At 68.5% G+C, this 52,985-nt stretch carries 63 protein-coding genes and 1 tRNA gene (1 of these 64 only partly in view); 40 read left to right on the plus strand and 24 right to left on the minus strand.

Going from position 1 to position 52,985, the window contains the following annotated elements; all coding sequences use genetic code 11:
* The first annotated feature begins 49 nt into the window (after positions 1–49).
* Positions 50–568, plus strand: a complete 519-nt coding sequence (locus tag ACWCSU_RS18705; protein ID WP_357693261.1) for a universal stress protein — start codon at positions 50–52, stop codon at positions 566–568.
* A 12-nt stretch (positions 569–580) separates the two neighbouring features.
* Here ACWCSU_RS18705 and pdxR read toward each other — a convergent pair whose 3' ends face one another.
* Positions 581–1,954 (minus strand): MocR-like pyridoxine biosynthesis transcription factor PdxR, encoded by a 1,374-nt coding sequence (gene pdxR / locus ACWCSU_RS18710; protein WP_449936256.1) that lies wholly within the window; start codon positions 1,952–1,954, stop codon positions 581–583.
* Between the two features lie 67 nt (positions 1,955–2,021).
* Between pdxR and ACWCSU_RS18715 the strand changes: the two genes are divergently transcribed.
* Both ACWCSU_RS18715 and ACWCSU_RS18720 read left to right on the plus strand, forming a co-directional pair.
* On the plus strand, positions 2,022–2,471 hold the full coding sequence (locus tag ACWCSU_RS18715) for a carboxymuconolactone decarboxylase family protein (protein ID WP_357693257.1): 450 nt from the start codon (positions 2,022–2,024) through the stop codon (positions 2,469–2,471).
* Complete coding sequence (locus ACWCSU_RS18720; RefSeq protein WP_449936258.1) at positions 2,468–3,631, plus strand: MFS transporter; 1,164 nt, start codon at positions 2,468–2,470, stop codon at positions 3,629–3,631. The genes ACWCSU_RS18715 and ACWCSU_RS18720 overlap by 4 nt, the downstream gene beginning before the upstream one ends.
* Here the strand turns inward: ACWCSU_RS18720 and ACWCSU_RS18725 are convergent.
* Genes ACWCSU_RS18725 through ACWCSU_RS18735 form a run of 3 tightly spaced genes read right to left on the minus strand, consistent with a single transcriptional unit; the run spans position 3,614 to position 6,977 of the window.
* The gene (locus tag ACWCSU_RS18725) at positions 3,614–5,827 is read right to left on the minus strand and encodes a heavy metal translocating P-type ATPase (protein ID WP_449936415.1); all 2,214 of its coding nucleotides are present in this window, start codon (positions 5,825–5,827) and stop codon (positions 3,614–3,616) included. The two genes, ACWCSU_RS18720 and ACWCSU_RS18725, sit on opposite strands and share 18 nt — an antisense overlap.
* A gap of 29 nt (positions 5,828–5,856) precedes the next feature.
* Positions 5,857–6,768, minus strand: coding sequence for a hypothetical protein (locus tag ACWCSU_RS18730; RefSeq protein WP_449936260.1), 912 nt, complete (start codon positions 6,766–6,768; stop codon positions 5,857–5,859).
* Positions 6,765–6,977 (minus strand): heavy-metal-associated domain-containing protein, encoded by a 213-nt coding sequence (locus tag ACWCSU_RS18735; protein WP_449936262.1) that lies wholly within the window; start codon positions 6,975–6,977, stop codon positions 6,765–6,767. Before ACWCSU_RS18735 ends, ACWCSU_RS18730 begins: the two co-directional genes overlap by 4 nt.
* A 364-nt stretch (positions 6,978–7,341) precedes the next feature.
* Between ACWCSU_RS18735 and ACWCSU_RS18740 the strand changes: the two genes are divergently transcribed.
* From ACWCSU_RS18740 to ACWCSU_RS18760, 5 genes are all read left to right on the plus strand, one after another.
* Positions 7,342–7,575, plus strand: a complete 234-nt coding sequence (locus ACWCSU_RS18740; RefSeq protein ID WP_449936264.1) for a hypothetical protein — start codon at positions 7,342–7,344, stop codon at positions 7,573–7,575.
* Between the two features lie 180 nt (positions 7,576–7,755).
* The gene (locus ACWCSU_RS18745) at positions 7,756–7,950 is read left to right on the plus strand and encodes a hypothetical protein (RefSeq protein WP_449936266.1); all 195 of its coding nucleotides are present in this window, start codon (positions 7,756–7,758) and stop codon (positions 7,948–7,950) included.
* A gap of 432 nt (positions 7,951–8,382) precedes the next feature.
* Positions 8,383–8,502 (plus strand): DLW-39 family protein, encoded by a 120-nt coding sequence (locus ACWCSU_RS18750; RefSeq protein WP_020542320.1) that lies wholly within the window; start codon positions 8,383–8,385, stop codon positions 8,500–8,502.
* Positions 8,503–8,517: 15 nt separating this feature from the next.
* Positions 8,518–9,246: an HAD-IA family hydrolase gene (locus ACWCSU_RS18755; RefSeq protein ID WP_364083484.1), complete on the plus strand. Its 729-nt coding sequence runs from the start codon at positions 8,518–8,520 to the stop codon at positions 9,244–9,246.
* Between the two features lie 15 nt (positions 9,247–9,261).
* A tRNA-Ala gene (locus tag ACWCSU_RS18760) sits at positions 9,262–9,334 on the plus strand.
* A 41-nt stretch (positions 9,335–9,375) separates the two neighbouring features.
* Here the strand turns inward: ACWCSU_RS18760 and ACWCSU_RS18765 are convergent.
* The 7 genes from ACWCSU_RS18765 to ACWCSU_RS18795 form a co-directional block, all read right to left on the minus strand.
* On the minus strand, positions 9,376–10,572 hold the full coding sequence (locus ACWCSU_RS18765) for a tyrosine-type recombinase/integrase (RefSeq protein ID WP_449936268.1): 1,197 nt from the start codon (positions 10,570–10,572) through the stop codon (positions 9,376–9,378).
* Positions 10,569–10,808 (minus strand): helix-turn-helix domain-containing protein, encoded by a 240-nt coding sequence (locus ACWCSU_RS18770; RefSeq protein ID WP_449936270.1) that lies wholly within the window; start codon positions 10,806–10,808, stop codon positions 10,569–10,571. The genes ACWCSU_RS18765 and ACWCSU_RS18770 overlap by 4 nt, the downstream gene beginning before the upstream one ends.
* Positions 10,805–12,379 (minus strand): replication initiator, encoded by a 1,575-nt coding sequence (locus ACWCSU_RS18775; RefSeq protein ID WP_449936272.1) that lies wholly within the window; start codon positions 12,377–12,379, stop codon positions 10,805–10,807. Before ACWCSU_RS18775 ends, ACWCSU_RS18770 begins: the two co-directional genes overlap by 4 nt.
* A 68-nt stretch (positions 12,380–12,447) precedes the next feature.
* Positions 12,448–13,869 (minus strand): FtsK/SpoIIIE domain-containing protein, encoded by a 1,422-nt coding sequence (locus ACWCSU_RS18780; RefSeq protein WP_449936273.1) that lies wholly within the window; start codon positions 13,867–13,869, stop codon positions 12,448–12,450.
* Positions 13,870–13,957: 88 nt separating this feature from the next.
* Positions 13,958–14,272, minus strand: coding sequence for a hypothetical protein (locus ACWCSU_RS18785; protein WP_449936274.1), 315 nt, complete (start codon positions 14,270–14,272; stop codon positions 13,958–13,960).
* Positions 14,269–14,496: a hypothetical protein gene (locus tag ACWCSU_RS18790; RefSeq protein ID WP_449936275.1), complete on the minus strand. Its 228-nt coding sequence runs from the start codon at positions 14,494–14,496 to the stop codon at positions 14,269–14,271. Before ACWCSU_RS18790 ends, ACWCSU_RS18785 begins: the two co-directional genes overlap by 4 nt.
* 32 nt (positions 14,497–14,528) lie before the next feature.
* Positions 14,529–14,939, minus strand: coding sequence for a plasmid replication, integration and excision activator (locus ACWCSU_RS18795; protein WP_449936277.1), 411 nt, complete (start codon positions 14,937–14,939; stop codon positions 14,529–14,531).
* 412 nt (positions 14,940–15,351) lie between these two features.
* Between ACWCSU_RS18795 and ACWCSU_RS18800 the strand changes: the two genes are divergently transcribed.
* Complete coding sequence (locus tag ACWCSU_RS18800) at positions 15,352–15,480, plus strand: hypothetical protein (RefSeq protein WP_449936279.1); 129 nt, start codon at positions 15,352–15,354, stop codon at positions 15,478–15,480.
* On the opposite strand, the gene ACWCSU_RS18805 is transcribed toward ACWCSU_RS18800, so the two are convergent.
* From ACWCSU_RS18805 to ACWCSU_RS18820, 4 genes are all read right to left on the minus strand, one after another.
* Positions 15,460–16,290 carry an integrase gene (locus ACWCSU_RS18805; RefSeq protein WP_449936280.1) on the minus strand — a complete coding sequence of 277 codons (831 nt, stop codon included), beginning with the start codon at positions 16,288–16,290 and terminating at the stop codon, positions 15,460–15,462. The genes ACWCSU_RS18800 and ACWCSU_RS18805 overlap by 21 nt on opposite strands.
* A gap of 3 nt (positions 16,291–16,293) precedes the next feature.
* Positions 16,294–17,133: a sigma factor-like helix-turn-helix DNA-binding protein gene (locus ACWCSU_RS18810; RefSeq protein WP_387659496.1), complete on the minus strand. Its 840-nt coding sequence runs from the start codon at positions 17,131–17,133 to the stop codon at positions 16,294–16,296.
* A gap of 415 nt (positions 17,134–17,548) precedes the next feature.
* On the minus strand, positions 17,549–17,956 hold the full coding sequence (locus ACWCSU_RS18815; protein WP_449936282.1) for an ATP-binding protein: 408 nt from the start codon (positions 17,954–17,956) through the stop codon (positions 17,549–17,551).
* 94 nt (positions 17,957–18,050) lie between these two features.
* A complete protein-coding gene (locus ACWCSU_RS18820; RefSeq protein ID WP_449936283.1) occupies positions 18,051–18,893 on the minus strand; it encodes a helix-turn-helix domain-containing protein in 843 nt (280 codons plus the stop codon).
* A gap of 244 nt (positions 18,894–19,137) precedes the next feature.
* Between ACWCSU_RS18820 and ACWCSU_RS18825 the strand changes: the two genes are divergently transcribed.
* The 3 genes from ACWCSU_RS18825 to ACWCSU_RS18835 all read left to right on the plus strand — a co-directional run bounded on the left by ACWCSU_RS18825 (position 19,138) and on the right by ACWCSU_RS18835 (position 23,076).
* Positions 19,138–20,478, plus strand: a complete 1,341-nt coding sequence (locus ACWCSU_RS18825) for a hypothetical protein (RefSeq protein ID WP_449936285.1) — start codon at positions 19,138–19,140, stop codon at positions 20,476–20,478.
* An 815-nt stretch (positions 20,479–21,293) separates the two neighbouring features.
* Positions 21,294–21,755, plus strand: a complete 462-nt coding sequence (locus ACWCSU_RS18830; RefSeq protein WP_449936287.1) for a hypothetical protein — start codon at positions 21,294–21,296, stop codon at positions 21,753–21,755.
* A gap of 598 nt (positions 21,756–22,353) precedes the next feature.
* Positions 22,354–23,076 carry a hypothetical protein gene (locus tag ACWCSU_RS18835; protein WP_449936289.1) on the plus strand — a complete coding sequence of 241 codons (723 nt, stop codon included), beginning with the start codon at positions 22,354–22,356 and terminating at the stop codon, positions 23,074–23,076.
* 375 nt (positions 23,077–23,451) lie between these two features.
* Here ACWCSU_RS18835 and ACWCSU_RS18840 read toward each other — a convergent pair whose 3' ends face one another.
* Positions 23,452–23,832, minus strand: a complete 381-nt coding sequence (locus tag ACWCSU_RS18840) for a hypothetical protein (RefSeq protein ID WP_449936291.1) — start codon at positions 23,830–23,832, stop codon at positions 23,452–23,454.
* A 474-nt stretch (positions 23,833–24,306) separates the two neighbouring features.
* On the opposite strand from ACWCSU_RS18840, the gene ACWCSU_RS18845 reads away from it, so the two are divergent.
* Positions 24,307–25,506, plus strand: a complete 1,200-nt coding sequence (locus ACWCSU_RS18845) for a sensor histidine kinase (RefSeq protein ID WP_449936293.1) — start codon at positions 24,307–24,309, stop codon at positions 25,504–25,506.
* Between the two features lie 23 nt (positions 25,507–25,529).
* Positions 25,530–26,201, plus strand: a complete 672-nt coding sequence (locus ACWCSU_RS18850; protein ID WP_357693230.1) for a response regulator transcription factor — start codon at positions 25,530–25,532, stop codon at positions 26,199–26,201.
* A 215-nt stretch (positions 26,202–26,416) separates the two neighbouring features.
* Here ACWCSU_RS18850 and ACWCSU_RS18855 read toward each other — a convergent pair whose 3' ends face one another.
* Positions 26,417–26,827: a hypothetical protein gene (locus ACWCSU_RS18855; protein ID WP_357693228.1), complete on the minus strand. Its 411-nt coding sequence runs from the start codon at positions 26,825–26,827 to the stop codon at positions 26,417–26,419.
* 543 nt (positions 26,828–27,370) lie between these two features.
* Here ACWCSU_RS18855 and ACWCSU_RS18860 point away from each other — a divergent pair.
* From ACWCSU_RS18860 to ACWCSU_RS18870, 3 genes are all read left to right on the plus strand, one after another.
* Positions 27,371–27,931, plus strand: a complete 561-nt coding sequence (locus tag ACWCSU_RS18860) for a hypothetical protein (RefSeq protein WP_449936297.1) — start codon at positions 27,371–27,373, stop codon at positions 27,929–27,931.
* A 343-nt stretch (positions 27,932–28,274) separates the two neighbouring features.
* The gene (locus ACWCSU_RS18865; RefSeq protein WP_357693224.1) at positions 28,275–28,844 is read left to right on the plus strand and encodes an RNA polymerase sigma factor; all 570 of its coding nucleotides are present in this window, start codon (positions 28,275–28,277) and stop codon (positions 28,842–28,844) included.
* Positions 28,841–30,028: a CU044_5270 family protein gene (locus ACWCSU_RS18870; RefSeq protein WP_449936300.1), complete on the plus strand. Its 1,188-nt coding sequence runs from the start codon at positions 28,841–28,843 to the stop codon at positions 30,026–30,028. The genes ACWCSU_RS18865 and ACWCSU_RS18870 overlap by 4 nt, the downstream gene beginning before the upstream one ends.
* Positions 30,029–30,190: 162 nt before the next feature.
* Here ACWCSU_RS18870 and ACWCSU_RS18875 read toward each other — a convergent pair whose 3' ends face one another.
* The gene (locus tag ACWCSU_RS18875; protein WP_357693220.1) at positions 30,191–31,003 is read right to left on the minus strand and encodes a TetR/AcrR family transcriptional regulator; all 813 of its coding nucleotides are present in this window, start codon (positions 31,001–31,003) and stop codon (positions 30,191–30,193) included.
* Positions 31,004–31,073: 70 nt separating this feature from the next.
* Between ACWCSU_RS18875 and ACWCSU_RS18880 the strand changes: the two genes are divergently transcribed.
* Positions 31,074–31,778, plus strand: coding sequence for a hypothetical protein (locus ACWCSU_RS18880; RefSeq protein WP_357693218.1), 705 nt, complete (start codon positions 31,074–31,076; stop codon positions 31,776–31,778).
* Between the two features lie 411 nt (positions 31,779–32,189).
* Positions 32,190–32,330 (plus strand): hypothetical protein, encoded by a 141-nt coding sequence (locus ACWCSU_RS18885; protein WP_449936302.1) that lies wholly within the window; start codon positions 32,190–32,192, stop codon positions 32,328–32,330.
* Between the two features lie 236 nt (positions 32,331–32,566).
* Here ACWCSU_RS18885 and trpS read toward each other — a convergent pair whose 3' ends face one another.
* Complete coding sequence (gene trpS / locus ACWCSU_RS18890; protein ID WP_449936304.1) at positions 32,567–33,547, minus strand: tryptophan--tRNA ligase; 981 nt, start codon at positions 33,545–33,547, stop codon at positions 32,567–32,569.
* A gap of 493 nt (positions 33,548–34,040) precedes the next feature.
* Between trpS and ACWCSU_RS18895 the strand changes: the two genes are divergently transcribed.
* Positions 34,041–34,199: a hypothetical protein gene (locus tag ACWCSU_RS18895; RefSeq protein ID WP_449936306.1), complete on the plus strand. Its 159-nt coding sequence runs from the start codon at positions 34,041–34,043 to the stop codon at positions 34,197–34,199.
* 60 nt (positions 34,200–34,259) lie between these two features.
* The gene (locus ACWCSU_RS18900; protein ID WP_449936307.1) at positions 34,260–35,147 is read left to right on the plus strand and encodes a permease-like cell division protein FtsX; all 888 of its coding nucleotides are present in this window, start codon (positions 34,260–34,262) and stop codon (positions 35,145–35,147) included.
* 130 nt (positions 35,148–35,277) lie between these two features.
* Here ACWCSU_RS18900 and ACWCSU_RS18905 read toward each other — a convergent pair whose 3' ends face one another.
* Positions 35,278–35,865, minus strand: coding sequence for a hypothetical protein (locus tag ACWCSU_RS18905; RefSeq protein ID WP_357693208.1), 588 nt, complete (start codon positions 35,863–35,865; stop codon positions 35,278–35,280).
* Between the two features lie 85 nt (positions 35,866–35,950).
* Here ACWCSU_RS18905 and ACWCSU_RS18910 point away from each other — a divergent pair, with 85 nt between their 5' ends.
* Entirely contained in the window at positions 35,951–36,610 is a 660-nt protein-coding gene (locus tag ACWCSU_RS18910; protein WP_364083412.1) for an HNH endonuclease family protein, read from the plus strand.
* Positions 36,611–36,677: 67 nt separating this feature from the next.
* Positions 36,678–37,370: a hypothetical protein gene (locus ACWCSU_RS18915; protein WP_449936311.1), complete on the plus strand. Its 693-nt coding sequence runs from the start codon at positions 36,678–36,680 to the stop codon at positions 37,368–37,370.
* A gap of 14 nt (positions 37,371–37,384) precedes the next feature.
* Here the strand turns inward: ACWCSU_RS18915 and ACWCSU_RS18920 are convergent, their stop codons facing one another.
* The gene (locus tag ACWCSU_RS18920) at positions 37,385–38,206 is read right to left on the minus strand and encodes an alpha/beta fold hydrolase (RefSeq protein WP_357693202.1); all 822 of its coding nucleotides are present in this window, start codon (positions 38,204–38,206) and stop codon (positions 37,385–37,387) included.
* Between the two features lie 62 nt (positions 38,207–38,268).
* Between ACWCSU_RS18920 and ACWCSU_RS18925 the strand changes: the two genes are divergently transcribed.
* From ACWCSU_RS18925 to ACWCSU_RS19000, 16 genes are all read left to right on the plus strand, one after another.
* Positions 38,269–38,790: a MarR family winged helix-turn-helix transcriptional regulator gene (locus tag ACWCSU_RS18925; RefSeq protein ID WP_449936313.1), complete on the plus strand. Its 522-nt coding sequence runs from the start codon at positions 38,269–38,271 to the stop codon at positions 38,788–38,790.
* Positions 38,787–39,317: a flavoprotein gene (locus ACWCSU_RS18930; protein ID WP_357693198.1), complete on the plus strand. Its 531-nt coding sequence runs from the start codon at positions 38,787–38,789 to the stop codon at positions 39,315–39,317. Before ACWCSU_RS18925 ends, ACWCSU_RS18930 begins: the two co-directional genes overlap by 4 nt.
* Positions 39,318–39,394: 77 nt before the next feature.
* A complete protein-coding gene (locus ACWCSU_RS18935) occupies positions 39,395–41,194 on the plus strand; it encodes a flavin-containing monooxygenase (protein WP_364083397.1) in 1,800 nt (599 codons plus the stop codon).
* Positions 41,195–41,321: 127 nt separating this feature from the next.
* On the plus strand, positions 41,322–41,591 hold the full coding sequence (locus tag ACWCSU_RS18940; protein WP_357693194.1) for a hypothetical protein: 270 nt from the start codon (positions 41,322–41,324) through the stop codon (positions 41,589–41,591).
* Positions 41,584–42,198 carry a DUF6879 family protein gene (locus tag ACWCSU_RS18945; RefSeq protein ID WP_449936316.1) on the plus strand — a complete coding sequence of 205 codons (615 nt, stop codon included), beginning with the start codon at positions 41,584–41,586 and terminating at the stop codon, positions 42,196–42,198. Before ACWCSU_RS18940 ends, ACWCSU_RS18945 begins: the two co-directional genes overlap by 8 nt.
* A gap of 4 nt (positions 42,199–42,202) precedes the next feature.
* Positions 42,203–42,919 (plus strand): DUF6082 family protein, encoded by a 717-nt coding sequence (locus ACWCSU_RS18950; protein ID WP_449936318.1) that lies wholly within the window; start codon positions 42,203–42,205, stop codon positions 42,917–42,919.
* Positions 42,920–42,930: 11 nt separating this feature from the next.
* The gene (locus ACWCSU_RS18955; RefSeq protein WP_449936321.1) at positions 42,931–43,320 is read left to right on the plus strand and encodes a hypothetical protein; all 390 of its coding nucleotides are present in this window, start codon (positions 42,931–42,933) and stop codon (positions 43,318–43,320) included.
* A 44-nt stretch (positions 43,321–43,364) separates the two neighbouring features.
* Positions 43,365–43,982: a TetR/AcrR family transcriptional regulator gene (locus tag ACWCSU_RS18960; protein ID WP_357693186.1), complete on the plus strand. Its 618-nt coding sequence runs from the start codon at positions 43,365–43,367 to the stop codon at positions 43,980–43,982.
* Positions 43,979–44,395 (plus strand): acyl-CoA thioesterase, encoded by a 417-nt coding sequence (locus tag ACWCSU_RS18965; RefSeq protein WP_357693184.1) that lies wholly within the window; start codon positions 43,979–43,981, stop codon positions 44,393–44,395. Before ACWCSU_RS18960 ends, ACWCSU_RS18965 begins: the two co-directional genes overlap by 4 nt.
* A gap of 61 nt (positions 44,396–44,456) precedes the next feature.
* Positions 44,457–45,617: a sensor histidine kinase gene (locus tag ACWCSU_RS18970; RefSeq protein WP_357693182.1), complete on the plus strand. Its 1,161-nt coding sequence runs from the start codon at positions 44,457–44,459 to the stop codon at positions 45,615–45,617.
* Positions 45,605–46,246: a response regulator gene (locus ACWCSU_RS18975; protein WP_449936325.1), complete on the plus strand. Its 642-nt coding sequence runs from the start codon at positions 45,605–45,607 to the stop codon at positions 46,244–46,246. Before ACWCSU_RS18970 ends, ACWCSU_RS18975 begins: the two co-directional genes overlap by 13 nt.
* A 34-nt stretch (positions 46,247–46,280) precedes the next feature.
* Positions 46,281–47,075 (plus strand): MBL fold metallo-hydrolase, encoded by a 795-nt coding sequence (locus tag ACWCSU_RS18980; protein ID WP_357693178.1) that lies wholly within the window; start codon positions 46,281–46,283, stop codon positions 47,073–47,075.
* Positions 47,076–47,110: 35 nt separating this feature from the next.
* Complete coding sequence (locus ACWCSU_RS18985) at positions 47,111–47,683, plus strand: PadR family transcriptional regulator (protein ID WP_357693176.1); 573 nt, start codon at positions 47,111–47,113, stop codon at positions 47,681–47,683.
* Between the two features lie 117 nt (positions 47,684–47,800).
* Positions 47,801–48,178, plus strand: a complete 378-nt coding sequence (locus ACWCSU_RS18990; RefSeq protein WP_357693174.1) for an SgcJ/EcaC family oxidoreductase — start codon at positions 47,801–47,803, stop codon at positions 48,176–48,178.
* A gap of 41 nt (positions 48,179–48,219) precedes the next feature.
* On the plus strand, positions 48,220–48,378 hold the full coding sequence (locus tag ACWCSU_RS18995) for a hypothetical protein (protein WP_449936329.1): 159 nt from the start codon (positions 48,220–48,222) through the stop codon (positions 48,376–48,378).
* Positions 48,379–48,388: 10 nt separating this feature from the next.
* Complete coding sequence (locus tag ACWCSU_RS19000; RefSeq protein ID WP_449936332.1) at positions 48,389–49,354, plus strand: GNAT family N-acetyltransferase; 966 nt, start codon at positions 48,389–48,391, stop codon at positions 49,352–49,354.
* Here ACWCSU_RS19000 and ACWCSU_RS19005 read toward each other — a convergent pair.
* Together ACWCSU_RS19005 and ACWCSU_RS19010 are read right to left on the minus strand one after the other, a co-directional pair.
* Positions 49,341–50,783, minus strand: coding sequence for an ATP-binding protein (locus ACWCSU_RS19005; protein WP_449936335.1), 1,443 nt, complete (start codon positions 50,781–50,783; stop codon positions 49,341–49,343). The two genes, ACWCSU_RS19000 and ACWCSU_RS19005, sit on opposite strands and share 14 nt — an antisense overlap.
* The gene (locus tag ACWCSU_RS19010; RefSeq protein ID WP_357693166.1) at positions 50,780–51,451 is read right to left on the minus strand and encodes a response regulator transcription factor; all 672 of its coding nucleotides are present in this window, start codon (positions 51,449–51,451) and stop codon (positions 50,780–50,782) included. Before ACWCSU_RS19010 ends, ACWCSU_RS19005 begins: the two co-directional genes overlap by 4 nt.
* A 144-nt stretch (positions 51,452–51,595) precedes the next feature.
* Here ACWCSU_RS19010 and ACWCSU_RS19015 point away from each other — a divergent pair, with 144 nt between their 5' ends.
* A complete protein-coding gene (locus ACWCSU_RS19015) occupies positions 51,596–52,165 on the plus strand; it encodes a hypothetical protein (protein ID WP_449936337.1) in 570 nt (189 codons plus the stop codon).
* Positions 52,166–52,167: 2 nt separating this feature from the next.
* Here ACWCSU_RS19015 and ACWCSU_RS19020 read toward each other — a convergent pair whose 3' ends face one another.
* Positions 52,168–52,985 carry the 3' portion of a hypothetical protein gene (locus tag ACWCSU_RS19020; protein ID WP_449936339.1) on the minus strand. 259 nt of this gene lie beyond the right edge of the window, so only the last 818 of its 1,077 coding nucleotides appear in the window; its start codon lies beyond the right edge, outside the window; its stop codon occupies positions 52,168–52,170.

The following is a 52,985-nucleotide window of genomic DNA, read 5'->3' on the forward strand; positions in this document are numbered from 1 at the left end:
AACTGGCCGGTTGGCGCACTATGGTCGTACTTCATTTCCAGGAGGCACCGTGGAACAGGATCTGCCTGGCGGTGTGAGGCTGATCGTGGGGGTGGACGAGTCCCCGGCCTCGCGCTGGGCACTCGCCTGGGCCATCGGCGCGGCCAGGCTGCACCGGATGGCTCTGGTGGCCGTTCACGTCAGTCGCGCGCCCGTCCATCCCTTCCCCGAGGCGCTGCCCGTGCAGCACGCGATCCGTCAGGGCGAGGAGACCCGCTGCGCGGAGGTGATCACGGGCGTGTTCGAGGACGTCGCCGGCGGCATGCCCGACGACCTGCGCGTGGCGACGGTCAGCAAGGTCGGCGACCCCGGCTACCATCTCGTCGACCTGGCCCGCGAGGGCGACCTGCTGGTGCTCGGCCGGGGCAGGCGCAGGCTGCTGAGCCGGATCCTGCTGCCCTCCACCAGCATGTACTGCGCCCGCCACGCCAAGACGACCGTCGTCATCGTGCAGCAGCCGTCGCCGCCGGACGATCCGGAGCTGTCGGGGGAGCGGGCGCGGCGGTTCTGGAGCCGCCGGCACTACTGACGGCGTCCGGCTCTACGGGCCGGTCAGGCTGTCGGTGAGCAGGCGCAGGCCCGGCCCGATGTCGTGCGGGCCGATCGCGCCGTAGCCCAGGACCAGGCCCCGCTGCGCCGGGCTCTCGCCGCAGTACGCGTCGAGCTGCTCGCCGGCCACGTCCGGCGCGGGACGCAGCGACACGCCCGGGGCCAGCCGGGCGCACACGTGCAACCCCGCCGCGGACGGGATCAGCCGCAGCCGATCGTCCCCGGCCAGCGTCCTGGTGACCAGGTCGTGCCGGGCGGCGTACACGCGGGTCGCCTTCCTGATGTGCCTGGCCAGCAGGCCCTCGTCGATGAAGCGGGCCAGCGCGGCCTGCGTGGGCACGTCGCCGTGCCAGTCGGAGAGCTGCCGCGCGGCGCGCAGGGCCGGGCCGAGCGAGGCGGGGGCGACGAGGAAGCCGAGCCTGAGCATGGGGAGCAGGGTCTTGGAGAACGAGCCCACGTAGATGACCCGGCCCGCCCGGTCGAGGCTCTGGAGGGGTTCCAGCGGACGTTCGCCGAAGCGGAACTCGCTGTCGTAGTCGTCCTCGATCACGACGGCGGCGCGGCGTTCCGCCCAGGCGAGCAGGGCGGCGCGGCGGGCCAGCGACATGGGCGTGCCCAGCGGGAACTGGTGCGAGGGCGTGACGTAGACGAGGCTCGCCGAGCGGGGGATGGCCGACACGTCCAGGCCCTCGGCGTCCACGGGCACGCCGACCACGCGGGCACCGAGCGAGCCGAACAGGCGGCGGGCGGGCGGGTAGCCGGGCTCCTCGACGGCGACGGTCGTGCCGGGCTCGATCAGCACGCGTCCGACGAGGTCGAGGGCCTGCTGCGCGCCGTTGGTGATCAGGACGTCGTCGGGCCCCGCATGAACCGACCGACTGATGCCGATATGCCGGGAAATAGCCTCACGTAGAGGCTCATAGCCGGACGGATCGGCGTACGTCGCCAGGCCCACCCGCAGCTCCCCGGCCACCAGCCTGCGCCAGGTCTCCATCGGGAACAGCCGCGCGTCCGGCACGCCGACGCGGAAGTCGTACCGGGCGGGCGGCTCCTGGACGGGCGCGCCGAGCTCCCGCCAGAACGCGCGCGGCCTGACCACCCCCTTGGGCGCGGCCCGCCCGCGCACCGGCTCGGCCGACACGAACGTGCCCGCCCCCGCCCGGCCGATCAGGAAGCCGTCGGCCACCAGCCGGTCGTAGGCCACCCCCACCGTGTTCCTGGAGATCTCCAGCCGGCGGGCCAGCTCCCTGGTCGGCGGCAGCCGCTCGCCCGAGCGCAGCCGCCCGTCGAGGATGGCGTCGAGCAGTTGCCGGTAGACCTGTGCGGCCAGGTCACCGCGCCCTTGGAGGCTGATGTGAACGTCCAATTTGGCCCAATCAACTTGGCGGAAATTGGAGCTTATATCGGGACAAGAGGGCGGCCAAAATGAGCACATGACCGAACGCATGGAACTCGGGAAGTTCGCCGGCGAGGCCTACAAGGCGATGGCCGGCCTGGACAGATTCGTGGCCCAGAGCACCCTCCCCAAGCCCCTCCTCGAACTCGTACGGCTGCGCGCCAGCCAGATCAACGGCTGCGTCTACTGCGTGGACATGCACAGCTCCGACGCCAAGCAGGCGGGGGAGAGCGACGCCAGGCTGCACGCCGTGGCCGTCTGGCGCGAGGCCCCCTTCTTCACCCCTGAGGAACGCGCCGCCCTGGCCTTCACCGAGGCCGCCACCCGCCTGTCCACCGACGACGTCACCGACGAGGTCTGGGCCCAGGCCGCCGCGCACTTCGACGAGCAGCAACTGGCCGCGCTGACCGTGGCCGTCGCCACCATCAACGCCTGGAACCGGATGGGCGTCGCCACCCGTATGACCCCGGAGTCGTACAAGTCATGAGACGCGAGCGCGTCCTCGCCGCCGCGCAGCTCGCCAACTCCATCGGCGACGGTGCCTACCTGGTCACCTCGGCGCTCTACTTCGCCAAGGTCGTGGGCCTGTCGGCCACCGAGATCGGCCTCGGCCTCACCCTGGGCTGGGCGGTCGGCTCGGTGGCGGGGGTGCCCCTCGGGCACCTGGCCGACCGGCGCGGGCCGCGCGGCGTGGCGGTGCTGCTCGCGCTCACCACCGCGGTGGCGGCCGGCTCGTTCGTGTTCGTCCACTCGTTCGTGCTGTTCGTGCTGGTCGCCTGCCTGTACGGGACCGCGCAGACCGGCCTGTCGGCGGCCCGCCAGGCCCTGCTGGCCGGGCTGATCGAGCCGGCTCGCCGCACGGTCGTGCGGGCGGTGCTGCAGTCCACGCTCAACGGCGGCATGGCCGTCGGGGCCGCGCTGGGCGGCGTCGCGCTGACCGTCGGCACCCGTGCCGGATACACCGCGGTGTTCGCGCTGGACGCCCTGAGCTTCCTGGTGGCCGCGCTGGTCCTGCGCGCGCTGCCCGCCGTGCGGCCCGCGCCAGCCGCGCCGGGGCCGCGGCTGGCCGTGCTCAGGGACCGGCCGTACGCGCTGGTCACGCTGATCAACGCGGTCATGCTGTTCTACATGCCGCTGCTCAGCCTCGTGGTGCCGCTGTGGATCGCGCAGCGCACGTCCGCGCCCACGTGGATGGTCTCGGTGCTGCTCGTGCTCAACACCGGCAGCGTGCTGCTCTTCCAGGTACGCGTGGCCCGCCGGGTGCGCGATTTGCGGGACGCCTCCTCGGCCGTCCGCAGGGCCGGGTTCGTGATGTTCGCCGCGTGCGCGGTGTTCGCCCTCAGCCCGTACGGCTGGATCTTCCTGATCGCGGCGGCCGGCCTGCAGGTGGCCGGGGAGATGCTCCTGGCCGCGGGGGCCTGGGAGATCGGGTTCGGATTGGCCCCCGACGACCGGCAGGGCCATTACCAGGGCTTCTTCGGCACCGGCACGGCCGTGGCGAGGATGCTCGGCCCGGTCGTGCTCACCGCGCTCGTGCTCGACGGGGGAACCGTGGGCTGGCTGCTGCTGGGCCTGGCGTTCATGACGGCCGGCGCCACGATGGCACCGGCCGTCAGATGGGCCCAGCGATCACTTGAACCGGCGTAGCCGCAGGCTGTTGCTCACCACGAAGACGCTGGAGAAGGCCATCGCGGCCCCCGCGATCATCGGGTTGAGCAGGCCGAGAGCGGCCAGCGGCAGGGCGGCCACGTTGTAGGCGAAGGCCCAGAACAGGTTGCCCTTGATCGTGCCGAGCGTCCGGCGGGAGAGCCTGATCGCGTCGGCGGCCACCAGCAGGTCGCCCCTGACCAGGGTCAGGTCGGAGGCCTCGATCGCGGCGTCCGTGCCGGTGCCCATGGCCAGGCCCAGGTCGGCCTGGGCGAGCGCGGCCGCGTCGTTGACGCCGTCGCCGACCATCGCCACGACCTTGCCCTCGCCCTGCAGCCGCTTGACCACGTCGACCTTGTCGGCGGGCAGCACCTCGGCGATCACCTCGTCGATGCCGACCTCGTCCGCGACCTGCCGGGCGACGGCCTCGTTGTCACCGGTCAGCAGGACCGGGGTGAGGCCCAGAGTCCGCAGCCTGGCGATGGCCTCCGCGCTCGTCTCCTTGACCACGTCGGACACCACCAGCAGCGCCCTGGCCTTGCCGTCCCAGCCGGCGGCGACCACCGTGCGGCCCTTGGCCTGCTCCTCCTCCAGGGTGGCGGCCAGGTCGGCGGGCAGGTGCTGCGACCATTCGGCCAGCAGCCTCGGGCGGCCGACCAGGACCGCGTGGCCGTCCACGATGCCCTGCACGCCGAGGCCCTCGACGTTCGCGAAGTCCTCCACGGTCGCGTCGGACTTCGCCTCCCTGGCGATGGCCTGGGCGATCGGGTGCTCGGAGGCGTGCTCGATGGCGCCGGCCAGCCGCAGCACCTCCTCGCGGCTCTCGCCCTCGGCCAGGTGCACGTCGACCAGCGTCATCTTGCCCTCGGTGACCGTGCCGGTCTTGTCCAGGACGATGGTGTCGATGCGGCGGGTGGACTCCAGCACCTCGGGGCCCTTGATCAGGATGCCGAGCTGGGCGCCCCTGCCGGTGCCGACCAGCAGCGCCGTCGGGGTGGCCAGACCGAGCGCGCACGGGCAGGCGATGATCAGCACGGCCACCGCCGCGGTGAACGCGGCCCCCGCGCCGTTGCCGGTGCCGAGCCAGAAGCCCAGCGTGCCGAGGGCCAGCGCGATCACGATCGGGACGAAGATGCCCGAGACGCGGTCGGCCAGCCGCTGCACGTCGGCCTTGCCCGTCTGGGCCTCCTCCACCAGCTTGGCCATCTGGGCGAGCTGCGTGTCCGCGCCGACCCGGGTGGCCCGCACGACCAGCCGGCCGCCCGCGTTGACCGTCGCGCCGGTGACCGCGTCGCCGGGCCGCACCTCGACGGGCACGGACTCGCCGGTCAGCATCGAGGCGTCCACCGCGGAGGTGCCCTCCTCGATCACGCCGTCGGTGGCGACCTTCTCACCCGGCCGCACGATGAAGGTGTCGCCCGACTTGAGCTGCTCGACCGGCACCCGCCGCCCGTCGGCCAGCTCGACGTCCTTGGCGCCCAGCTCCATCAGGGCCCGCAGCGCGGCCCCCGCCCGCCGCTTGGAACGCGACTCGAAGTAGCGCCCGGCCAGGATGAACGCCGTGACCCCCGCCGCGGCCTCCAGGTAGATGTTGCCCGAGCCGTCGGTGCGCTCGATGGTCAGCTCGAACGGGTGCGTCATGCCCGGCGTGCCCGCCGTGCCGAAGAACAGCGCCCACAACGACCAGCCGAGCGCGGCCAGCGTGCCGATGGAGATCAGCGTGTCCATCGTCGCGGCGCCGTGGCGCAGGTTCGTCCAGGCGGCCTTGTGGAAGGGCCAGCCGGCGTAGACTACGACCGGCGCGGCCAGCACCAGCGACAACCACTGCCAATTCGTGAACTGCAACGCCGGGACCATCGCCATCGCGATCACCGGCACGCTCAGCGTGACGGCGGCGATCAGCCGGTCGCGCAGCGGCCGCAGCTCGTCGGCGGGCTCGGCCTGCTCCTCCTGCCCCTTCCGCTCCTTGGCGACCGGGAGCGCGGCGGTGTACCCGGCCTTCTCGACCTCGCTGATCAGCGACTGGGGGTCGAGCCCGTCGGGAAAGGTGACCTTCGCCTTCTCCGTCGCGTAGTTGACCGTCGCGGTCACGCCGTCGAGCTTGTTCAGCTTGCGCTCGATGCGGTTGGCGCAGGACGCGCACGTCATTCCGCCGATCGTGAGCTCGACGGCCTTTTCCTCGGTGAGGGAAGACATCATCTCTCCTTTCCCAGCGTCTCAGCGTCTCAGTGGCCGTGGGGGGCCGACGGCTCCGCGGCGTCCGCGTCGCCCTGCGTGGCGCGGACGGTGAAGTCCGCGGTACGGACCTCGTCCCCGTGCTTGAAGTCGAGGAACAGGCGGTAGTCGCCGACGCTCGGCACCTCGGCGTAGAAGGTGATCTGCGGCCCGGCCTTCTCGCTCTGCTCGGGGTGCACGTGCAGGTAGGCCAGGTCACCGGCGCGGAGGGCGACCAGGTGACCGTACGCGCCCAGGTAGGGCTGCAGGTCGGTGACCGGCTTGCCGTCCTTGTTCACCGTGAGGGTGAGCTTGCTCGCCCGCCCGGGGACCAGGTCTCCGTCGAGGCTCACAGTGTAGTCGCCGACCTTCGAGGAGCGGCTCGCCTCGGGCAGCGGCTTCGGCCGGTAGTCGCCGGCGGCCTGGACGTCGGCGCCGAGCGTCAGCTTCTCGCCGCCCGTCGGGGCGAAGTCGGCGAAGGCCCGGTACGCCCCCGCCTCCGGCAACGTCAGCCCGACCGACCAGATGCCGTCGGGGGTCATCTCCGGATGAAGGTGGAGGAACGTGGTCAGATCGCGGGAGACCACGATGAAGTGCAGCTTCTTGTCGTGCTCGACCTGGTAGTCGGTCACCGGCCGGCCGTTCGGCCCGGTCACCGTGAAGCGGAAGTCAGTGGCCTTCCCGGTCTCGACCGGGGTCAGCGGGTTGAGGGTGTATCCGTTCTGCGACACTTGCAGCCCCCCAGGGGTATCGCTGGACGCCTGCTTCGGCGCGTCGTTGCTCCGGCTCTCCGTCATGGCGGCGTGGTTCTCCTGCGGCGGCTCCTGGGACACCGGACCGACCGCCCGCCCCACGCCCAGGGCCCCGCCGAAGACGACGGCGAGCCCCAGGGCGTAGGAGCCGAGTTTGGCGGCCGTGTTCACGACTGCCCGACAAGTTCGTATCCGGCCTCTTCGACCGCGGCGGCGATCGAGGAGGACTCGATCTGGCTCTCGCTGGTCACGGTGAGCAGGCCGCTGGCCAGGTCGACCTCGACACCGGTGACGCCGGCCACGCCGCCGACCTCCTCCTTCACCGAGCTCACGCAGTGGCCGCAGGTCATGCCCTTGACGGTGTAGGTGGCGGTGCTCATTACGGTCTCCTTCGGCGTTGTTCCGGTGCCTGTCGAATACACTCTAACACGGTACCCCCCTAGGGTATTTCGGAGGGGTGTGAGATTCAGCTCACTGTTCCGCGTACGGCCGGTTCGCGGATGAGCGCCGCGTCGGCGACGGCGGTCTGGAAACCGTCGGTGAGCCGGCCCTTCGAGGTGGCTGCGGGCCGTCATTACGGCCAGGTCGAGTGGTAGGTCGTGTGACGCCTCCCCTCGGCGACCAGGCTGGCCGGCAGCATGTTCGTGGTGAAGCCGCTGGTGAACCGCAGCCTCGTCACATCCGTGGCCTGGGGCGGCGAGTCCGGTCACGATCAGCCTCGCCGTGACGCCGACCATGGAGGTCATGAGGGCCACGGTCATGGGCACCTGCCTGGCGGTCCGCTGGACGACCAGGAACGGCGCGAACAGGACGACCCCGCCGACCCCGGCGATCCGGCTTCTGGCGACGATGGCATGGACGACCAGCCCGGCCGCGACCGAAACGGCTTTCACGAGGTCGCCGCCGCCGCACCTGTCGCCGCCGCCGCGCCTGCTGCCACGCCTGCCGCCACCGCGCCCTCGACGCATCACCGAGTAGCTGAGCCGGCCCTGGGGGTTCGTCATCCACATCCCGATCGGCCTGGCCACCCTGGCCGCGACCGGTCCGTTGCCTGGCCCGTCCTTCGAGGTGCACGCTGCGGGGCCGCCCGCGGGGGCCGCAACGCCGTACAGAGCCATGGCCTTGCCCGGCTCGCGGGGATTGTGGACGAAGAGCGTCATGAGCAGGGTCATCGCGGCGGGGGCGATGAGCGCCCCGCCGACGCCCTGCACCGCGCACCCGGCGATCTTTACCGAGGCCGTGCCGGCGATCACGGACCTCGCCGATCAGCGCCGCTCAGTCGGTGACGAACATCCTTCACGCCCCGAACAGGTCGGACAGCCGCCTGCCCACCCGCCGAAGACCACGACATAGGCGTTGAACACCCGTTGCAGCCCGTCGGCCGAGAAGTCGAGGTCCCGCGGCATTTCCGGCAGTTGTACGTGTCCAGGATCGCCGTGAGCTGGGCGGTATGACGCCCTTCGTTCTGTAATTACCCGAGGGGGGTATATCAGAAGGCGACGGAAACGTAACATACCCCCTGAGGTATGTCGAGCGCGCGGGACGTCAGGATATTTGGCATGATCGGGATGTTGTCCGAAGTGATTGGCAGGTTGCCCAGGACGGGATGGATAAAGGCCGGGGTCGAAGGGATGATCCAGGCCGGGCTGAAGGCTCGTTCTACGCACAAGCCACACATCAGGTTCGTGCGCGACACAAGGAGCGCAGCCATCCCTTGCTAGGCTGCATGTCAACCGTTGGGTCTCACCCCGGCAGGTGAGACCGTCGAAGAAGTGGGGTCACACCGTGAAGAAGCTGCTCGTTCTGGCGCTGATCGCCCTTGGGGGGTTGCTGATCTGGCGTAAGGTGCAGGCCGACCGCGCCGAGCTCGATCTCTGGACCGAGGCGACCGGCAGCGAGAACTAACCGACCGGCGAGGCGATGAGTGACGTCGTCCCCATCGAGCTGGCGTGCCTGGACCTGGCAGGCACCACAGTCGGTGACATCGCCATGGTCGAGCGCGCCTTCGCCGAGGCGATCGCCACCCAGGGCATAGTGCCCGGGACCGGAGCGTACGCGCGTGCCATGGTTCACGTGCACCGGTCCCGGGGCTGTCCCAAGATCGATGTCTTCCGGGGCATCTTCCCCGGCAACGAGGCCCAGGCCCAGGCGGCGAACCTGACGTTCGAGCGCTCCTACGAGGGTGCGCTGGAACGTGCCGGACTGGTGCCCGTCCCCGGAGTCGTGGAAGCGCTCGACAAGCTCCGCGGCACCGGGATCAAGCTCGCCCTGATCACCGGGTTCAGCCGTACGACGTTGAGCCGCGTGCTCGGCGTCCTCGGCTGGCACGACAAGGTCGACCTGGCCATCTCCCCGGAGGACGCCGGCGGCCGCGGACGCCCTTGGCCGGACATGGTCCTGCACGCCGTGCTGCGACTCGGCGTGCAGGACGTACGGCACGTGGCGGTCGTCGGCGACTCGGAGAGCGACATGCTCTGCGGACGCCGAGCCGGGGCGTCCGTGGTGGCGGGGGTGATGACCGGGGTGCACAGCCGGGAACGGCTGCTCAAGGGCGGAGCCACACACATCCTGGACTCGATCGCGGACTTTCCGGGCTTGGTACTGAGCGAGGACCTTGGGGCGACGCGGGTGGCTTCGTCGGCCCGGTAAGCTATCTTCGTCGAAGGGGCCTTAGCTCAGTTGGCAGAGCGCCTGCTTTGCAAGCAGGATGTCAGGAGTTCGAATCTCCTAGGCTCCACTCATACAAAAGCCCAGGTCATCGGCCTGGGCTTTTGATCTTTAGTGGGCCTTGTTCTGGGGCCGTGCCCGTTGCGTGCCCGATGTGCTGAGGGCCCCCCTTGCCAGCTCGTCGAGCTTGCGTGCCACCTCGCGTTGACGTTCGTCCGTGGAGTGCTGGTAGATGAGGGCGGCGCGGGTGCTGGAGTGGCCCATGCGGGCCATCAGTTCCCGGATGGAGGCGCCGGCGCTGGCGGCGAGAGTGTTGCCGGTGTGCCTGAGGTCGTGGAAGTGGATCTTTGGTAGGTCGGCGTCCTGGAGGGCCTTGACCCAGACGCGGCGGTTGAAGTTGGTGTTGCGGAGCGGGCCGTTGTCTGGGCCTACGAAGATCAGGCCCTCGTCACCGTCCACGGCGAAGTCCTTCACGTGGGCATTGAGCTCGTCGATGATCAGGTCCGGTATGGCGACGGTTCGCTTGCCCGCTGCTGATTTGGGGTCGGTGAAGGTGAGTCCCTTGCCGGTGATCTGGATGAGCTGGCGTTCCACCTTGACGGTTCCGGTGTCGAGGTCGAGGTCTCGCCGTTGGAGGCCGGTCAGCTCGCCCCAGCGGAGACTGGCGAACGTGCCGAGGAGGACCAGGGCGCGGTAGCGGGGCTCGATCACCTCGACGATTCGGTACACCTGGGCGACGGTGAGGACAGGTCTTTCGGGTGATTTCTCCTGGCCTGCGCCCTTGATCCGGCATGGGTTGCGCTTGATGAGCTGGTCGTCCACAGCTGTGGACAGGATCGCCTTCAGTAGTCGGTACGCCTTGGCGAGAGTCACTTCGCTGACGCCGTTGTCGAGCAGCTTCTTCCGCCATTGCCGGACATGCGGCTCCTTGATCTCGCTGAGCGGCTTGTCCCCGAAGGTGGGCTTGAGGTGCGTGCGGAGCAGGTAGCCGTACAGCTCGATCGTGCGCGGGCGTAGGTTGGGCCGTTCCTTGATCCAGTCGGTGGCGTACTTGCCGAAAGAAATCTTTCCGGCGTCCGGATTGATCCATTCGTCGTCGAGGATCTGGGCCTCGGTCCTGGTGAGCCAGACTTCCGCGTCGGTCTTGGTAGCGAACGTCTGCGGTGCCGGCCGGTCGATCCCGTCCGGACCCTGGTAGCGGGCCTGGTAGCGACCGGAAGGCAACTTGCGTACGCGCCCGAACCGCCGCTTGGCGGGCTTCCTCTTGCTCGAACGGCGAGGCTTCTCCTCCTGGGCGTTGGCCATCATGCAGCACTCCCACGCCGGGCGGTGACCGGCTCGACGAGTCCCGCCGAGATGAACGCCTCAAGGGCCGCCTCTGGGATGCGCACGTTGCGCCCGATGTGGACGAACGCGATGCGTCGCTCCTCGATCAAGCGGCGCGGGAAGCGGACTGAGGTGTTCAGGCGTTCGGCGGCTTCCTCGACGGTGAGAAGGCGGCCCCGAGCCCATTCGGGAAGGAGGCAGGTCGAGATGTCGGTCATGCGGCCCTCCCTTCGTCTTCGATTGCCGAAAGATCTTGTCCGCTGGCTCTGGCTTCGAGTTCGCGCAGGTGGCTGCGCCAGCGCTGGCGTTCGGCGACACTTCGCAGCAGTCGCAAGCCGACTGGGGCGAGGTCCGGGTCTCCCGGTCTGACCGGTCGCCAGACGTAGCGGTGCGGGTCGGTCGGCTCGTCGGCTTGGCCGAGGGCTTCCATGACCCAGGTGCGGCGGTCCTGCTTGTGTTCGGCGAGCGTCTTGTTCGACCACTTGCGGGAGACCAGGACGCGGCGTCCGGCGTAGCCGAGGTGTTCGGGCTTGTGGGCCTTGCTGCGGCACCGGCCCGGAGTCATGCCGGGCTTGGCTCCCTTGGGCTGGACGCCGTAGCGGAGCCAGTTCGGGCAGGTCGGTGAGCATGGCTCGTACCGCAGTGCCTCGACGAAGCGGGCGGTGTGGTGCCGCTGGGCTGGGTTGCCGAGACCTTCGCCGAGGCTCTTGGTCAGGTACTTGGACAGGTAGCGAATGCACTGATCGGCGTCCGGCGTGCCTGCGAGGACACCCTTGACGTCAACCTGGTCGCCGAAGCGGATCACATGCAGGGGCTCGGCGTTCTCGTCGGCGTCGAGCTGGTCGAGGGCCTGTTCCCAGGTGGGCAGTACCTCGCCGGTGCCGGGGTCGAGGTAGCCGGCCTCTTCCTCCCAGACGGGTAGGTGCTCGCCCTCGAAGCGCACCTCGTCTGCTTGAGGCCACCAGACCTGGTGGTAGGTGGCTGCGGCAATCTGCTTGATCTCGGCACGGGGTAGCGTGCCGCGGATCGCCATGTGGAGGTGCGGGGCCAGGCGCTTCTGTGGCTCCACCGTGGCGAAGTACTGCACGTCATAGCCCGCCACGCGGCGAAGATTCTGCACGAATCGATCGATCAGCTTGGAGAAGTGCAGGGCGTCGCGGGCGGCTCGCTGGTAGTCGTATGCCTCCGGATCGACCGGGACACCGTCGCGAACCTTCCCGTACGAAGGCAGGGTGAGGGTGACGAATAGGGAGGGCCGGTAGACCTTGCCGTCGCCGGCCTCGAAGGCGCGCCCAAGGGTGGTGCTGGCCATCTTGCGCTTGGGCAGGTTCGGAGCATCCTGTCGCCGTCTCGTCGAGCGGACGCGCTTGGGTGCCGTCCGGCCGACGACGTTGCCGCGCATGCCCGCCGCGTTGATCTCCTCGTCGAGGCCGGCGAGAACGGCGTCCCAGTCGCGGGTCTCCTCGCCTGCGAGTTCGGCCGTGTCTCGTCGTGCCTGCATATCGGCTCGGAACTCGACCAGCCAGCGCTGTTCCTCGGTAGCCGCGTCGGGACTGATGACAGGCTCTTCGGTGAGGTGCCAGCCTTCGCGGCACTGGGCCATCCGGAGTTGTCGGTTGCGCTTGGCGCAGGACGGACACTTGCTGTCCAGCGTCGCCCCGCACGGGACATCAATGACCTCGTCCTTGCCTGTGACCAGGTCGAGCCGCCGCAGGGCAACGGGACGGATGCAGACGCCGTGCAGCTTGGCGACCTCTTCGGCGACTTCGCGGGCGAGCGGTTGCGCCATCCGGATCTTCCGAGGAACCGAGCGGCGAGCCGCCTCTCCCCGGATCTCCGCCGGGTGCTGTGGACTGTTCAATGGGCCTCCTCTCCGTACGCGGTGACCATGTCGCGGATGTCCTCGTCGGAGACGTAGGCCGCGCGGACCCGCAGAGGGTCGGGCGAGGTCTCCAGACGGACGTAGCCAATGCCAGCGCCCACCTCCGGCCTGGGGGAGATCTGGTCGGCCAGTGCTCCCCTGTCACGAGCGCCGTCGCCGAGGACCATGTCCACCTGTTCCGACTCGTCCAGGCGCAGGGCGATCTTGTCCGGGAACAGGTTGCGGATGTTCATGACCTCCTTGCGGGGGTCCTGAAGCGCCGCGAGGACTCCGACGCCGACCGCGCGGCCTTGAGTGGTGAGCGTCGCCAGCGCTGCGGAGATGCGGCGTCGCAGCTCTTTGTCATGCTGGTAGGCGGTGAGGAACGCCACCTCGTCGACGACGACCAGGACGAACGGGTCGTCCACAGTGGGCGTGTGCGACCTGCGGTGACCGGCGAAGCGAGCGGCCCGGGACTGCATGACCTTGACGGCGTCGTCGAGCAGGTCTGCGCAGTCGCCGGGGTCAGCGGCGTACCTGGAGCCGAAGAGCGCGCGGCCGAAGGACAGCTCCATCAGCTTGGGGTCGAGCGCCCAGATCTCGACCAGACCAGCGCTGACGGCTGGGAGCAGCCCGCGGATCGCGGACCAGATGATCGACCCCTTGCCGGCCCCTGTCGCGCCGGCGACCAGGACGTGAGTGCCATGCACCTTGAGCAGCCACGGCTGCCCGTCCTCCTGCTTGCCGATCTCGATTGGTCCGACAGAGGCTGTCTCGTGAATCGGAACGGCAGGCAGGGGAGTGGCGAGCGGATCGTGTCGTGGAAAGGTGAGCTGTAGCCGGCCACCCTCTATGACTGAGATGCGGCAGGAACGCGCGCCGAACCCGCAGGCGAGGTTGTCCGTACGGTCGGCCCAGTCCTTGACCGCCTGGCCGGAGAGCATGCGGACTGTCACCAGGTCGGCCCATGAGGTGCAGGTGACCTTGCCCAGCTTGGGCAGGTAGTCGCGTCCTCGGATGTGCCTGCCGAGGCCGGAGACGATCATCACCGGTTGCCAGTGTCGCCGGTACACCGAGACCAGTCGCCACCAGGCGAGCAGTCGCCAGCCGATCCAGCGCATGAAGGTCGGCCGGTCGAGGATGCCCCAGCTGACGATCCCGACAAGTGCCGGGGTGACGAGGAGCAGTGCGGCCCGCCAGCCGTACAGCACCGACAGGGCGCACGGGACCGTGACGACCAGCACGGCAACCGGGTGCCGCCACACGGTGAGGACCAGGCTCACGACGGCGCGCCAGCCGAGGACGATGAAGGTGATGATCGCGGGCGTCTTGACGACGGCGGGCTTGAACACGACCGCTGTGTCCGGCGTGGTGGAAACGATGCGTGACGGCTCTTCGCCGGGCATCTTCTTGAACATTAGGCTGGAGTCCTTCCAAGCATGTGGAGTGTGTGGGAGATCAAGGGGCCGCCGGAAGTTGCTGCTTCCTGCGGCCCCGCCTTGCATGTCAGGCCACCGCTTCCGAGGAGCCCTCGGCCGGTGTGCCGAGGTGCAGTCGCTCGCAGTCGGCGAGGTAGCGAGCGGCGGCGTTGAAGATCTCACGAGCGACACGCAGGTCCTCGTCGGTGACGTGGCCGGCCCCGGTGGTGGAGATCGACACGTTGGCCTCCGTGGACGAGATCTCCAGGTATGGCCGCGACTTGCGAAGCACACCGGTGCGGACGTGCAGGTCGGCAGTGTGGAAGGCGACGCTGAGGCGCGGCGTGGCGTTCGGCTCCACCGACAGCGTTACGTAGGTGTAAGGGCGAAGAGCAGGCGTCATGCCGCCACCCCGCGCTTGTGGATGCGCTCCACGCACCTGGCGAAGTCCTGAGCCTGCCGGGCGAGCTTGCGCGCGAACTCGACGTCGGCCGCCGTGACCTTGTCAGTCGAGCCCGTGGTGACCTGTACCTGAACCAGTCCGAAGGCCAGAGCCAGGACAGGTGTCCGTAGCGGGTAGGCGTGGTTCTTCGCATCGGCGCCGGAGCCGGTGTTGAGGGTGATCACGCCTGTCGGGCGTGCCTGTACCCGCCGCCCCATTAGGCCGCGTCCTTCGTGGTGGCGGGCTTGCCCACCGGCCGGGGAGCCCGCATCTCACGGACTCGGATCGAGTAGGCGAGCCTTCCGTTGCCGTTGACGTACGGGGTGACCGTCATGTGGTCGAACTCGACCGGGGTGAACGGCAGCCCCGGCATCGCGGGCAGGGGAGCCGGCTGAACCGGGCTGAGGATCTTCACCGCCAGTGTCTTCTGTGCGGCCTTGAGCGACGGGTCCGCGTCCATGACCGAGACCTGCCAGACCAGCTCAGCGGTCTGCTTGTCACGGGCCTGCACGAACCGCCCATTCGTCGAAGCGTCGAAGTCCTTGACCGGCTCGACGTCTCCGACGATGTAGCAGCCGTACGGGAAGACCATGTCGAACGTCACGGGGATCGGTCCCTGAAGTGCCATCGTCCACCACCTCCTTCGTCTACCCCTCTAGACAGTTGCGATCGGCTCGCTTTGTGGAGCTGTCTAGGGGGCTATGCAGAGGACGATAGCCAGAGTCTCCCCCAACTGTCTAGGGGGGTAAACGCTAATGGACGTGTTTTCGGAATGGCGCTTGGAGAGCTGCGGCGAAATGGCCGAAATTACCGCGATGTCCATTGGTCTTGTGCTGGGATTATGCCTGCTGTGTCTTGCTCGGAGGCATCTCTCCGTAAATGACAGAAAAGTGCGCCATTAATGGTGCTTCGTGGGCCTAGCCGTAGTCAGCAGCAGGTCGTCGAGGACGCTGAACAAGCCTATGCAGAGGGGCGGCGGATCTTCGTCGCTCGGTTCAGCGCCCTTCTGGACAAGGCCTCCGAAGGGAGCAGTCTCCCCCGTGATCAGTTCGATCATCGAGGCGATCGAGGCTCAGGGGTGGCACCTGGAGCACATGGCCACCCGCGTCCTGGTGGCCGCCCTCAACCGCCACGACAACGTCACATGCCTATTCCGTCGCAGTGAATGAGACGTGAGCGGCGGTGGCGTCGTCGTAGGTCTTGCCGCGGGGCCAGCGTTCGCCGCGCGGATCTGAGTGCTCGGCGGCCCGGACTTGGGAGATGAGGTTCGCCGGCCCGTGCTGGTCGAGTGTGTCCAGGGCTTCGCGCCAGGTGGCCAGGTGGAAGCGGTCGACGAGGCGGGAGGCGCCGTCGCTGAGAAGGGCGGCTGCGCGTACCCGGTCGGCGGGCATGCTGCTGGTGAGGGCCTGGTCGGCGGCAAGAGGATCGGTGGCGGCCACCCAGAAACCGCCGTCACGGTTGCGGTAGGAGCGCAGGGTCTCGACGTAGCGTCGGTGGGCCCAGACGTGTGCGTCGCTGCCGGAGTCGAGGGCGTCCATCTCGGCCCGATAGCGGGCGCCTACCTGGGCTTCCCGGTCGTCGCAGATGACCGTCGGGTCCGGGGTGCCGATGACGTCCAGGACGAGGACGGAGTCGGCCAGAACGAGCCATTCGATCAGCTCGTTCCTGCGGCGGAGCATGACAACGGTGGCCGAAGGGGAACCGGGATGGTTCAGGTCACAGGTGTCGTCGTGGAGGGAGCTGACCGTCTTGATCGCTTCGGCCAGCAGTTCAGGCAGGGGACTGGCGGCTTGGCTGATCGAGGCGATGAGGGTGGATCCAAGAGTGCGGGAGTACCAGGCCACACCGTGCGAGCAGCCGGAGTCGGAGCCAGGCGGGGTGCCTGCGCCGTCGAGGAGTACGACGGCATCCGGCGTGGCGGCGACGAAGTCCTCGTTCGGCCGGCCTGGGGCTGCTTGGGTGGCGAAGGTGACCCGCACGGCTTACTCCTCTTCGTGCCGGTAGAGCGGGCTGGCCAACTCGGCTTTGATGGGCTCGCCGGTTGACGGGTCGTACTCGACGCTGACCACCGTGGAGAAGCGCTTGTCGCCGACCTGGCCCCACAGGGTGGCGATCTCGGTCTGGAGTAGCTGCACCACACCGAGCGAGCCTTGAGGGTGGATACCGGTGAAGATGAGTAGGTTGCCGTTGTTGTCCGGCCGTGCAAGCCGTCCGAGGTAGGCGTAGTCGACGGGCCGGGCGGGTTCGCTGTCGGACCCGGACCGATAGATCGTGTCGGTGCGGGTGTCATGCAGCGTCCACACGTCGTCCTTGACCCACTTCAGAACTGGGTCGGACTCGTACAGCGCCCCTGTGACAGGGGAGAGGCGAGGGCCGCAGAGAACCATGAGGTTCGGCCGGTTGAGGTTGAGTTCGCCGTTGAGGGGGACGTGTTCCAGCTCCATCGCCAGGTCGAAGCCGCGGACGAGGTCTTCAAGGCGCTTGGCTGCGGTGACGTCCTCCATCGCGACCACGGGACGGGCGTTGTTCGCCTCGCGCTTGAGAGGAATGGCCAGGGTGACGGTGCCCGTTCCGAGGAAGGCGCCCTCAGGGGCCGGCCCGGTGTGACGGATCTGGTGGATGCGTCCTCGGGTGAGCCCGGCTTCCTTGGCGATCTGCGCGTACGACAAGCCCTGGGCGTGGAGGTCCTGGATCACGCGGCGACGCAGCCGGGCCAGCTCGGTGACCTCTTGCTGTGCGGCATTGAGGCGTTCGGTCGCGACCCGCAGCAGTTGGAACGGGTCTTCGATCGCGGCAATGCGATCCACGTCGCTCGGCGGCACAGGTCCCCCCTTGATCACTGCACGTGAGTCTAGGCCCCTAGACGGTTTGCCGTCTATCCCCCTCGACAGAACGAAGTGTAGTGGTTCGCCGGTTTTAGAACTGACTGCACGAATCGCTGATCGCCGGTTAGGGACGCCTCTCGGGCTCATCGTGCCAGGCCCGTGAGCAGTGCGTGCCACATCGCGTGGGCTTGGGCGAGCCGCACTCGACGGGTCTCTGTCACGACCAGGTCTTCGCCTTGCGTGATGCGCCGGACGAAGCCCAACCCGCCGGCCTGGCACAACTCGTAGTAGACGCTCCGGCAGGCGCAAGTCCAGTCGGTGACGCGGCACGGTTCATCCCGCCGAGACGGATACCAGGTGAGCTTTGCGCAGGCGCCTTGTGGCACCGGTACGTGCGGTGACAGGCAGGGACTCATGAGCAGGAAGCCGTCTGAGGCTGGTACCGCAACACCGCCCAGACCGTCCGCCCACCGTCATCGCCCCAGACGCCCCAGTCGAGCGCCAGAGCGGAGACGAGCAGCAGGCCACGCCCGCCCTCCGCTCCCATGGACGGGCAGAAGACCGCTGGGGAAGATGGCCCTCCCTCGTCGAGGACGCCGAGCCAGAGCCGGTCCGGATGAGCTTGGACGGTGACCAGGAACCGCCCGCCGAAGCGTCCGCTCGCGGTGTGCCGTATCGCGTTCGTGGCCAGCTCACTGACGACAAGCTCTGCCTCGTCGATGGTCGGGGAGCCTTGCAGGAGCGCGGTGACGAAGCGCCGTGCTTCCGTGATGGATGGGGCGGAGCCGAGGAAGTAGCGGGAGAAGCGCCAGGCCGACATGAAGGAGCTCCGTCGTCTAGGGGGCTATACATCGGATGACGTCGGAGTATGAGCGACCCTAGAACTACCTCAAGCTATTCGACGCATAAATGCGTCACTTCTCAAGCCGCTTGACCAGCTCCCGGTAGTCATCGGCGATGGTTCGCAGTAGTTCGCGGAGTTCGTCCCCGTACACAGCCACGCCGGCGAACGCCTCGAACGTCTGGAGGTGAGCAGCCAGCTCCCCGGGATCGGTCAGCGTCATATCCCCGGTCAAGCTCTCCACCACGCTCACGGTCCGGTCATAGATTGTGAACCCATGCAGCGGAAACGCCGGCACCTGCACCGACCACGGCACAACCCCGAGCTTCACATGCGAGAGCGTGGACACCTGAGCCAACCGATCAAGCTGCGCCAGCATCAACGATGGCGGCCCCGGCCACGTCCGCACAGCCCCTTCGGTCAGCACAAACGAGAACTCCCGACCGGCATCGAAGAGCACGGCCTGAGCCTCGATCCGCACAGCCGCGGCCTTGGCGACATCGCTCTCCTCGACGCCACGCCCCACAGCGAGTGCCAACCGCGTGTACTCCGCCGTCTGTAAAACGGCAGGTATCAAAGCCGCCTGGAAGCACGCAAGTTGGTAGCTAGTCCTCAGGCGTGCAGCGTTCGCAGCCTCCCGGCCTGCGAGCCCACCCCTTAATTGGGCGACCTCTTCGCGAAGCCGAAGAAGAAGGGCATCAAGCTCAGCCCGCGCAGGACCGTCCAGGCCGAGTGCGCTTACCAGGCGCTCTACCGTCTCAGCCGTCGGAAGCAGCTGCCCGGTCTCAATCCGAGAGATCGTAGGCTGCGCGACCTGTGCTCGCACCGCAAGATCCTTACCCGTGAGACCGGCTTCTCGCCGCAGCCTCCGCAACAACTCACCCAGCGCCCTCAACCGATCCCGCCGCTCATTCACAGGTTGCGTTGTATCATCCGCCCGCCTCGTAGCGCCGCCACATGTGCGGATGGAACAAATATCGCCGCGGAATCAAGGACCCCGCCTGTGGCGGTCTTCTGCGGGTCGGATGGTTACTGGCCGCGCTGCGGCCCTCTAGTCGGTCGCGGCCAGCGCCGTCCACGCGTCCATGCACGAACCACCTTGACCATGGAACTGTCATAACTCACTGCGCCGTGGAGCCTTTCTAGCGCATAATTTGTGCATGCTCCGCTTTGCCATGTACCGGGCCCAGGCTGATTGTCAAGATCCTTTTCGATGCCTTGAGACGCTTGCAGAGGTGCTGGGGGACGACTTTGTGAGGATCTTGGCCCCCGCGGTGGAGCTGCAGGCCGAACTCATGAAGATAGATAGCAAGGATATCTTCAAGGGCGAAGCCGGTGGAGGCTCCGCCATCTATGGGCCACGCAGAATCACGTGCGGGGAACTCTTCTCTTACAAAGGTGAAGTCTTCGGCGTAACAGTGCGAGGAGAGAACCGACGCCAGGTGAAGCGAGATGCAGGAGGGAATGTCACAGGGAGTACTTATGAGACGGTTCATCATATCGCTCTAGCACATATTGATCCGAGTAGCACGCCCTCTGGGGCTAGCCAAAAATTTATGGAGGCTGCAAAGAGAGCCTTCGGCGCCAACTTCGAAAAATATTCGATTCTCTCGGAGAGGGCGCAGGAATTTCTTGAAGAACAGCATTCGTCTACAGTCGCGCCTACGGACGAGGAAGTCTCTGCGTCACACCTGCTCTCGGATAAGCTTGCACGGAAGATTGCCATAGATATAAAAAGCGCACCGGGGGGCGTACTTCTTTCGGATCTGCCTAAGAGAGTTGCCCCAAAGGAAAAGCCTAAAATCGCCCCAATGCAGCTCGAGCTCGTTAAGCACTCTCTAGTTGTGCGCGAATTTGTAGTTGTCTGCAATAAGGCAGGCACGCCGGTTATGCGTTTCCCTAGCAAGGAGGCACTCACTGCTATAAGTAACAACTTTGTAAGATGTTCATGCGGTAGCGACGTAGCGCAGGAGCGCGTCGAAGAAGCGCTTAGTGTGACGAGCGATGGTCGTTCTTTGCTAGATAAAAGCCACTGGATGAATGTCTACCTAATCAATGAGCTGATGCGCCTCGGTATCGGCGTTGAAGAGATATTCATCGAACAGCAGTCCGGTGAGGATGAAATGGACTGCATTGCAATAATCGGAGGCAATCTAGTCCTCTTCGAACTCAAGGACAAAGATTTCACGCTCGGGAATGCCTATTCTTTTGGGGCAAAGATTGGTATTCTTCGTCCCGACGTTTCCATCATCGTAACAACTGAAAAAGTGGCGGCCGATGCCAGGGATCACTTTGACCGTGCCCGGGCTGCACGACTTCAGTCTAGCTACAAGCGCGGCCGCTCATTTCGCGGCGAAGAAACTGCTTCCGAGCCTCTATATATCGAAGGGTTGAATAACCTTCATGCAGAGCTGAGTAAGCTTACAACCAAATTGTATCGGTCGGATGCAGAGCACTTTCTTGACACAGTGCTTCCCCTCGCGTCTATGGGCCCTAGCTAGCTCATGGGGAGATTGATCGATGCTCGGATAAACAAGAATTAGCCATTGGGCGCTCGGGGCTGATGGTCTGTCTGCACATGCACGGCCTCTCGCCTTATGTGCGGTCAGTATGAGAGCCCCACACCCCATACTGGGCTGAGGCTGTCGGACTTCGATGCCCGCCATGCGGGTCGGGATGATCGCCGCCATGGTCCTCCGATTTCGAGGGTCCCGGCGCTGGTTGACCACGGCTGAGGTGACAGCAGCGTTGACAGCAACCGTCCACCCGCGCCTGATCGCCGTAAGGATCAGCCAAGCAGGGTGATTGCTCCATCTGAAGGCGGACGATCCCGTCGCGCGAGGCTCTCTGAATATCTTGATGGTTGGAGCACTGCCGAATTACTCTCATAGTGATCAAGCGGCGGCGCGGCGCGCCGCCGTACCCCCGGCCCTCCGCCCGCCCGCCGTCCGGGCGTGCGGCCTGGGGGCCGGTCCCGACGGCGGCGGGACACCGGGCCGGGCACCGCGCGCCGGCCCCGCCATACCACCGAATGCACCGACCGGGGTTGCCACGCCGCCGCACAGATGCAGCCCTTACGATCGCCAGGCGATGGCCGATCGCCGTTTATGGTTGGGGGCGATCGACGATCCGGTGCTTCGTTCCTCAGCACCGGCTCACCGAGCAGCGGTTGTGCCAGGTCATTCTGCCGGGGGGCACGGGGAGCAATTCAAGACGTCGGCGAGCGTCGGGTCCATACCCTCTATACATAAGGCTATTGCTTCGGGATCATCTGGTTATGACTTGGGAGGCGTTCAGCACTACTGTTCTCCCCCTGTTGGGCGTGCTGCTGGGGACAGGGGGCACGCTCTTGGGCCAGTACCTAGCGACACGCGTTGACAACAAGCGCCTGGAGCATGACCAACTCACCGCCATGCGGGCTGAGCGGAAAGCGGCCATCCTGTCCTTTCTCGATGCGGCTCAGCGTATCGAACTGATCCTTGACAGCGGATCGATCCCCAAGAACCAGTCGGACAAGATAGCCACCCACGAAAATCTTCATAAGCTTTGGCTGTCCAAGAAAAGCATCGAACTTGTCTGCTCTTCTGAATTGGCGCAGAGTGCACATAGCTACACCCAAGTACTGCATGTCGCACTCAGAGATCCCGATCGCATTTCAGATTCGAATATTAGGCGGCAGTCACGCTACATGATGATGGAGTCCGCGAGAAGGGATCTCGGAATAACCGGGAATCCTCTTGTGCGCGACCTCCCTCCGGAGCAGCTCGGTAATGACTGAATGCTCCGCGTCCCCGCTAGGATCTGAACCCGTCGCTCGCTGGGGGAGGGCGACGAGCTTGAGGAGCAGACCATCGGGAACCTCACGTTCGAGAAGGCCTTTCGGGATAACGGCCTAGTCTATTTCCAGCAAGGCCGAGGGTGGTTGGGAGACCGCGCCTACGGCTATGTCTGGAGTCCTCATGTACAGCCGCGCGATGTTGAGCACGTGAAAGGCCCGTGGTACATGTACACGGATCTTTAGGACTGACCTTTCGGTTTAGAGATAGCCCGGGTTGCAGTTTGGGATGCAATACGCCGCCGCAGGCTGTTGGAGACCCTTAAGGTCCGGTCTTCTCCCTGTAGCTGCTACCGGCCTAGGCTTCATGCTCATGGCTCGTACTACTTCCAGCCCCCCGGTCGACATCACACAGATGTTCCCCGAGCTGAGCGCATACGCAAGGACAGCCGTTCGCCTCCACCCGCGGCCAGGCAAGCCGAGCATGCATGACAGCCACATCGGAGGACCACTGCTCTGGCCGTCCGACGAGCCATGGCCGGCGTGCGACCGAACGGTCCAGGTGCAGGCTGCGCCTTTCGGTCAACCTGGATGGTTGACGATGAAGAACCGTGACCCCGAGAGTCCGGTGCCCCTGGTGGGTGTCGCACAGTTCTACGCACGCGACATCCCTGAGATCCCCTTTCCCGGGGGGACCGATCTGCTCCAGGTGCTGTGGTGCCCCAACGAGCACGACTTGGAAGACACCGGACTTGCCCCTGCCCCATTACTGGTCTGGCGCCGCACTGCCGACCTCACGGATGTCCTCGCTGATCCGCCCATGCGCGATCACACCACACCGGACGGTCTGCTCGACACTCCGGCGGCTGACCTGAGCTATGAGGACTACCTGCCGCGCCCCTGTGTGCTGCACCCCGAACGAGTCACCGAATACCCCTATCCTGAAGAGCTCCCGGAGCAACTCCAGACAGCCCTGGACGCGTGGGACGAAGAGGCCGATTACTCCTACGGATACCTGCTGTCCATTGCGCCGGGCTGCAAGATCGGAGGGTGGGAGTCGTGGCACCTCACCGACATGTACGAGCTGCCCTGCAACATCTGCGGTACGGAAACCGAGCCGCTCCTCAAACTAGCCAGCAGCGAATGGGACGGCGAAAGCGGACGGCGATGGCGTCCACTGGAAGAACGCCACCTCGAACCGGGCATGCCCGAATACCTGGAGGCGTTGGAGCCGACCACACTCCAGCTTGGCCGCTACGCATCCCTCACCATCTTCCTCTGCCCCCGATCCGCTGACCACGGCTACCGCCTGACCATCCAGTAGCCGAAGAGGAACTCATGGGTCTCCAGCGAGGGGGCTCCGGCGCCGGGATGATCGCCGCGCAGGATGTCAGGACCGTAGCCGGTTGAGGTTAGCTCCAGCGCCCACCGTGCAATATACGTGCAATGATCATGGAGCTCACGGCGGCGAGACATGGTCATGCCGCAAGTGGAAGGCCGTCTCCCAGCCGCAATGGTCACGCGCTGTGAAGCTGTCGGCGGTTCGACGTCGTGCCCGTTGCGTGCCCGATGGGGCGGGCGACGAGGGGGAACAGCGGGGAGTCGCGGGGAGTGCGATCAGTACCGTGAGCTGCGTCTTCGCTGATAGGGCGTGATCGGCGTGCGTCTTTGCAAGCAGGATGTCAGGAGTTCGAATCTCCTAGGCTCCACCAGCCAAAACGCCGCTTCTCTGATCATGAGAAGCGGCGTTCGTGCCATTAACGTGCCATCGGCCTTTGGCGATCTTCTTTTGTTCGGCTTCTACGCGGGCGCTCTGGGCATCGGCGATTCTCTCGTCCGCGTCGCGGGTGGCGTGCTGGTAGATCAATGCCGCACGGTCGCTGTCGTGTCCCATGCGCGCCTTCAGGTCGGCCAGGCTTGCCCCTGACTGTGCCTGGTACGGCCAGCCGGTGCACTCGCTGTATTCGGGGCTCATCGGCCCGGCTCTCGAAAACTGGCGTACGAGGCGCTCGTGGATCGCCCATACCTGCTCGAAGTCTCGTGGCATCATGTCCAGGTTGCAGGCGGTGGCGAGGCCCATCTTGGCGTTGTAACGCTCGCTGAACTCAGCCGACGTCTCCGACGCATCGCGTTGGAGACGTCGGGGACTGCGTCGGTGACGGCCGAGCGGTCACCTGCGGCGATGCCGGCGATGAGCCGTGCCGTGAGCGGCCAGATGTCGGAGGTCTGGATGGCGAGGGCGGTGAAGTCACTGCCGGCGAGCTCGCCGCCGTCGATCTTGAAGGGTTCGCTCTGGAGTTTGTCGCGCAGGGCCAGAAGCCATGATCGTACGAAACCGATCCGGTCCCGGCAGAGGTCTTGCCGGGAGCGTCGCCGGGCACGGTGACCGTACTGGTGTGACCGCAGGTGTGGAGGTCGTGATTTACATCGCACCGTACGACTCCGCCCGAGGTCACTGCAGGTACGTCGAGGTCCGAGGTAGGCAAAAGCCCACCCAGAAGAGTCCGGGTGCCCTCACTGCTCGTAGATCACGAAATGCGTAGCATCTCCCGTCATGTACGAATCGGCGGCGCTGGCCGCGTTGCGAAGCTCTCCCGTGCGGTTCTGGTTCACGCGCTGGCCCTGGATGTCGCTGAAATATCTGGCGATCGGCGCCGCACTTTGCCTCGTGACCTTGTTGGCCTTCACCTTCATCGGCACCATTCCCTACTGGGTGCACTGGCTCGCCACCGCTGAGCGCCGCTGGGTGCGGCTGGCCGGGTTCCGGCCGATCCCCAGCCGCCCGCCGGGAGCCGGGCTCCCCGGCCTGCAGGAGCCGTTGCTGTGGCGTGAGATCGCGTTCGCGCTGGCGCACATGCTGATCGGCTGGGTCTCCTTCGTCGCCCTCTTGGCAGGGCCCGTCTTGGTCTTCGCGGCGATGGTGTCAGTGTTCGTGCTGGCGGGCGTGGATGTGCCGCTGATGCGGGAGCCCTCACAAGCGCCGTTGCTGGCGCTGGTGGGGCTGCTGATCGTGGTCGCCTCGCCGTACGTGGTGACGCTGGCGGCCTACGCGCAGGGAGCACTGGCCATGGCATTGCTTTCGCCCCGGGCCGAAGAACTGCAGGCGCAGGTGGCGTCGTTGGCCAGGGCCAACATCGCCGAGCTGGAACGATTCGAGGGCGAGCGGCAGCGGATCGAACGCGACCTGCACGACGGCACCCAGCAGCACCTGGCCACTTCGGCGATGCGCCTGGGCATGCTCGAACTGGAAGTACGAGAGATGCTCCCGCCAGGGCCGGAGCAGGACTCGGCGCTGGAGTCGCTGGAGGCGGTCAGGAGAGAGAACGAACTGGCGCTGGACACGTTGCGCGACGTCGTACACGGGCTACGGCCACGCACGCTGATCGACGACGGCCTCGGCGCCGCCCTGCGCGAGCTGGCACGTCGCCTACCCGTCACAACCACCGTCGACGCCGAGGGCGTCGGGCGCTTCTCCCTGCCGGTGGAGTCGTCTCTGTACTACATCGCCAGCGAGGCCGTCACCAACGCGATCAAGCACGCTACGCCGGACCACATTCACATCGAGCTGGCAGAGACTTCTGACAGGATCAGGCTGACGGTGTCCGACGACGGCCTCGGTGGCGCGAATTCGGCGCACGGCACTGGGATGGTCGGCATGTACGAGCGGGCCGTCCTGCTCTCAGGCGAGCTCATCGTCGACAGCCCACCGGCCGGGCCGACGAGGATCATCGCCGACATCCCACGTCCGTACTGATCAACATGACGCACAATGGCACCATGCGTGTAGTGATCGCCGAGGACGCGGCCCTGATGAGGGAAGGCCTGGTAGCACTGCTGCAACGCTTCGGCCACCAGGTCGTGCACGCGGCCGAGGACGCCGACGAACTGCTGGAGGCCGTCGCCGGCCACCGCCCCGACGTCGTGATCACCGATGTACGGATGCCGCCCCGCAACGTCGACGACGGACTGCGGGCCGCACTGGCGATCCGCGCCGAGCATCCGGACATCGGCATCCTGGTGCTGTCGCAGTATCTCGGTGACGCCTACGCGGCCAAATTGATCGCCGAGCCCGCGAACGGGCCTCGCCGTGGCGGCGCCGGCTATCTCCTCAAGGATCGCGTCGGCAGGGTCGCCGACTTCATGCAGTCCCTCGACGTCATCGCAGGCGGCGGCATCGTCATCGACCCCAAGGTCATCGGGCACCTCATGTCCTCCGGGCGCCCGCACGCGCTCGACATGCTCAGCGAGCGCGAACACGAGGTCCTGGGCCGGATGGCGACCGGGGAGAGCAACGCCCACATCGCCGCAGGCTTGCACGTCACCGAGGGCGCGGTCGTCAAGCACATCGGCAACATCTTCGCCAAACTGGGCCTCCAAGCCCAGGACGGCAATCGGCGCGTCCTGGCAGTCCTCACCTACCTCCAGGCGGCCCGGCCGGAAGATCCCTGATCAGGTCTCCGGCGGCGGTGGAGTGGCGGCGTTCGGGGAGCGAGACGGGACGGCTTTGAGGGGGTCGGATTGTGCGGTTGGGCGCGGCGGCGTGCTCCGGGCCTTCTGCCTGTTCGCCGTGTCGACGGAGCGCATGGGCCGGGGTTGTGACGTCGCCGCGCAGACGCTGTCCTGCGATCGCACATGTGGGGCTGGCTACTTGTAGAAGTGAAAGGTCAGCGCTGGCCCACTGAGCCGGGTGGCTGATCGTCGTATGGGTTCGGCTCCCGCCACCATGTTTCGTCCTCGTCCCATTCCGTAGGCTCGGCCCACTGCTGGGCGCGCAGGACGATTTCGGCGGGAAGGCGTACAGAGTGGTCTCTTACATAGTGGGCCAGCCCTTGCGGCCACAGGAACACGCCGTCCGTGAGCTCCAGATTGCCGCTGGGCTCGTTACAGATCCGGCATGGTGAAGGGCCTGTTGCTCTGTAGGGAGCCTGTTGACCGCTCTCCAGGTAGAGAGCGAGCAGGTCGCGCTCTTCGGGGTCCCAGTCGGGATCGATCAACTCGTGCGGACGAGGCCGTTCCGGAGCTTCGGGACTCCACCAGTAGCCGATCATTCGCGCCGAGCCGTGGGCATCCACCATGAGGAGATGTTTGCAGATCAGGACTGGCCTTGGCCTCGTAAAGTGTCAGCCGGCGGGTGAGCTTGGCAGAATGAACCTGTGCGGCAGCCGGGCGAGGACGAGGCGCGAATAGGGGCTTGGCGGCTACTGCATGGGGCTTTGGAACGTTTGGCGTGGCCGGCGTCTGATCAGATCGCGTGGCTCGGATCAGTGATGTGCCCTGATGAGCTTGCTCTGGATTTCGATCACGCGTACACGGTCTCGTGGATGGCGCGGGAGGCCGGCTGGATCGGCGACGAGCTGTCCGGGCATCTGGATGAGATCGATCGGCTCCTCGCAGAGTTGACGGAGGAAGGACCGGAGCCGTGGACCTCCGAGGGGCTGCGGAGTCATCCCACTTGGGCGCGTTTGAGAGTCCTCGCGGGTCGCGCTCTGAAGCTCATGCGTGCGGCTCCGTGGACGAGTGGATCAGAGCTCTGATCGTCGTGCCATTACGACACGAGTTCACAGCGGCGTGCGGCCTGGGGGCGGTTGGTTCCGGATGGCTTCGAAGGAGTTGCCGGCGTGTGGCCTGATCTGTGGACGGTCGTAGGAGAAGCTGATCGAGCGCGATGGGACTTTGCGCCGCTTGAGCATGTCGGTCCACTGCGTTTCGGTATGAGCCCGCAGGAAGCGATTGCCGCGATGGAGGTACGGGGATTCACCTCCGATGCCGTCTCCCAGGTCGGCAAGGTCGGCCCCTTCGAACAACTGCGCACGCGCTTTCGCGCCACGGACGCTCCGATGTACCGGGTGGATGTGGTGGCCTACTACCTCGGCTCGAAGGGACTGACCTGTGTTGTTGCCGACGCCTTGTCCGGACCTCAGGTCTCATTGGACGGGATCCGGCTCGTAGGTCGGCTGCCTTCAGAGCTTTCGGCCGAGCTCAGCGCCTACCTGGAGGGATCCGGCAGAGAAGTGAGCTTCACCGCTGAGGGTGACATCGGCTCAGAAGAGCTGGGAATGATCCCTCGTGCGCAGCGAGCCGGCGACATCCTGCTCACCCGGCTGGTTCTTGGGAGGCCCGACGACTGGGCCAACACCATGGACGACTGCGTTCCGGCCGACGAGTGGCGCCTGAACTGAACCCCGTGTGAGACGTTCGTCTGCGGTCCTGTTCCTCGTCGCAGCACGGACACTGGATGTCTGTCTCCATCCGGTCAAGGATCTCTATCCCGTGATCGGCGACCGTGAACTCCACTATGTCGCGATACAGGCGTGTCAGTCTGTGGCGCCGTCTTCCATGCCGGGCGAAGTACTGGTCGATGGCGGTCACGGCTTCCACGTCCAAGGTCATGCCGGCTCCTCTGCTGGGGTCTCGCGATGGTGCGCGTTCAGCTGATCATGATCGAAATCCCTGCGGGGTGTAAGAAGTCGGGCGGTTTGCGCACTTCCCTGGTAGTTGCCCACTGAGGGGAAGGGAGGACGCATGATCGAACCTGGTCTTCGTGACCGGTTCACCGTCTTGTACAGCTCCTGCTATTCGAGCGTGTACGCGTACGCCGTCAGCCGTGCGGGGCGGCAGCTCGCGGAGGAGGTGGCGAGTGAGACGTTCTGCGTCGCGTGGCGGCGGATCGACGACGTGCCGGACGAGGCGCTTCCGTGGCTGCTCGGCGTCGCCCGCAACGTGCTGCGGGAGTCCTACCGGGCGGAGGCCCGGCGTCAGTCGTTGGAGAACGAGCTGGCGGATTGGAGTTCGGCCACGGAGCTGACGGTGCGCGACGTCGCCGAGTCGGTCACCGAGAGGGCAGCCATTTTGCGGGGGCTCGCTGCGCTCTCCGATGAGGATCGTGAACTGCTCACGCTGGTCGCCTGGCATGGTCTGCGAGCCGCGGACGCGGCGAAGGTCGTCGGCTGTTCCACGGCCACGTATTTCGTCCGGTTGCATCGCGCCCGACGCAGGCTCCAGCGTGCACTGGCCGCCGCAGAGCCCCACGCGAGCACAGGCACTGTGTTCTCCTCCCGACCGCTGCCATCCGCAAAGGAGTCCACCCGGTGAAGAAGACCGATGTGATGAAGTCGCTCGCGGCCACTCGTCCGGCGTCGCTCAAGCCGGCGGACGATCCGGAACGGCTCGATCGGATCATCGCGGCCGCGACCACGCGGCCGTCCACGGAGGTCGGGGGGGCGGACGCGCCGGAGCGCGTCCCAGTTCGGCGGCGGCGCCTGCTCTCTCCTGGCCGCTCCCTGCTCGGCCTGGCCGCGGCCGCCGCCGCGGTGGCGGTCATCGTCCCAGCGACGTTGTCCGACAGGACGATCTCTGTCGCGCCTCGGCCCAGTACGTCGGTGTCCGTGACGGGCGAGCCGACCGCCCGGCAGATCCTGCTCGCCGCCGCCGTCGCCGTGGAGAAGGCCCCGGCGAGCGGCGACTACTGGCGTACCGCGACCGTCGACCGGTGGATGTTGACCGACCCCACCCGCAGCTACGTCCTTGAGGGAGGACGCTCCATGGAGGTGTGGCTGGCGAAGCGGCCGGATCTGCGGAGCTGGCGCGTCCGCCAGGTCCTCGGCGTCAAGCCCGCGACACCACAGGACGAGGCCGCCTGGCGGGACGCGGGGGCGCCCACCAGCTGGCGATATCCCAAGGACATGAAGACGGAGAACCTGTTCTCCGTCCCGTCCAAGCCGCTGGAGACGGCGGCAGGCGAGCGGACCGGCGAACAGCTTCACTGGAAGATGGCCGGTGTGCTCGCAGGGAAGCCGTTGACCTGGGAGGAGACGAGCGCGCTCCCGAGCGGGCCCGAGGCGCTCCGGACCTACCTGGAAGAGGGCGTCGGCAAGCTGGACCTGACCGGATCCGGCATGGACGTGGAGGAGGCGAAGGCGCACATCCTCCTCCGGAACTGTGTGGACATCATCAGTACGCTGCCGGCCTCGCCCGAGACCCGTGCGTCCGCGTACCGGATCCTTGCGTCGCTGCCCGGCATACGGGCTGAGGGGGAGATGACCGATCCGCTGGGCCGGCGCGGGGAGACGCTCGCCTATCAGGAGGAGATCGAGCCGGGCGTGTTCGCCCAGGTTCAGCTCGTGGTCGACCCCGGCGCCGGTCAGCTTCTCGCCGAAGTGCGGACGAACACCACCCAGCTTGAGAACGGGCGGCGGGCGGAGCTGCGTCTCTCGACCTCGTTCCAGGCGATCGGCTGGACCGACGAGCGTCCGGAACTGCCCGCGAAAAAGGACTGACTCACTTGCGGCGGGCAGGGCCGGAAGAGGGACGGCGGTGCGTCGTCGTAGGCCTTGCCCGCTCAGGGAGCGGCGCAGACCGCCCAGAAGCGTGCGGCCGGTCCAGTGCAACCTGATGACACGGCGACGTCCCGTCACCCCAGGCCGACTGCCATGGGATTCTCATCGCTGCACATATGCCTCGATGCCATCAAGAATCCTGGCAAGGCCGAATTCGAAGCCGTCGAGCGGGGCTTCGTCGGCGAGGAACATCGGATCCTCGATCGCGTCCGCGACGGCGTTCAGGTTGCGGGAGCGGAGTTGGCTGTCCAGGAACACGCGTACCGCGCGTACGGCTCGTTGCTGGTCGGGGTTCGCGCGGCGCAGCGCGGCCGGGGTCGGGGTGTTGCGCCGCAGGTTGGCGCCGTACCGGGCGTGGCTGTCGAGGAGGTACGCGCAGTTCAGCGTCTGCTGGGCCGCCATTCCGGTCGAGCCGAGCACGGTGATCAGGGCGTCCAGCCAGGCCGCGTTGTGCGGGGTCAGGGAGACGGTCGTCGGCACGTCCAGCAGCCAAGGACGAGAGAGGAAGCGTTCGAACAGCTGGCGTGCCCACAGCGCGGCCGCCTCTCGCCAGTCGCCGTCCGGCAGTGCGGGTGGGTCGCCCCAGGCGCGATCGGCCAGGAGCACGATGAGCTCGTCCTTGGAGCTGACGTAGCGGTACAGCGCGTTGGTGGTGACGCCGATCCGAGCGGCCACCTTCGGCAGCGAGGCGGCGGCGATGCCCTCCTCGTCGGCCAGTTCCGTCGCGACCGCGATGATCTTCTCGACGCTGTGCGCCGGCTTCGGGCCGCGCCGCCCCCCGGTGTCGACGACGCCCCAGGCCGCGGCCAGGCCCGGCGGCAGCGCCCCGAAGTCGGCGTCGTCGGCGTTCGCGCGATCAGGTGCGATCTCGCGATCTCGCGCAGAGTCGGGTCCGGGACTCTTGCGTGGGGTCATGGCCGGCATCCTCTCGAAGATCTGAGAGAAATAGTAGACGGCTTACACAGTTGTTGTTACTGTGCATGCCATGAACACTTCACTGCTTACACAGATTCCGCTTCCGCCCACGGCTCGCCGCTGGATCGGCGTGGCCGCGATCCTCGGCGCCGTCTTCGCGATGGCCGAGCTCCCGCTCTACTTCGTCGTGCCTGCATGTGACCCTCCGGCCTGCAGCGTCGAGACCGGCGCGCTCATGCCGGACTGGCTGATCCTCACCCGTACGCTCTTCAACTTCTGTGCGCTCACGCTGTTCCTGGTGTTCATGAGCGGCGTCCGGTCCCTGATCACGCGGGCCGACGCCCGCTACGAATGGTTCGGGGCGGTCGCCGGCACCGCCGGCGTGGCGTGGACGATCATCGATATGGTCGCCAAGGGGATCGAAGGCAGCAATGCCATCAAGGCCGTCGAGGAGATCGACCCGACCCGTACCGTGCCCACCTACCTGCTCTACGGCTCCATGAGCCACCTGATGCTCGTCGTCTTCGGCGTCGCCTTCGGGTACGCGGTGCTGCGCACCGGCGCCCTCTCACGGTGGGTCGGCTGGTCGTCGTTCGGCATCGCCGCACTGCACCTGGCCGGGGTGCCGTCGATGTTCTTCGGCTTCAACTCGTCGGAGTTCTACGCCTCCAACGGCTGGGGGGCGGTCGCGATGTTCAACGGCATCGCCGCCATCTGGGTGGCGGCCGTCGGCGTCGCGACGCTGAGGCGCAAGCCTGCGCGGGCACTCGTCTGACGGCCGTCGCACAGGCGCGTACGCGTGGCGGGTTCGGCAGGTCGGATTCCGCCGACCCCGCCACCCATGCGTCGCCTCTGGGGTCCTCGCCCGACAGCGCTGCCGATGCCCGTACTGTGACCATCCGATGACGTTCATACATGGGGAGCGAGGCCATTAGTGCTGCACACATGGGTCAGTACCGCAGGAGGGCCGCTCATCGCCGTCCCGCAGTCCGAGCTCGACGGCTGGGCGGGTGTGGACGCCTGGACGGTACAGAGTCCGGGCCACCTACACCCACGACGAGAACAACTCAATGATCCTCGTCCAGCTCCAGCCGACCACCTGATCCTGGGGCGGCGGAGAGAGGGGGATCGATGGCCGTGTTCAGGACCGGCTCACCTCCGCGGCGCGAGAAACACGCAAGAAGTCGTGACCGGTATCGCCACGTTGGCGGCGATGATCGTGGTCGACGTCGTCCTCCCGCTCCGGCGCGGACGGGGGCTCGCGGCACGGCTGGGCACGGCCCTGCTCGTCCCGCTTCCATTCGCCCTCTGCCTGGCGCTGGCCTGAAGACGACCAGCAGCACCGCGACGTGATCAGCCGACGTCGGCGAGTGCGGCGAGCTCGCATACCACCGGCTGGCTGCCCGAGACCCACCTGTATCCGCACGGTCGTCTCTTCCTGCGGGTGCTCGGTCGGACGTGTGAAGGCTCCGACGGACCCAGTGTCCTGATCGGCGTATGACCCGCGACGTGACCGCCTCCGGAGCTGGGCCGGAGGCGGCGTGACGGGGAGGTGAGTGGCAGTCAGGCGGGGAGGAGGCCGATGGCTGCCTTGGTCTGGCGGATCTTGGTGCCGGCCAGGTCGCGGGCTCGTTCGGCGCCGGAGCGCAGGGCCTTCTGGACGTGGCCCGGGTCTTCCGACAGGTGCAGGTAACGGTCGCGGATCGGGGTGAGGGTGGCCACCACCGCGTCGGCCACCGCCTGCTTGAGCTCGCCGTAGCGGTCGAACTGGGACGCCAGGTCCGCGGGGGCGCGGTCGGTGCAGGCGGCCAGGATGGCCAGGAGGTTCGAGACGCCGGGTTTGCGGTCGGGATCGTACGCGACCATGTTGTCCGCGTCGGTGACGGCACGCATCACCTTGCGCCGGAGCACGTCGGGGTCGTCGAGCAGGCGCAGGACGCCGCCCGGCGTGGCGGCTGACTTGCTCATCTTGTCGGTGGGGGAGGTCAGGTCCATGAGGCGGGCGGCCACCGGCGGATTGACCGTCGTGGGGACGGTGAAGACCGGGGCATATCGGGTGTTGAACCGCTGGGCGACGGTTCTGGCCAGCTCGACGTGCTGACGCTGGTCCTCGCCGACGGGGACCTGGTCGGTGTCGTACAGCAGGATGTCGGCGGCCATGAGGATCGGGTAGGTCAGCAGGGACATGCGTACCTGCTGCTGGCGGCTGGACTTCTCCTTGAACTGGATCATCCGCTGGGCCTCGCCGTAGCCCGTGGTGCATTCCAGCAGGTAGTGCAGTTCGGTGTGTTCCGGTACGTGCGACTGGACCAGGAACAGGCAGGACTCGGGGTCCGTGCCGGCGGCGAGCAGCAGGGTGGCGAATTCCAGGGTCCGCCGGTGCACCTGGGCGGGGTCGTGGTCCAGGGTGAGCGCGTGCAGGTCGGAGATGAAGACGACGGTGTCCGTGGTGGTCTGTTCGGCGATGATCGGTGCGATGGCGCCGAAGTAGTTGCCGAGGTGCAGGTCGCCGGACGGCGTGAAGCCTGTGAGACGTCGTGGCATCGGTGGAGCTCCCTCAGGTCGGGAGCCGCCTCTCGTCCTGGGACCGGCCGAGGTACGAGGACACCGACGAGCCGCCCGGGACTGGGCGGCCGCTTGGTGTTGGGTCTGCGCGGATGAGCAGTGCCGCCCTGTTAGGGGCGCCACCAACCGAGAAATGAGTGGATCATCCGCATGACGCCTACCGTACCACCCGGTTTGGAGCGGATGCGTCCTCGGGTTGGTGCTGGATATTCCTGACGGCTAAAGGGCGGGTTTGGTGGCATTTCGGGGGTTTGGTCCGGGATTATGCTGCCTGTGGCGATGCTTCGGTTGTTGGCAATCGGGTTTCTAGCCGGTGTCGTGGCGTTCCCGCTCCTGTGGCTGGAACGCGCGGACGGCTTTCAGCATGCGCGGGTCGCGGCACTGTTGGCACTGGGGGCGGGGCCCCTTTTTCGGAGTGCTTGTCGCCACTCAGGCGTGGGCTATGGGCCGATGGGTCGAGGGACGCGCCGAGGTGGACGATATCGACGCCGAAACCGTCCTGGCGTTTCTGGCGACCATTTCCGGGACGGTGACGACGGCCGTCGGCCTGTCCATCGTCCTGTTGCGATGGTCCGGTTATGATTCCCGAACCGCGCCGTTACGTCAGCGGCGTGCGCGCAGGCGCGCGTGAACGAATTCCGTCACGCACGGAACTCCGTTTCCGGGGCTGATCGGTGGAACGAGGAGTTCGGTGAAGTACTGGTTATGGCGGGTGCTGGTCGCGTTTGTCGTGGCGTTCTCAGGAATGGCGGGACAGGCCGTGGCGGCGCCCGGTCACGAAGGCGGTGTCGGTGACGACCTGGAGATCGCGGTCTTCCTGTGCGCGCCGTCCGCGGCCAGGTGTCACAAGCGGTACGCGACGGCGAAGCAGCGTCGTGAACTCGGGGCGTTCCTGAAGTCGGTGCCCGAGGTGACCGAGGTGCGGTTCGTGAGCCGGGCGGCGGCGTACGCGGCGTTCCGGCGGGAGTTCGCCGGCCGGAAGAAGACGCTGGCCGGGGTGCGGGCCAAGGACCTGCCGGAGTCGTTCCGGGTACGGGTGTCGGGGGTGGCCGATCGGGCTCGCGTTCTGGCCGCGGCGGAATCGCGGCCGGGGGTGTGGTGGGTCGTCGACCAGGCGGATGGCCGCTTCAAGACCCAGCCGTCCTGGAACGAGGATTTCTCTGTGCTGCTCTGCACGGGAACCTCGTTCACGAAGGGGTGCGAGCGCGGGCGGGGCAGTGCGAACGACGCGGCTGCCACGGCGAAGGAGAAGAAGGCGATCGTCGCCGCCATCGAGCGGATTCCCGGCCTGGAATCGTACGTGTTCGAGGATCAGCAGACGGCGTATCGGAACTTCGTCGAGACGTACGCGGACGACGAGTCCCTGATCTTGGCCACCAGGATGTCGGACATGCCCATGAGATATCGGCTGTGGGTCCGGCCGAAGGGGAATCCCGGTTCCTGGGGCCACCGGCTGGCGGGCATGCCGGGGGTGAGCCAGGTGGACGACCTGGGGTGTCTGGCCGAAGGAGTGCGGTTCTGGCTGGAGTACGGGCTGGAGAATCATCGGTCCTGGACCAGGGAATGCGAGTTGCGCTGAGACAGGGCGGCCGCCGGTTCGAGCGTTTCGTTCAAGACCGGCGACACGATCGTGGACGTCGGCCGCGGTACCGGTTCACAGGCGATGCTGCTCCACCGACCCGAACCGCGGGCCCGGGTCATCGGCGGGATCAGCTCCAGGTGGCGCGCTTGAGCACCCCGGCCAGCCCGTAGGTGTTCCAGGCGTCCACCACCAGGATCCTGGACTGCGGCAGGAACCACTCCCGCTGCGTCCACTTCGAGGTCGTGCGGCCGGTGTCGTTCGTCACGCAGCGGTTCGGCCAGGTGGTGTACTGCGCCTTGTGCCCGGCGCCCACCGGCCGCAGCCCGCGGTAGGAGGCCTTCTCGCCGGGGTACCAGCTCAGCTTGGAGTTGTACGGGCACGGGATCACCCCGCTGAACGGATGGAACTGCTCCTTCCCCGTGTACGTGAAGGAACCGCCGCCGACCGGCACGTTCGTGTACTCCTTCGGCCCGAAGATCCAGAAGCTCTCGCAGTCGGGCGCGAACGGCTCCGCCTTCTTGCACAACAACCCGGTCACCACCACGACGTGGTCGCCCGACCGGCGCACCTGCCAGTCGGCGGGGATCCTCAGGGTCATGCCGCGGAAGGAGACGGTCCTGACCTGCGCAGAGGAGGAGGCCGACGCGGTGGACGCGGTCGCGGGCAGTACGGCCGCCGAGGTCAGGACGGCGAGAAGGAGAAGGCTTTTTCTCATGCTTCGGGAAGGTACGCACCCCCACTTGCGGAGGGCTGGCCATCCACTTGGAGGACGTCCGCCTCGGGTGGGTATGGGGTAAAGCATGATCTTCCTGAGACGGGCCGTCCTGATGGTCCTCCTCGCCTTCCTGGTCATCCCGATCACCGAGGTCGTCGCCGGTCCGCAGCCGGCCGCGGCGCAGTCCCGCGCCGAGGCGCAGGCCGGTGCGGCACGGGCCCGCCGCATGCTGGCCCAGCTCCGCGTCGCCAGGCCCTTGTCGCTGCGCGGCTACAGCCATCGCCGGTTCCAGCCCCGGTGGGGACGTCACAAGGGAAGGTGCGACGTACGGGAGACCGTCCTGGCCCGCGACGGGCGACGGGTGCGCAGGAACGCCGCCTGCCGCGCGGTGAAGGGCGTCTGGTACAGCCCGTACGACGGCAGGCGGTTGAAGAGCGAGCGCCTGGTGGACGTCGACCACGTCGTGCCGCTGGCCTACGCCTGGCGCTCGGGCGCCAAGAGGTGGAGCCAGGCGCGGCGGCGGGCCTTCGCCAACGACCTCACCCGTCCTGAGCTGGTCACCGTCAGCCATTCCGCCAACATCGCCAAGGGCGGGCAGGGGCCGCAGAGCTGGCGTCCGCGCCGCCGCGCCTACTGGTGCCGCTACGCGACCTCGTGGATCACCGTGAAACACCATTACCGGCTGTTCGTGACGCGCGGCGAGCGCAAGGCGCTGTCCAACATGCTCAGGACCTGTGGGCGCTGACCCAGAACGGGAGAAACAGGGATGAAGCCTGACAAAACTGCTGTTGATCAGCGGTTGGATGGGGTGCATGACTGCTCACGAGGTGGCCCGGAGGCTGCCCGACATCCCCGTGCTGCGTGACCTCTGCCGATCGATGGCGGTGCTGGAGGCGGTCCTGAGCCCGGAGTGGGAGGACCGCTTCCACTCCTTCGACGCCCACTGGAGCCCGGGTGAGGAGATGGCCTCCCTGCGGAACGGCTCCGGCGACGACTACTCGATCGTCTTCTCCTCGAAGGGCGCCTACATCCGTGCTTTCGACCACGAGTCCGAGATGAGCCCGTACGCGAACGACGGGCCGTGGCCCGGCGTGCTCGACTCGGTCCCGGACGTCTTCCTCGACTGCGTACGTGAACCCGCGTTCCGCGACGAGGACGGCCTGCCGCTCGTGACCGCCTGCATCTGGCGCGAGCCCGGCGACGGGGAGTGGCGCACGGGCGACATCGCCTACCCGGACGCGGCCGAGGACGCCGACGGCGCGTCGGGCCTGTTCGCGCTGCTCACGGACCCCTCGCCGGAGGCGTTCCGGCGGTTCGCCGAGGACCACTACGAGATCCCGGTGGACCTGGACGCGGTCCGGCACGTCTTCGCCCTCCGCCCGCTCACCCCCGCCGTCGTGGCCGCGCTGAACGCCGAGCTCACCCTCCAGGACCTCGCCGAGGACCTTGCGGAAGCCGGGTACCCGATGCCGGAAGCCGGCCACCCGATGGCGGAGGCCGGGTAGCCGGGCGGTCGCGCTCACGCCTGCCCGGCGAACACCGCCTTGAGCGCCTCCGCCGTCGCGCGCGGGAAGGCGGTGTTGCCGTTGTGGCCGCCCGGGAGCGTGACCGGCTCGGTGCCGAGCAGCTCCGCCAGCGCGAGCGCGCAGCGGTAGGTGTGCACCGAAGGCCGGGTGGTACGGCCGATCGCCGGGATCACCCGCGTCCCGGTGTGCGTCAGCTCCGCCGGGGCGAGGTCGTCCGCCATGACCGCCGTGAACTCCGTCCCGATGAAGAAGCCGAAGTTGGCCTGCCGCCTCGGCGTGAGCGGTTGCGGGGTGAGCCCTTCCTCGGTTTCGTCGTGGGCCGGGTCGATGCCGAGGTGCCGGGTGATCGCGGGGAAGGCCGCCGGCAGCCCGCCGGACGCGTACGCCTGCTGGATGGCCGTCAGCTCGGAGACGTGCTCGGCCCGGCCGGCGGCGGGCAGCAGGTTCGGCGTCACGGGCTCGTGCGCGATCAGTGTGCCGAGCACGCCGGGGTGCCGCGCCGCCACCTGGAGGCCGATCGCGCCTCCCATGCTGAACCCGGCCATCAGCGCGGGCCCGTCGGCCACCTCGGCGAGCAGCCGCACGACGTCGTCGGCGTGGTCGGCCATGGTGACGGGCGGCGCGCCGGGGTCGAGGGCGCTGCGCGACAGGCCGCGCCGGTCGTAGGTGACGACCGTGAAGGCGTCGGCCAGGAGCGGCACCAGGTCGGCGGTGCGGTCGGCGTCGCCCTCGCCGCTCTGGGACAGCAGGAGGACGGGCCCGTCGCCCTCGACCTGGAAGTGGAGGGTGGCACCCGGGACGGAAAGCGCGTTCATGATCGGTCTCCTCTACAAAAAGCATCTAAATCGATGCATCGATATAGATGTATCATGTCCTCATGAACGGAGTCCAACTGTTCCTGCTCGGCCGCACCCTCATGAAGATCGGCGAGCAGGCGATGCCCCAGCCGAAGGGCGACGGCCCGCGCGGCTCGGTCCGTACGGTGCTCGTGGTCCTCGGGGACGTGGTCGCCCATCCCGGCACGACGGTCAGCGAGATCGCGGCGCGGACCGGCCTGCCGCAGAGCCAGGTGTCCACGGCCGTCGCGCGGCTGGAGTCCACGGGGTCCGTCGAGGGCGTGCCCGATCCGGCCGACCGGCGGCGGCGGCTCATCCGTCCCGCCGCGACGCCGTCGGCCCGGGTCGCCGAGGTCAGGGCCGCCACGATCGACGACGCCCTCGCCGCCGCGCTCCCCGACCCGGGCCCCGAGGCGGTCCGTGAGGTCGCCGCCGCCCTGGACGTGCTGGCCCGCCACCTCACGCCGGAGGTCACCGCCCGCGTCCGCGCCGTCGACATGGAGAGCGCCGTCGACATGGGGAGCGCCGTCGACGCGGAGAGCGCCGTACGATCTCAACCGTGACCGCCTCCGGCAGGACCCTCTACGTCATCGTGTGCGCGGCCGGCCCGGCCGGCGACGTGGCCAGGCTCGTCGTCCCGGCCCAGGGCGAGGGCTGGGACGTCCAGGTCGTCGCCACGCCGTCGGCGCTCGACTTCATCGACGTGCCCGAGCTGGAGCGCCTGACCGGCCGTCCGGTCCGCAGCCGCTACCGCAAGCCGCACGAGCCCAAGCCGCCCAGGGCCGACGCGATCGTCGTCGCCCCGGCCACGTACAACACGATCAACAAGTTCGCCATGGGCGTCGCCGACACCTACGCGCTGGGGGTGCTGGCCGAGGCCCCTGGGCTGGGCATCCCGGTGGTCGTCCTGCCGTTCGTCAACAGCGCGCTCGCCGCGCGGGCGCCCTTCCGGCGCAGCGTCGAGGAGCTGCGGTCGGAGGGGGTGCGCGTCCTGATCGGCCAGGGGCAGTTCGAGCCGCACGCCCCGAGCACGGGCGACGGCAACGACACCTACGTCTGGGAGAGCGCGCTCACGGCGCTGCGTCCATAGAGGGCCGATCGCGGCCCTTGTCGAACGAGATTCGCGAATGACATTCTGGAATTCGGAACCTCGTCTCCGGAGGACGCATGGACAAGGAAGCCCTCCGCCGCAAATACCTCGAAGAGCGCGACAAGCGGCTGCGCCCGGACGGCGACGACCAGTACGTCCGCCTCACCGGCCGCTTCGCCCACTACCTGGACGACCCGTACACGCCGAGGACCGAGCGCGACCCGAAGACCGACCACGTGACGGTGGCCTTCGTCGGCGGCGGGTTCGCCGGGCTCGTCACCGGCGCCCGGCTCAAGGAGGCGGGCATCGACGACGTGCGGATCGTCGAGAAGGGCGGCGACTTCGGCGGCACCTGGTACTGGAACCGCTACCCGGGAGCACAGTGCGACACCGCGTCGTTCGTGTACATGCCGCTCCTGGAGGAGACCGGCCACATGCCGACGGAGAAGTACGCGCACGCCCCCGAGATCCTCGAACACTGCCGCCGCATCGGCAAGCACTACGGCCTGTACGACAACGCGCTCTTCCACACCGAGGTCCAGGACCTGGAGTGGGACGCGTCCCGGTCGCGCTGGACCGTCCGCACGAACCGCGGCGACGCGTTCACCGCCCAGTTCGTGGTCATGGGGATCGGCCCGCTGCACGTGCCCAAGCTCCCCGGTATCCCCGGCATCGACGACTTCCTAGGGCATTCGTTCCACACCAGCCGATGGGACTACGACTACACCGGCGGCGACCCCACGGGCGCGCCCATGGACCGGCTGGCGGGCAAGCGCGTCGCCGTCATCGGCACGGGCGCGACGGCCGTGCAGTGCGTGCCGCACCTGGCCCGCGCCTGCGCCGAGCTGTACGTGTTCCAGCGCACCCCCTCCTCGGTGGACGTACGCGACAACCGGCCCACCGACCCCGCCTGGTTCGCCGGGATCGCGACCCCGGGCTGGCAGCGGCGCTGGCTGGAGAACTTCACCGGCAACCAGACCGGCGGCCTGACCGACGAGGACCTGGTGATGGACGGCTGGACCGACATCGCCCGGCGGATCCGCGCCCGCATCACGGCGCTCCCGCCCGAGGACCTGACCCCGGAGAAGATGGCGCAGGCGTACGAGGACTCCGACTTCGAGAAGATGGAGGAGATCCGGGCCCGCGTCGACGCGATCGTCCGCGACCCGGAGACCGCCGCGAAGCTGAAGCCCTGGTACCGCCAGCTCTGCAAGCGTCCCTGCTTCCACGACGAGTACCTGCAGTCCTTCAACGTCCCCGGCACCCGCCTGGTCGACACCGACGGCAAGGGCGTCGAGCGCGTCACCGAGCGCGGCGTGGTGGCCGGCGGCGTCGAGTACGAGGTCGACTGCGTCATCTACGCCTCGGGCTTCGAGGTGACCACCGACTACACCCGGCGCGCCGGCTACGAGCTGACCGGCCGCGACGGCGTCCGGCTCACCGACCACTGGGCGGACGGCATGCGCACCCTGCACGGCATCCACGCGCACGGCTTCCCGAACGCCTTCGTCGTCCAGCCCGCGCAGGGCGCGAACCTCATCTCCAACATCCCGCACAACCTCACCGAGGCCGCCCGGACGATCGCCCTGACCATCGGCCACGCGCTCGCCCACGGCTTCGACGAGATCGAGGTGACCGAGGAGGCCGAGGACGCCTGGATCGAGCTGCTGCTGTCCGGCCCCGGAAGCATCCTCGGCGCCTCCGCCGACTGCACACCCGGCTACTACAACAACGAGGGCCGCGATCCCGGCAGGAAAGGCCGCCTGAACATCGGTCACCCGCAGGGTGCAATGGCGTACTTCGCGTATATCGACGGGTGGCGGACGTCGGGCGCGTTCGAGGGGCTGGAGTTCCGCAAGCGCGCAGAGGGAGATTGACCCGATCGGTCCTCTGGAAGCATTACTGCCCTGCCGGTGAATTCACTCTTCCGTGACCGGACATTGTCGGCCATCGTATTCGATGTCACACTCATGCGTAACGCCACCAGGGAAAAGGGGTTATGCCGTGGCGCGTCCATGGGAAGCTGACGCATCGGCCGAGCTGCGACGACGCCTGGGGAGGTCGGCCCTTGAGCTTGGCGATACCACCGCAAGTCCCTCATGTCCTGATATCTGGGAACTGTCCAACGGCGATATCGCGATAATCGGACGCGACCTTACGGACAGTTACCGGGGCCGGCTGCCCGCGGGGGTTAGTATTGCCCGTGACGAACGCCTGGTCGTCATTCCCCGCAAGATGCTCGTAGCCGCCAAGCCGGATATCCCTGATGCTTAGAAACGTCGCTGCGGCCAAGTCCCAGCAGCTCACGCCCGACGAGTATTTCGCTGATTTCTGGCCGTACTTCCGCGATCTCGAACGGGTGTTTTGGAAGCTTGAGACGCGCCAGAGCTACCGTGAGCCCGACGAGCCGAGCTGGCTGGCCCTCGACGCCGGCGACTGGGGCGAGGCGATCCGGCTCATCGACGAGCGCCGGCAGGAGATCCAGCGGCCGCTGCGCGAGGCGGGGGAGTTCGCGATGCGGCGGGTCCGGCTCGTCGAGCGGCCCTTCAGTTCCTACCTGCAGTGGGAGCTCTACTACATCCGCCTGCGGGCCCTGGCCGGCGAGCAGATCCGCGTCCTCGAAGCCGACGGCCTGGCGGCGCTCGGCTTCCCCGAGGCGCTGCCCGAGGTGGTCATCCTTGACACGACGGTCATGTACGAGGTGCTCTACAGCCAGGACGGCACACTGACCGGAGCGCGCAAGATCCTCGACCGGTCGTTGATCGAGAGCTGCGGAGACGACATGGAGAAGCTCTTCGGCCAGGGCGCGGAGCTCATTCCGTACATGACCGCCGAACGCGACGTGCTTCCTCCGCCGCTGCGCCACTCGGCCACGTTCTAGCCCGGTGAACAGACGGTCGTTCGGGCGCTACTGGGTGACCATCCTGCTCCTGCTGTCGGTCGTCGCCGCCGCCGGCCTGGTCGTCGCCTCCCCCTTCTTCCTGGCCGCCCTGGGACGCAGCCGCGGCGACTGGTCGGTGCTCGGCGACATCGGCCAGACGTACGGCGCGGCCTCGGCCATCCTGGCCGTGCTCGCGCTGATCGGCGTGGCGTTCTCGCTCGTGCTCCAGGCCAGGGAGGCCAAGTCCGCCAGGGAGCAGGCGCTGCGCACGCTGCACGGCGACCTGATGAAGATGGCGATGGACGACCCGCTCTACCGGGCGTGCTGGGGGGCGTTCTTCGCCTCCGGCGACGAGGAGGGCCAGCGGGCCCACCTGTACGTGAACATGATCCTCAACCACTGGCTGCTGATGTGGGAGCTGCGCTCGATCACCGAGGCCCACCTGCGGGAGGTCGCCGCGACCGTGCTCGCCGGGCCGATCGGCGGCGGGTTCTGGCGGCAGGTGCGGGCGTTGCGGATGACGAGCGCCGGGTCGCGCAGGGAGCGCCGGTTCAACCTGATCGTCGACGACGTCTACTCCGAGGTGACCGCCGGCGGGACGGCGTCCGTGGCGGCGGCGCCGCGCCGGGGAGGTTCGGTGGCGGTGCGGGTCGGGGTGGTGCTCGCGTTGGTTGTGGTCGTACGGCGTATTTTGCGCAGGTTCGTGGGGGACTGGCACTAGTTTCGTGCACCATGAGCTACGACCTGTACTTCGGCTCGGAGGACGACGAGCCGCGTCCACCGGACCTGGTGGCCTGGAACAACGTCGTCACCCAGGCCCGCGCGCTCCTCGGCGAGGTGAAGATCTTCGAGGACCCGCCCAACTGGGACCTCGAACACGAGGGCACCGGCATCTCGGTGAACCACTGGGAAGGCGGCTGGGGGATCAGCGTGCCGTTCTGGTGGCACGGTGACGCCGCTGGCCGGGTCGTGGAGCTGATGTACCAGGTGGCGCGGATCGTCGAGCGGGAGTCGGGGCTCGCCGGCGGCGATCCCCAGCTCGGCCGCCCACTGGCGGAGGCCGACGCGGCGGAGGCGGTCCTGATGTTCGACTCGGTCGCGGTGCGCTACGGGAGGGTTTGACCCCTTCAATCTGAACGATCGGTCGTTAATGTATGCTGAGCGGCATGGCCGACGTGAAGGAAGACGGTCGCCGGGCGCGCGGGCAGCGCAGCCGTGAGGCGATCCTCGGGCAGGCCGTGTCACTGGCTTCGGTGCACGGCCTGGACGGGCTGACCCTGGGCCGGTTGGCCGAAGCCGCCGGGGTCAGCAAATCCGGATTTTTCGCCCACTGGCGCGACAAGGAGCAGCTCCAGCTCGACACCGTCGAATGGGCCGTCCGCCAGTGGACGGACGAGATCGTCAGGCCCGCGCTCAAGGCCCCGCCCGGCGTGGCCCGCGTCCTGGCCCTGCACGAGGCCCGGCTGCGCTTCTACGAGACCGGCGTCCTCCCCGGCGGGTGCTTCTTCTACACCGCGCAGGTCGAGTTCGACGACCGTCCCGGCCCGGTCAGGGACCGGGTGGCCGAGGCGGCGGCCGACTGGCTCGCCTTCATCGAGCGGCTGGTGCGCGAGGCGGTCGAGCTGGGCGAGCTGCCGCCGCAGACCGACCCGGCGCAGCTCGCGTACGAGATCGAAGCCCTGGGGGAGTCCGTGGTCACCCAGACCCGCCTGCTCGGCAGGGGCGGGGCCGCCTACGAGCGGTCCCGTCGCGCCGTCCACGACCGACTGAAGGAGCCCGTGTGACCCAGACCCGACCCGCCCAGGTGCACTTCGACGACCTCGACGCGATGGGCCTGCTGCACAACTCGCGCTACGCCCTGCTGGTCGAGCGCGCCATCTCCGCCTACTGGGCCGAGCAGGGTTGGAGCTTCGACCCGGCGATCTCCAAGTTCAAGGACCTCTACCTGGCCGTCCGCGAGTTCAAGATCACATACAACGCGCCGGTCATGGGCGCGGGTGAGGTGCTGGTCGACTTCTGGATCGACCGCATGGGCCGGACCAGCGGCGTCTACGGCTTCCGGGTCCTGTCCGGCGACCGCTCGGTCGTGCACGCCGAGGGCTACCGCGTCAACGTCAACCTCGACCCGCAGACCTTCCGGCCCGCGCCGTTCAGCGCGGAGCTGCGTACGGCCGCCGAGCCGCTGATGGCGGGCTGAGCCGCCGAAGGTAGACCCCGCACTACTGCGCGCCGTTCCCCGCCGCCGATACGGTCACCGGGTGGGAAACAGGACCGCGCTCGAAGCGCTCACGCAGCGCCCGCCCGCCTTCCTCCGGTCGGCCTGGACGTGGCGGTGCGTGGCGTACCTGCTGGGCAGCGTGGTCCCGGGGGCGGCCGTCGGCCTGGGCGTCATGGTGGTCGGGCTCGCCGGGCCGCCGGTGAGCCTGCTGCTCGTGCCGGTGCTGCCGGCGCTGGTCGTGCCGCTGATCGCCCGGTTCGAGCGCGTACGGCTGCGTCTGGTGGACACCGTGCCGCTGCCGCCGGTGCCCGACCGGCGCAGGCGGGAGGCCGGGGTCGCCGTCATGACGGTGTTCGCGATGTGGTGGATCGACCTGCTCATGCTGGGGTTCACCGTCGGGGGGCCGGTGCTGCTGATCCTGTCGCCCGTGGTGCAGCCGGAGGTCGTGCCGGCCGCCGGGCTCGTGGCGAGCGTGGCGGGGGTGCTGCTGCTGCCGGTGGCGGCGTACACGATCACGGCGTGGGGCGGGGCGCGCGGCGCGATGGTCAGGGCGGTGCTCGCGCCCACCGGGTCGGAGCTGAGCGAGGTCATGCGGTCGCGGGCGCGCCTGGTGGACGCGTTCGAGACCGAGCGCCGCAGGATCGAGCGGGACCTGCACGACGGCGCGCAGCAGCGGCTGGTCGCGCTGTCGATGACGCTCGGCATGGCCAGGCTGGACGTGCCCGACGACTCCCCGATGGCAAGGACGCTCGGCCGGGCGCACGACGAGGCCAGGCAGGCGCTGGCCGAGCTGCGCGAGCTGATCAGGGGCGTGCATTCGCAGGTGCTGACCGACCGGGGGCTGGGCGCGGCGGTCCGCGACGTCGCCGGACGCTCGCCGGTGCCCGTGGACGTGGACGTCGACGGGCTGGGCCGGCTGCCGGCGCCGGTCGAGGTCACCGCGTACTACGTGGTCAGCGAGGCGCTGGCGAACGTCGCCAGGCACAGCGCGGCCACCAGGGCCGCGGTCACCGCCCGGACGGCGGCCGGCACGCTGGCCGTCGAGGTCCGCGACGACGGCGTGGGCGGCGCCGACCCGGCCAGGGGGACCGGGCTGACCGGCCTGGCCGACAGACTGGCCGTGGTGGAGGGAAGATTGTCGGTGTCCAGCCCGCCGGGCGGCCCGACCCTGGTGAGAGTGGAGATCCCGTGCGCGTGGTGATCGCCGAGGACGCCGTGCTGCTCCGCGAGGGGCTGGTCGGGCTGCTCGAACGTTTCGGCCACACCGTGGCCGCCTCGGTCGGCGACGCGGACGCCCTGGTCGCGGCGGTCGCCGAGCACCGCCCCGACGCCGTGGTGACCGACGTGCGGATGCCTCCCGGCTTCACCGACGAGGGCCTGCGCGCCGCGCTCGACCTGCGCCGCCGCCATCCCGGCCTGGCCGTGCTCGTGCTCAGCCAGCACGTCGAGCAGACGTACGCGGCCGAGCTGCTGGAGTCCGGCGACGGCGCGGGCGTCGGCTACCTGCTCAAGGACCGCATCGGCGACGTGCGCGAGTTCGTGGACGCGCTCGACCGGGTGGCCGCGGGCGGCACGGTCGTGGACCCGGAGGTGGTGCGCCAGCTCCTGCGGCGGCGGCGCGACCCGCTGGCCCGGCTCACCCCGCGCGAGCAGCAGGTGCTCGGCCTGATCGCCGAGGGCCGCGCGAACGCCTCGATCGCCAGGGAGCTGGTCGTCACCGAGGCCGCCGTGGCCAAGCACATCGCCGGCATCTTCACCAAGCTCGACCTGCCGCCCGAGTCCGACGGGCACCGCCGGGTCCTGGCCGTGCTGGCCTACCTTCAGGGATGACCGGCAGGAAGTCCGAAAAGTAAGGTCTGTTGGCATGAACGAGCGGTGGCAGGAGGTCGGCGACCGGGTCTACGTGCGCCGCCATGAGTCCTTCGACATGAACACGGGCCTGATCGTGGGCGACGGGCACTGTCTGGTGCTCGACACCCGCAGCTCCCACCGGGAGGCGGCCGACCTGATCGACGCGATCAGGACGATCACCAGCCATCCATGGACGGTCGTGAACAGTCACTCGCATTTCGACCACTACTTCGGCAACGCGCTCTTCCGTCCCGCCGAGATCTGGAGCCACGTCCGGTGCGCCGAGGAGATCGACGTCTACGGCGAGCAGCATCGCGCGGACGTCCTGGAACGGCTGCCCGACCGCCGCGCGGAGATGGAGGAGATCGCCATCGTGCCGCCCGACCACACCTTCACCGCCTCGGCCAGCCTCGACATCGGCGGACGCATGGTGCACCTGCGGCATTTCGGGCTCGGGCACAGCAGCAACGACATCGTCCTGCACGTGCCGGACGCCGGCGTGGTGTTCGCCGGTGACCTGGTCGAGGAGGGCGCGCCGCCGGCGTTCGGCGACTCCTACCCGCTCGACTGGCCGGTCACGACGGGCGCGATGCTCGACGCGCTGCCGGAGCAGGTGTTCGTGCCGGGGCACGGCGCGGTGGTGGGCCGGGCGTTCGTCCAGGAGCAGCGGGCCGAGCTGGAGCTGGTGGCGGAGCTGGCCGCTAAGGCCCACGTGGAGGGGTTGCGCGACTCGATCACGCGGTTCCCGTACCCGGAGGAGGTGTCACGGCAGGCGATCGAGCGGGCCTTCCTCCAGCTCGACGGCTAGGCTATATTGCAAAGTGCAATATGGAGGGTGGCAACATGGCACAACGCAAGAGCCTGGTCGACCTGACCGTGCTCGCCCTGCTCACGGTGCACCCGAGCCACCCCTACGAGCTCCACCGCTTCATCATCGACACGCACAAGGACTACATCACCGGCCTGCCGCGCAGCCTCTACCACGCGGTCGAGCGGCTGGCCGCGGACGAGCTGATCGTCCCCGCCAAGACCGACCGTGAGGGCCGCCGGCCCGAGCGCACGGTCTACGAGATCACCGACGAGGGCCGCCAGGAGCTGATCACCCGGCTCCGGCGGCTGCTGGAGCAGCCCGACCCCGACCGGCGCGCCTTCGTGGCGGCCATCTCGCTGATCGGCTGCCTGCCGCCGTCCGAGGCGCAGCGGGCGCTGCGTGCCCGCGCCGCCACGCTCGAAGGCACGCTCGCCGGGATGGAAGGGCACATCAAGGCCATGAACGACAGTGGCCTGCCGGAGATCCTCATGCTGGAGGTCGAGTGCGAGCAGGCTCTGCACGCCGCCGAGCTCGCCTGGATCAGGAGGCTTCTCGACCGGCTCCACCAGGGCGAACTCACCTGGACGAGCACGGCCGAGGGGTGAGATGACAAGGGCCGCCGGGGTGCGCCAACACCCCGGCGGCCGACATCCGAACACGGCGCCTGCCCTGCCCGGACGCGCAACTCCCAGGATAGGCGCCGCCACGAAGGGAGCTGTGCCATGTCCGAAGAGATCACCCGCCTGGTCGAGCGGATGACGGAGACCTGGAACGCCGGCGACTCCGCCGGCTACGCCGGCCTGTTCACCGAGGACGCCGACTACATCACCTTCTTCGGCCTGCACCTCAAGGGCAGGAAGGCGATCGAGGAGACCCACCGCGCGCTGTTCAGGACGTCCATCAAGCTCGCCGAGGGCGGCCCCGCGCCGACCGTCAGGCCGCTGACCGACGACGTCGCGCTGGTGATCGCGGGCGGCACCTCGTCGGTGGACGGCGTGCCCGACCCGAAGAGGGCGTCCGTCGTCACGCTGACCGCGCTGCGCACGCCGGAGGGCTGGCTGTTCGCCTCCTTCCAGAACAGCCGGGTGAGCAAGCCATGAGGAAACGGCTGATCACCGAGGTGGCCGGGTAGGGCGCCCGCGTGGAGCACCGCGTCTACGACGTGGCCGGGTGGGGAGGCTGGGGAGTGGCCCTGGCCAACCGGTTCTTCATCGGCTTCGGGCGGCGGACGCGGGAGGCGTTCGCCGAGCGGATCGCAGGGGTCGGAAAACAATTGGGGTGCTTCACCAGGCTGGCCTAGGCTGCTGGCCATGAGCCTGGCGTGGGAACCGCTGACCCTTGACGACACCGAGGCGCTCGCCGGCCTCCTGGCCGCGATCGAGGCCGAGGATCGCATCGGCGAGGTCCACGACCTCGACGACGTCAGGGAGCAGCTCGGCCACCGCCTGATCGACCTGGCCGCGGGCACGCTCGCGGCCAGGGAGGGCGGCGAGATCGTCGCCTACGGCTACCTGCCGGTCCGGCAGTCCGCCACCGACACCCACGTCATGCGGCTGTCGGGCGGCGTGCACCCCGGCCATCGCGGGCGCGGGCTGGGCCGGCGGATCATCGACTGGAGCCTGGCCGTCGCGCCGGAGCTGAGCGAGAAGGCCTTCCCGGGCGTCCCGCTGGAGATCCATCTGTACGTGCCCGACACCAACCTCGGGCTGAAGGCGCTGGCCGAAGGGGCCGGCTTCGCCGCCAACCGCTGGTTCGCCCACATGGGGCGGCCGCTGTCGGGCGAGCTGCCGGACTTCACACCGCCCGCCGGGGTGTCCGTCACCTCCTGGTCGCCCGAGCTGGACGAGGGCGCCCGCCACGTGCGCAACGAGGCGTTCCTCGACCACTGGGGCAGCGTCCCGCACACCCCCGAGAGCTGGCAGGACTACATCGTCGGCTCCCGGAACTTCCTGCCGGAATCGTCGTTCGTGGCCCTGCACGAGGGGCGGCCGGTGGGCGTGCTCATCACCCACACCTTCGAGGGCTACAACGAGCAGGCCGGCGTGCGCCGGGCCTGGATCCAGATCATCGGCACGCTCCGGGAGTGGCGCGGCAAGGGCGTGGCCAGCGCGCTGATCGCGCACGCCCTGGCCGCCTTCCGCGCGCAGGGGTTCGACACGACCGCGCTGGGCGTCGACGCCGACAACCCCACGGGAGCCGTCAGCGTCTACGCCCGCTCCGGGTTCGAGATCTTCGAACGCAGCTCGAACTACGCCCTGGCCGTCAAGCCGGACTGAGCGCCCCCTCCGCGAGCGGGAAGCGGGCCACGAACCCGGCGTCCGTGTACGTCAGCGTGCCGCCGTGCAGGTGGGCGATGTCCCTGGCGATGGGCAGGCCGAGCCCCGCGCCGCCCGCGTCCCTAGCCCGCGCCTCGTCCAGGCGGGTGAAGCGGCCGAAGACGGCCTCGCGGTGCTCCGGCGGGATTCCGGGGCCGTCGTCCTGCACTTCGAGCACGGCCTGGTCCTCCTCGGCGCGCACCCGTACGCGTACGGCCGAGGCGGCGTGCCGTACGGCGTTGTCGGCCAGGTTGGTGACCAGCCGGTCGAGGTGGGCGCGGGAGCCGTTCAGCACCACGTCGGGCTCGATGTCCAGCTCCACCCGGACCTCGGGCCGCCGCCGGGCGCGCAGCGACTCCTCGGCCGCCACCTGACCCAGGTCCAGCTCGCCGGTGCGCAGCGGTTCGCCGGCGTCCAGCTTGGCCAGCATGAGCAGGTCGGCGGCCAGCGCCTGGAGGCGTTCGACGTCGGCCAGCGCCTCGCGGGTCAGCTCGCTCTGCTCGGCCAGTTCGAGCCGGGCGCGCAGGGTGGCGATCGGGCTGCGCAGCTCGTGCGCGGCGTCGGCGACGAACCGCTTGTGCCGGCCCACGGCCGTCTCCAGACGGTCGAGGGTGCCGTTCACGGTGGTGGCCAGGGCCGCGATCTCGTCCTTGGAGCCGGGTACCGGCACCCGCTGGTGCAGGTCGCGGGCCGTGATGTCGGCCACCTTGGCCCTGATCGCGGCCACGGGGGCCAGCGCGCGGCCCACGGAGAACCAGGTCATGCCGGCGACCACGAGCAGCAGGGCGGGCACGCCGGGCAGCAAGGCGCTGTACAGGGCCTCGACGGCCTTCCGCACGCCGTCCAGGGAGACCCGCGACCAGAGCGTGGCCGGGCCGGTCGGCGTGGTCACCTGCAGGCCCGCGACTGCGTAGCTGGCCGGCTGCGCCCACAGGGCGGGCGAGCCGGTGGCCCGGCCGGCCAGGACGAGGTCGGGATCGGCGAGCCGGACCACGGCCGCGTCCTCCGCCAGGATCTCGCTCGCCTGGCCGGAGACCGTCCTCGACGGTGGCGTCGCCCCCTCCGACGCGACCGGCAACGTCTCGGTGACCGGCAACGCCGCGTACGGCACAGTCTCCGCGTACGACACCGCCGCCGCGGCCCGCCTGGCCGCCTCCTCGCCCGCGTTGCCCTCCAGCGTGCCGCGCAACGCCATGACCAGCACCAGGGCGGCGACGCCGAGCGCCAGGGCCACCACCAGCGTCGCCGCGACGGTGGCCCGCAACCGCACCGACGACAACCCGGCCGACACCCGCCCCCAGCTCGCCGGGCCCCAGCTCACCCGGCCCTGGCTCAGACGCCCCCAGCTCACCCGCAGCCGGTTGAGCCGCGCTCCGAGCGGGGCCCTCACGCCGGCTCCAACCGGTAGCCCGCCCCACGGACGGTCATCAGCGACGTCCGGCCGAACGGCAGGTCGATCTTCCTGCGCAGGGCGCTGATGTAGACCTCGACGATGTTCGGATCGCCGTCGTAGGAGAAGTCCCACGCCTGGGCCAGCAGCTCGCCCTTGGAGACCACCTCCCCGGGCCGCCGGGCGAGCGCGTGCAGCACCGCGAACTCCTTCGGCGTCAGCCCGATCTCCACCCCGCCCCTGCGGCAGCGCAGGCCGGCCGGGTCGACCACCAGGTCGCCGACGGTGATCGTCACCGGCCGCTCGGTCCCGCCGCGCCGCACCAGGGCGCGCAGCCGGGCCAGCAGCACCACGTACGAGAACGGCTTGGCCAGGTAGTCGTCGGCGCCGTTGTCGAGCGACTCGGCCTCGTCGTGGACGCCGTCCTTGGCGGTGAGCATCATGATCGGGGTCCAGTCGCCCGCCTCGCGCAGCCGGGAGCACACCGTGTAGCCGTTCATCCTGGGCAGCATCACGTCCAGGACGATCACGTCGTAGGCGTTCTCGGTCGCCATCCACAGGCCGTCGCGCCCGTCGTGGGCCACGTCGACCGCGAAGCCTTCGCCCGCCAGCCCGCCCTTGATCAGGCCGGCCAGCCGTTCCTCGTCCTCCACCAGCAGCACTCGCACGACGTCCAGAGTGCCTGAGTGAACCTAAAGCCAACCTGAAGATCCTTTTGGGCGCGTTCAGGATCGCTTCAGGTGTGGGCGAGCACGATCGGGGCGTTCGGATGGATGCGACTGAATTCGACTGGATTCGACTGAGGAGAATGCATGTTCAAGCGACGTCTCGCGGTCCTCGGCACGGTGGGGGTGCTCGCGCTCGCGGTCCTGGGCGGCTCCGCCCTGGCCGACGCGCCCCCCGCCCCCGACGTCCCCGCAGCCACCACCGTGGCCGCCACCACCCTGGCCGCCACCACGGCCCCCACCATGGCCGGGGTGTCCTGCCGGACGCCGGACGGCAAGGAGGTCAAGTTCGTCCACAGCGTGGCGGCCCGCGTGTTCGTCGCCCGCGACGAGAAGGGCGAGCGCAAGGACGGCGCGCCCGCACCTGACGCCGAGCCGGGCGTCATGGTCGAGCTCTCCCCCCTGACCACCACCGAGGCCGCCCCCACCACGCCCAGCGCCCCCGCCGCCCCTGAGGGCGCGCCCGGCGCCCCCGAAGCCGCGCCCAGCGCTCCCGCCACCCCCGAGGACGCGCCGAGCGCCACCCTGCCCGAGGGCGAGACGGTACGGGCGCTCCCCCTGCTGCCCGCGACCGAGCTCCCGCCGGGCGCCGTGAAGGCGGACGACCCCAGCAAGGTCGTCCAGATCGTCTGCGCGCAGGCGAAGCCCGTCGACTAGTTCTATCCAGGGAACGACGGGTGCGGGCCCAGCGCCCAGTACTCGAACAGGCCGTGGCCGACGAGCCCGTCGTACTCGAAGCGGCCGACGGCGTCGACCAGGCCCCACATCCTGGCGGCGTCGTCGGGCAGCCGGTACGTCACCCCCTGCACGACCGGCCCCGGCCCCTGGTACATGCCGTGCCTCCAGTCCGGCTCCAACCCGTACCCGGTGCCGACCATGAGATGGACCGGCAGCACCGGCGTGCAGCGCACCTCGAACGGTCTGCCGCCCGGCGGCGAGAAGGCGATCACCGCCTCCACGACGTCCCGGGTGTCAGGGGCGTAGACCGGGCGGTAGTCCGGCCGGCCGAGGTACTCCTCCTCCCGCCCGTCCGACCACACGCGTACGGCCTCCTCCAGCAGCCGCCGGCCATGCTCGTCCTCCTGGACGATGCACAGGATGGCGTGGTCGTCGAACCTCATCGGCGCGTACAGCCAGTAGAACGTGCCGGAGTTGTTCGCCTGGATGCCGGGCGGCTCGGGCTCGCCGACCGGCCGGACGCCCCAGGAGCGGTCCCTGGTGCCGAGCCAGCGGTCGGGGGTGACCGGGATCACCTGGTCGCCGATGGTGATGCTGCCCGTCCAGCGGCCGGTCTGGGCGAGCCGTACCGAGTCGAACATGACCCGCTCCTGCCAGCGCAGGAAATGGCGGGGTTCGAGGGTCGCCGGGATCGTCCCCTCCCAGTCGAGCTCGAAGGACAGGCCATGCTCGTTCGGCTCCAGGATCACGCGGAGCCGCTTGAGCCCTTCGACGACCTCGACGCGGAACGGGCCGATCC

The organism is Nonomuraea sp. NPDC001699, assembly GCF_053596455.1.

What these genes read in the sequence shown, in the direction of transcription:
- ACWCSU_RS18985 (WP_357693176.1), top strand. Translation starts at nt 47,111, where the DNA reads ATGGCACAACGCAAGAGCCTGGTCGACCTGACCGTGCTCGCCCTGCTC.
- ACWCSU_RS18840 (WP_449936291.1), bottom strand. Translation starts at nt 23,832, where the DNA reads ATGGGCCTCGCCACCGCCTGCAACCTGGACATGATGCCACGAGACTTC.
- ACWCSU_RS18880 (WP_357693218.1), top strand. Translation starts at nt 31,074, where the DNA reads ATGAACACTTCACTGCTTACACAGATTCCGCTTCCGCCCACGGCTCGC.
- ACWCSU_RS18720 (WP_449936258.1), top strand. Translation starts at nt 2,468, where the DNA reads ATGAGACGCGAGCGCGTCCTCGCCGCCGCGCAGCTCGCCAACTCCATC.
- ACWCSU_RS18735 (WP_449936262.1), bottom strand. Translation starts at nt 6,977, where the DNA reads ATGAGCACCGCCACCTACACCGTCAAGGGCATGACCTGCGGCCACTGC.
- ACWCSU_RS18980 (WP_357693178.1), top strand. Translation starts at nt 46,281, where the DNA reads ATGAACGAGCGGTGGCAGGAGGTCGGCGACCGGGTCTACGTGCGCCGC.
- ACWCSU_RS18815 (WP_449936282.1), bottom strand. Translation starts at nt 17,956, where the DNA reads ATGTCGGCCTGGCGCTTCTCCCGCTACTTCCTCGGCTCCGCCCCATCC.
- ACWCSU_RS18990 (WP_357693174.1), top strand. Translation starts at nt 47,801, where the DNA reads ATGTCCGAAGAGATCACCCGCCTGGTCGAGCGGATGACGGAGACCTGG.
- ACWCSU_RS18955 (WP_449936321.1), top strand. Translation starts at nt 42,931, where the DNA reads ATGAGCTACGACCTGTACTTCGGCTCGGAGGACGACGAGCCGCGTCCA.
- ACWCSU_RS18765 (WP_449936268.1), bottom strand. Translation starts at nt 10,572, where the DNA reads ATGATGGCCAACGCCCAGGAGGAGAAGCCTCGCCGTTCGAGCAAGAGG.
- ACWCSU_RS18925 (WP_449936313.1), top strand. Translation starts at nt 38,269, where the DNA reads ATGAACGGAGTCCAACTGTTCCTGCTCGGCCGCACCCTCATGAAGATC.
- ACWCSU_RS18715 (WP_357693257.1), top strand. Translation starts at nt 2,022, where the DNA reads ATGACCGAACGCATGGAACTCGGGAAGTTCGCCGGCGAGGCCTACAAG.
- ACWCSU_RS18845 (WP_449936293.1), top strand. Translation starts at nt 24,307, where the DNA reads ATGTACGAATCGGCGGCGCTGGCCGCGTTGCGAAGCTCTCCCGTGCGG.
- ACWCSU_RS18850 (WP_357693230.1), top strand. Translation starts at nt 25,530, where the DNA reads ATGCGTGTAGTGATCGCCGAGGACGCGGCCCTGATGAGGGAAGGCCTG.
- ACWCSU_RS18825 (WP_449936285.1), top strand. Translation starts at nt 19,138, where the DNA reads ATGCTCCGCTTTGCCATGTACCGGGCCCAGGCTGATTGTCAAGATCCT.
- ACWCSU_RS18780 (WP_449936273.1), bottom strand. Translation starts at nt 13,869, where the DNA reads ATGTTCAAGAAGATGCCCGGCGAAGAGCCGTCACGCATCGTTTCCACC.
- ACWCSU_RS18945 (WP_449936316.1), top strand. Translation starts at nt 41,584, where the DNA reads ATGCTTAGAAACGTCGCTGCGGCCAAGTCCCAGCAGCTCACGCCCGAC.
- ACWCSU_RS18795 (WP_449936277.1), bottom strand. Translation starts at nt 14,939, where the DNA reads ATGGCACTTCAGGGACCGATCCCCGTGACGTTCGACATGGTCTTCCCG.
- ACWCSU_RS18775 (WP_449936272.1), bottom strand. Translation starts at nt 12,379, where the DNA reads ATGGCGCAACCGCTCGCCCGCGAAGTCGCCGAAGAGGTCGCCAAGCTG.
- ACWCSU_RS18755 (WP_364083484.1), top strand. Translation starts at nt 8,518, where the DNA reads ATGAGTGACGTCGTCCCCATCGAGCTGGCGTGCCTGGACCTGGCAGGC.
- ACWCSU_RS18875 (WP_357693220.1), bottom strand. Translation starts at nt 31,003, where the DNA reads ATGACCCCACGCAAGAGTCCCGGACCCGACTCTGCGCGAGATCGCGAG.
- ACWCSU_RS18740 (WP_449936264.1), top strand. Translation starts at nt 7,342, where the DNA reads ATGAGGGCCACGGTCATGGGCACCTGCCTGGCGGTCCGCTGGACGACC.
- ACWCSU_RS18935 (WP_364083397.1), top strand. Translation starts at nt 39,395, where the DNA reads ATGGACAAGGAAGCCCTCCGCCGCAAATACCTCGAAGAGCGCGACAAG.
- ACWCSU_RS18905 (WP_357693208.1), bottom strand. Translation starts at nt 35,865, where the DNA reads ATGAGAAAAAGCCTTCTCCTTCTCGCCGTCCTGACCTCGGCGGCCGTA.
- ACWCSU_RS18835 (WP_449936289.1), top strand. Translation starts at nt 22,354, where the DNA reads ATGAAGAACCGTGACCCCGAGAGTCCGGTGCCCCTGGTGGGTGTCGCA.
- ACWCSU_RS19015 (WP_449936337.1), top strand. Translation starts at nt 51,596, where the DNA reads ATGTTCAAGCGACGTCTCGCGGTCCTCGGCACGGTGGGGGTGCTCGCG.
- ACWCSU_RS18745 (WP_449936266.1), top strand. Translation starts at nt 7,756, where the DNA reads ATGAGCAGGGTCATCGCGGCGGGGGCGATGAGCGCCCCGCCGACGCCC.
- ACWCSU_RS18855 (WP_357693228.1), bottom strand. Translation starts at nt 26,827, where the DNA reads ATGGTGGATGCCCACGGCTCGGCGCGAATGATCGGCTACTGGTGGAGT.
- ACWCSU_RS18865 (WP_357693224.1), top strand. Translation starts at nt 28,275, where the DNA reads ATGATCGAACCTGGTCTTCGTGACCGGTTCACCGTCTTGTACAGCTCC.
- ACWCSU_RS19000 (WP_449936332.1), top strand. Translation starts at nt 48,389, where the DNA reads ATGAGCCTGGCGTGGGAACCGCTGACCCTTGACGACACCGAGGCGCTC.
- ACWCSU_RS18770 (WP_449936270.1), bottom strand. Translation starts at nt 10,808, where the DNA reads ATGACCGACATCTCGACCTGCCTCCTTCCCGAATGGGCTCGGGGCCGC.
- ACWCSU_RS18910 (WP_364083412.1), top strand. Translation starts at nt 35,951, where the DNA reads ATGATCTTCCTGAGACGGGCCGTCCTGATGGTCCTCCTCGCCTTCCTG.
- ACWCSU_RS18725 (WP_449936415.1), bottom strand. Translation starts at nt 5,827, where the DNA reads ATGTCTTCCCTCACCGAGGAAAAGGCCGTCGAGCTCACGATCGGCGGA.
- ACWCSU_RS18915 (WP_449936311.1), top strand. Translation starts at nt 36,678, where the DNA reads ATGACTGCTCACGAGGTGGCCCGGAGGCTGCCCGACATCCCCGTGCTG.
- ACWCSU_RS18960 (WP_357693186.1), top strand. Translation starts at nt 43,365, where the DNA reads ATGGCCGACGTGAAGGAAGACGGTCGCCGGGCGCGCGGGCAGCGCAGC.
- ACWCSU_RS18785 (WP_449936274.1), bottom strand. Translation starts at nt 14,272, where the DNA reads ATGACGCCTGCTCTTCGCCCTTACACCTACGTAACGCTGTCGGTGGAG.
- trpS (WP_449936304.1), bottom strand. Translation starts at nt 33,547, where the DNA reads ATGCCACGACGTCTCACAGGCTTCACGCCGTCCGGCGACCTGCACCTC.
- ACWCSU_RS18920 (WP_357693202.1), bottom strand. Translation starts at nt 38,206, where the DNA reads ATGAACGCGCTTTCCGTCCCGGGTGCCACCCTCCACTTCCAGGTCGAG.